The following is a 57,399-nucleotide window of genomic DNA, read 5'->3' on the forward strand; positions in this document are numbered from 1 at the left end:
TCAATCCTAGTCTTGCTGGTTCAATATTTGCTGAATAAAAAGTATCATCTACTACAAAATTTTTTAGCGATCGCCCTGAGGAGAAAACTTTTTGGTTTACTGAATCTATGTAATTCACACCCAACAAACAATTTGGCGATCGCACAGACAAATAATTTGCGCGATCGCCTCTTGTTTACTCTAAGCTTGCATTATGCTAGCATAAAGTATAAATCCTGCTAGGAGGTCAACCAATGGCTACCCTTTATGTAAGAAATTTACCCGATGATTTATATGCAAAGCTGCAAGAGTTAGCCGCATCTCAGCATCGTTCAATTAATGCCCAAGTTATCACTCTGTTAGAACAAGTCTTGACAACTCAAGCACAAGAAACAGAAGAACAAAAGCGACAAAATGTCCTAAAACTTCTAGAGGAAAGTCGCAACCGTCGTCGAGTGAACCCCGGTGATTTTGGATTACCCGATAGTAGCGAATTAATTAGAGAAGACCGCGACAGATGACCACTCCTCTTAGATGCGTCGTGGACACCAGTGTGTGCATCAAGCAATTTATTGCCGATCCGCTAACGCCAAAAGTTAATCAACTGTTTGATCACTTTGCCAATCCACAAACAGAAATCTTCATCCCAGACCTATTTTACATTGAGTGTGCTAACACTTTCTGGAAGTATGTGCGTGCAGGGATGTACACTGCTGCTGAAGTTCAAACAGATTTAGTCACTCTCAAAGCTTTTCCGTTGCGTGTCGTCTCCACTGCTGATTTAATGGCTGATGCTGTAAATATTGCCTTAACTCATGGAATTTCGGCTTATGATGCTTCTTATGTTGCGCTTTCACAACAAGTTAGTGTTACTTTACTGACTCTTGATCAAAAGCTTGTTAAGGCTTTAGCTGCCACGTCTTACGATGTTATCTCGTTCAATGATTTTGAGGTTCCGCTCTTGTCCTGAATTAAAACGCCAATCAATTAGAATACACAAAACAATCAAATGAACAATCTTAACCACGATTATCATCGACGCGAAGTCGATTGTTTTTGGTGAGCGTATAAATTGGAATGAAGATTTAGGTGGTGCGGAGCATTTCCACAACTTGTCTTTGGATCAGCTAGAGAAGTTGCTAAAAGAGAAATTTGCTAACCCACAGGAAAAACAAAACTTTTCTCCCACAATTGAGCAATTCTACGAATTTGACAAAAATTGTGTTGCCAAAGGTTATAATCCGATCTTTATTGGATATGCTATTTCCCCTGACCGAGAAGATTACCGAACCAGCATTGAGGGAATTGAAGTAAGGATAGAGACGGAACTAATTGAAGCTCGAATTGATTTTAATCTCAGAGATGAGTTTGAGAAGTTTGCAGAAAGCGCTGATGAAACAGAGATAAATTTTAGTGTGCTGTATGCTTGGTGGGATTAACTAGCAACGCGCTTACTCCTCGATTACTTCAACTAAATCCTCAATCATAACATCAAACAAACGGGCTAATTTCTGGATTGCCGTAAAGTCAACGCTTCCCATCCCAGGCGATCGTGCATAGGCTCTTACCGTACTATACACTAATCCGGAACGGTCAGACACTTCTTTTAACGTCCAGCCCTTTTCATCAGCAAATTCTCTAATTTTTAACCTAACAAGCCCCATTTTGCGCTTGACAAGTGATACTTTATTGTCGTTTAATAATTGTAAGCTATAAAACGATCGCCTTAGGTCGTGGAAAACAAAAAAGGCGATCGCTTAGTTCAAATCCCGTAAACGAAATGGAATTTTCGTCCAAATCCGTTCACAGGTTTCTTTTATGTTATATCACTCAAACCAAAAGCGATAGTCATCGGTGAATCAAAAATAGTTCATAAATCCTCGATTCGCCCACAACAGCTCGCGATTTGTCACAGAAGAGGCGGTGACAATCATGTTTAACATCAACTTTGAAGATATTTATGTAGTGGAATGCTGGCAATATATAAATTAACGCAGTTTGCCTACTCCCGTACTACCTCCACTAAGTCCTCAATCATCACATCAAACGTGCGGGCTAACTTCTGGATTGCTGTGAAGTCAACAGTTTCTAATCCAGGCGATCGCGCATATGTTCTCAGAGTGCTGTAGACCACGCCGGAACGGTCAGATACTTCTTTTATCGTCCAACCCTTCTGTGCAGCAAACTCTCGAACCCGCAGCCTAATCATTCCCATAATTTACTTGACAATTGATTTATATGAGTCTTTAATAATTGTAGTCTATAAAACTAGCGCCCTTTGGCGTAGTCAACACTGCATGCGATCGCTTTGTTCAAATCCCCTAAACGAAATGGAATTTTCCTCCAAATCCGCTTACAGGTTTATTTTATGGTATCATCACTCAAACCAAAAGCGATAAAGGGCGATCACCAGAAAAATTCTTACAATATAGCCTAGTCCTCAACGACTTCAACTAAATCCTCAATCATCACATCAAACGTGCGGGCTAACTTCTGGATTGCAGTAAAGTCAACCATTGACATCCCAGGCGAACGGGCATAGGTTCTCAAAGTACTGTACACCACGCCGGAACGATCTGACACTTCCTTAATTGTCCAGCCTTTCTCAGCAGCAAGTTCTCTAATGCGTAGCCTAATTACTCCCATTCCCTATTGACAATTGACTATGTTTAGTCTTTTAATTATACTATAGTATAAAACGATCGCCTTTTGGCGTAGGAAACTGAAAGGCGATCGCTAAAGAACAAAAACCATATTTCGTCAAACGAGAATCTCTTAAATCAAGAGGTATCTCATTAATCAAGAGGTTTCTCATTAAAACGTGAGGTTTACTTTATGTTATCATCCCTCAAGCCAAAAGCGCTCGTCATCCGTGAATCAAAAATAGTACATAAATCATCCATTCGCCACAACAGCTCGCGATTTGTCACAGAAGAAGCAGTGACAATCATGTTTAACATTAACTTGGAAGATATTTATGTAGTGGAATGCTGGCGATATATAGTTTACGTCCACGCCAAGGGAGTGAGTAAATTTGTCAGCTACGCTGATTTTCCGCCAATTATAGGAGTAGAGCCACCCACCACAGCCGACTTCATCAAATGGCGCAAGCGTTGGAAAAAGCAAAATGAACAAGGAAGAAGAAGCAAAGCGCCTGAGTTGTGGGTGAAATTTTTTCTAAACGAATTTTGGCGATCGCCTTCATCAGCTGTGTTGTACACTTGGGGCAAATTGGTCGCGTTAATTAAATTTGCGTTTCATGAAGAAAGATTGCAGGAACTGCGAGACAGCTATCGTCAACAGAGTAAGTGGTTAGTGGTTAGTCGTTAGTCGTTAGTCGTTAGTCGTTAGTCGTTAGTCGTTAGTGGAAAAACAACTATCAACCAACAACCATCAACCATCAACTAACAACCATCAACCAACAACTATCAACTAGCTTTCTTCAGCTTTGTTCGACGCACGCGCTGCACGCGCTTCGGCTGAAGCCATTACCTCGTCCATATTCTCCAGAATTTCGCCTGGGAAGTTTTCCAAAACTCTGGTAGAAAGAGCAACGCGACCTTTACCTTCATCCAAGTCAATAATTACAGCTTTAACGTGCTGACCGACTTGAAAGACTTTTTCTAGATTGTCAATAAATTTTTGGCTTACCTGCTTAATGTGGAGTAAGGCACTAATACCTGACAAATCAACAAACACACCAAAAGGCTTGATACCAGTAACTTTACCTTCGACCAACTGACCATTAGCCAACATACTGAAGCCGGCAGAACGAGTCGCCAAGCGCTGAGAAAGTATGAGCTTATTATTACTGCGATCAATTTCTAAAAAGCCAGTAGTTAGAGTTTGACCTTTAAGAGCTTCTAAATTATCACGCTCAACCAAGTGCGATCGCGGAATAAATCCCCGCAAACCTAGCAAATCAACGGTGACACCACCTTTATTCACGCCCATTACCCGCACTTCTACCGTCTGGCTGTTTTCCTGCATTTGTTCCAGCCGTTCCCAGATGTGCTTAATTTCCAACTGTTTCCGAGATAGGGTAACTTGACCTTCTGCATCCTGTTCTCGGATAATTATAAATTCTAGTTCTTCTTGTAGCGGCAACACCTCCGACAAATTGGTTACTGCTCTCAAAGAAGCCTCATCGCGGGGGATAAAAGCTGACGATTTGCCGCCAATATCGACATATGCTCCATCATGGTCAAGCTGGAACACTTTACCGTGTACCACCTGTCCCTTTTGAAACTGATAGTCGTGTTTTTCCAGTGCTTTGGCAAAATCGTCCATTGTGAACGACGAGTTGGCTTTTTGAGAAAGTTTCGCTTCGGAATTCATGATCTTTGAAGATAAATTGCTATATAGAGCTGATGCCACTGGAGTTTTATTAACCGCCAAACAACGTCCACTTAACAACTCAGTAGTAGTTATGCGTGCAGTCAGGCGGTTCTTTGGTGAGCGCGAAGCACGCTTGCGATCGCGTTGGTGCGAATTGCGCCTTCGCGTTTGTTTCTACACCGCCAGCTGGCTGTCAAACAGTTGTTTCACCTGCTCCCAAGCATCAGCCGCAGCTTTAGGATTATAGCTGGCGCGATGGTCACAGAAAAATCCGTGGTCAGCTCCATCGTAGCGAAACACACGATGCTCGATTTTATATTTTTCTAACTCTGCCTCTATTTGATCTACCTGCTCTTGAGGAATGCTGGCATCTTCCTTGCCAAAAAAGGCATATAATGTGCCTTTGATATCTGGGGTGAGGGTAAGGGTGGGAGCGCCGCCTCCTGGTGTGCGGCTGGTAATGCCTGCGCCATAGAATGAAGCGGTAGCTTTAATATCTGGTAAAGTAGAGGTGAGATATGCTACATGACCGCCAAAGCAAAAGCCAATACACCCAAAACCATCTTTTTTCACTTTGGGGAGGCTTTTGAGGTAGTCAATCGCCGTTTGAACATCGCTCAGTAACTCTGATGCTTTAGTTTGCATCGCATAGTTTCTGCCAGTTTCAATATCTTCTGGAGTGTAGCCAGTTTCAAAACCTGGGGCGATACGTTGAAAAATTGCTGGGGCGATCGCTACATATCCTTCTTTCGCAATACGTTCTGTAACTTCGCGAATATGGGCGTTGACACCAAAAATTTCTTGCAATACCACAATACCTGGGTAGGAACCTGGTTCTTGTGGTTGTGCCAGGTAAGCCTCTATTTCTAGATTGCCTTGGGAAAGCTTAACCGTTTTGGTATCGATTGCTTGAATCATAATTGTTTTTACTCATACTTTGTAATTATCAGATATAACTATGCCAGGATCTCAACTTCATCTCAACAAGTCGCTTTCTTCTCCTTCTCCTGTCACGCCAACGCTGCGCGAACAAAAAACGCGATCGCGCACTTATTTTGGCGACGCTTGGACGCTTGATTAAAAATTAAAAATGAGAAATAAAGAATAATTTTCTTCCCCAATACCCAGTTTTCCTTCGCTCCCCCTTTTACACCTGTTTTTTGTAAACGCTCAATGAAATTGTGCGCTGCCTCACCAGTCCCAAGTTCAAATCAAACTACCAATTAGGAATTATTGACTGCATAAGAAATTTCCACGCATATCAATTCGATGTATGAATAAAATATTTGACAAGTAGCATATGCAGCTGGTCGCATACCACTACTAGCACATGAAGGAGGTTTGGTGATGATTCAATTCCGTATTCAGCCAGACAGTGAAATTCCCGCATCAACCCAGCTGTTTAATCAAATCCGGTTTGCGATCGCTTCCCGGCAATATCCACCTGGGTACAAATTGCCAAGCACGCGAGCGCTGGCAATGCAGACGGGGTTACATCGCAATACGATCAGCAAAGTTTACCGCCAGTTAGAAGAAGAGGGATTTGTCGAAAGTCTCGCTGGTTCCGGAATTTACGTCCGCGCTCAAGGTCATGAAGGCGGAAGTCGGCTTAAATCGCCAATTCTCAAGCAACATCCCGAAGCATACAAAGTTGTCCAACTAGCAATGGATGAACTGCTTTCCCAAGGCTGTTCGCTCAATCAAGCTCGTGAGATATTCTTGGCAGAAATTGATTGGCGCTTGCGCTGTAGTGCGCGGGTACTGGTGGCGGCTCCATCTCAAGATATTGGTGCTGGCGAGTTAATGATGTATGAATTAGAACAATCCCTCAAAATACCAGTACAGTTGGTAGCGATGGAAGATTTAATTACAGTCTTAGATCAAACATCCTCTGCCACTGTAGTTACAAGTCGGTATTTTATCGCGGAAGTCGAAGCGATCGCCCTAGCGAAAACTGTGCGAGTCATTCCCCTAGATATCTACGACTACGCCAAAGAAATCAATTTGGTGAGAACCCTACCAAAAGATAGCTGTGTGGGCATAGTCAGCCTCAGTTCTGGCATTCTCCGCGCCACAGAAGTGATCATCCACGGCTTTCGGGGAGATGAACTACTCGTGATGACTTCTCAACCAAAAGATGCCTACAAACTTCAAGCGCTCGTTAAACGTGCCGAAGTGATTTTTAGCAGCGATCAAGTCAGTTTTTCCGCAGTCCAAGCCGCAGTCCAAGCCGCTCAAGAGGACATTATTCGTCCACCTAAACTGATTCGCAGCGAAAATTACATTGGTACTAAATCGATTAACTTGCTCAAAAGAGAACTGGGTTTGGGGTAATCTCTGAATGGTTAGTAGTTAGTGGTTAGTGGTTAGTGGTTAGTGGTTAGTGGTTGGTGGTTAGTGGTTAGTGGTTAGTGGTTGGTAGTAGTTAGTCGATATTCTTTAACCACTATCAACTATCAACTATCAACTACCAACCAACAACTATCAAATCACAACTATCAACTATCAACTCACAACTATCAACTAACTAATTCAAAAACTCTCGCACCAACTGTAAATAAGTTGGTGCGTCTTCCAACATCGGGAAATGAGCAGTACGCTTAATCAGGGCATATTCTACTTTATCGTTCAATGCCGCTGCTTGATGCCCCATCTGAGCGGGTATAATCTTGTCATATTCTCCCGCCACCAGCAAGGTAGGAACTGTCACTTTCGCGAATTCATCAGGCATTAACTCAGATGCCGCTTTACTTACAGAAGTAAAAATTGTGCCCAAGGCAGCATCGTAATCTGCTACCAAAAAATCTTGCAAAAAAGCCTGACGTTCCGCCGCTGGTATGGGACGATGTAAAAATCGCGCCATAAACATTCGGTCAACAAATGGTATTTTTCCTAACCATTTGGGACGGAATTTAACTACGTAACCACCGAATTTATGAAAGGCTGCAAACGCTTTTTCATCGTACTCAAAAATGCCGCTACAAGTCAAAATTGCTCGTTCTACTCGTTCGGGGTAGCGATTGAGAAACAAAGTAGCAATTGACGCGCCCATTGAATGAGCATTAATATAAACCTTCTGTAGTTGCAACTTATCTAGCAACACTTTCAAGTCGTCAGCATATTCTTCTAATTCATAAGTTAACTCAGCGATCGCTCGATCTTCTTCTTCTACTGACTGCGACTCAACTGACTCAACCACAGATTCACTTGCTTTGGCTACAATTGGTTGTCCACCGGAACGCCCAAAACCGCGCAAATCATAAAGCAAACAATCAAATTTATCTGATAAAGCATGAGCGGTGCTTTGCCAATACCTAGCCGAACCCGCCCAACCATGAATAAAAATCATCACTGGTTTCACCTGCGAACCAGATAATTTTTTTATCCACTCGTAGTAGTGTTCAACACCCCGAACCCTAATGTAAGCCATCTAAACTAAGTGTCAACTGTACAACTTAAAAGATGAAAGATAAAATTTTATCCTTCATCCTTCATCCTTCTTTTGCTAAGACGCTGCACGAACATCTTTTTTTAAGCTGATTCTGGCTTGGGTAGTGAGGATGGATGCATCAGTAATTCGGCAGTCGATCGCTTCTCTACCATCTCTCGCGTTACTGTACAGCGAGTCACATCTTTACGAGAGGGTAACTCGTACATTACATCCAACATCAGTTCTTCCACAATACCGCGCAGCGCCCTAGCACCGGTTTTGCGGCGATAGGCTTCAGTAGCGATCGCTTTTAAGGCATCTGGTTTAAAGTCTAGCTGGACGTTATCCATCTTCAGCAGTTTTTGGTACTGTTTCACCAAGGCGCTGCGGGGTTGCGTCATAATCGCCATCAGTGCTTCTTCATCCAACGGATCTACTACCGCTACCATTGGTATCCGCCCAATGAATTCGGGAATCATCCCAAACTTCACTAGATCGTCTGGTTCTAGATGGCGCAGAGTATCTGCCACTCGCTTTTCTTTGGATATACCTTCTCCGGGTTGGACAAAGCCCATTGACTTTTTGCCAACTCTCTGATCTACAACTTTTTCCAGACCGACAAAAGCGCCACCACAGATGAATAAAATATTACTTGTATCAATTTGTATACAATCTTGATACGGATGCTTGCGTCCTCCTTGGGGTGGTACGTTGGCGATCGTTCCTTCTAACATCTTCAGCAAAGCTTGCTGTACGCCTTCGCCAGAAACATCCCGTGTAATCGAGGGGTTCTCGCTTTTGCGAGCAATCTTGTCTATTTCGTCGATGTAGATTATTCCTCTTTGGGCTTCTTCCACATCCAAATCGGCTACTTGCAACAGTCGCAGCAAGATATTTTCTACATCTTCTCCTACATACCCGGCTTCCGTCAGCGTTGTGGCATCAGCGACGGCAAAGGGTACATCTAAAATTTTCGCCAAAGTTTGTGCTAACAGGGTTTTACCGCAACCGGTCGGTCCCATCAGCAAAATGTTGGACTTTTGCAACTCTACAGCATCATCTGCCCCAGGTTTGCCACTGCCTTTAGACTGGACGATCGCCAATCGTTTGTAATGATTGTAAACCGCCACTGACAGCACTTTCTTGGCTTCATCTTGACCAATAACGTGTTCGTCGAGATATTTCTTAATCTCTTGTGGCTTGGGTATTTGATTAAATGAGATACTGTTAGAGCGAGCGCGACGTTTTTGAGGTGGTTCTGACCGGGGTGCGGCTGGTGGTGTTGCCGCACCATTCGTGTCGAGTAACTCCTCATCTAGTATTTCATTACACAAGTCAACGCATTCATCGCATATGTAGACTCCAGGTCCGGCGATTAATTTACGCACCTGCTCTTGAGACTTGCCACAAAATGAACATTTTAAATGGGAGTCGTACTTAGTCATACCAGCCATACCAGCCTCTTATTTCACAATGGTGACGTTTTCCCCAGCGGTGGGTAGATTTTGTCTGGAAATAACTTGGTCGATCAAACCGTAGTTTTTCGCTTCTTCTGCCGACATGAAGAAGTCGCGCTCAGTATCAGCCTCGATTCTTTCTAAGGGTTGACCAGTATGCTCAGACAATAACTGATTCAACTTTGACTTAATGTAAAGAATTTCTCTTGCCTGAATTTCTATGTCAATTGCTTGCCCTTGAGCGCCACCGAGCGGTTGGTGAATCATAATCCGAGAATCGGGTAGAGACATCCGCTTACCAGCGGTTCCAGCAGTCAGCAGAAACGCCCCCATGCTCGCAGCTAATCCGAAACAAATAGTTACAACATCCGGGCGAATTTGTTGTATTGTATCATAGATTGCCATTCCTGCGTAGACCGAGCCGCCGGGAGAATTGATGTACAGTTGAATGTCTTTTTCTGAGTCTTCCGCATCCAAAAACAACAACTGGGCAACAATTGAGTTAGCAATAGTATCGTCGATTGGCGTGCCCAAAAAGATAATCCGCTCTCGCAGTAAGCGGGAGAAGATATCGAAAGCTCTTTCTCCCATACCAGATTGCTCTACCACCATCGGGACGATGTTACTAGGGCTGCTTTGAGAGTTAATTTGTCTTAGACCCAAACTGTTGATTGGGTCATTTCCCGACTGCGATATAAGCATAAAAGAACGTTTGAGAATAATTAGGACAAAGATAAAGCAGCTTTTGCTGCCTAACACGAGCGAATTTGATTTGTATTTTAGCTATGTGTTAACCATTATGCCTTATATAAATAGCTCTCGTGTTACACACTATCAAGCTTGGGCGGTAATCTGGGTAGAGGAGAGGGGGGGAGGGGGAGAGGGGGGACAAGGAGAGGGGGAGAGGGGGAGAGGGGGGGACAAGGAGAGGGGGGGATGGGGAGAGTATTATTCAAAAATTCTCCTTTTCTCCTTGTCCCCTTGTCCCCTTGTCTCCTTGTCCCCTTGTCCCCTTGTCCCCTTGTCTCCTTGTCTCCCTGCCCCCTGCCCCCTGCCCCCCTATCTCTCTACTCTGGAGTAGATTCGCCGTTTTGTTCCTCTACCTCTGGTGCTGCTTCTAATTCCGGTGATGTTTCTTCAGTAGGAGTCAAAGAACCTTCAGGTACAAGTTCAGCTGCTTCTAATTCCGGTGCTTCTTCAGTAGGAGTCAGAGAACCTTCAGGTACAAGTTCGACTGATGAGTGTTCTATCAGCCAATCGACGATTTTTTCGGTTGAGAGTTCATTTTCGACTACTGCGCGGAGTCTTTCGGGGTCAACATCTTGATCTGCGTACTCTTGCATCAGTTCTGTAACTCTTGCCTCGATTTCTTCGGGTGTGGCTTCGATGGACTCGCGTTTACCGATTTCTATAAGTGCAAGCGATCGCTTTAAGCGTTCAATTGCTTCCGGACGCGATCGCTCTCGCAACTGAGGAATAATATCTTGGGTAAACAGCTTCTTAACATCCAACCCCTGTTGAGAAAGTCGCATCGCTGTTTGCGTCAGCATTTGATCGACTTCTTGCTCAATCATCGTTTCTGGTAAGTCTACTTCTACGTGCTTGAGTAATTCTGCTAACAAAGCTTCCTGTTTATTTGCTTTAGTTTTGCTAGCAGCCTCTTTTTCATACCGTTCTTCTAAAGAAGCACGCAATTCGGCTAATGTATCAAAATCGCTCATTTCTTGAGCCAAATCATCATTTAATTCCGGTAGCTCTTTTTCTTTAATTTCTTTGAGCGTTACCGTGAATTTGGCGGCTTTTCCGGCTAATTCTTCATTCGCATACGGATCGGGAAACTGAGCGGAAATTTCTTTGGTTTCCCCAGGATTCATTCCTACCATCCCCGTCACAAATCCGGGAATAAACTTATCTTCCTGCAACTCTACTTGAAAATCTTCTGCTTCTCCACCTGGAATTGGCTCGGGTTCTGCGGTTTCGTCTTCTCCTTTGAAATACACACCTTTAAAATCCACCACAGCCACATCACCGATTTGCGCTGCACGTCCTTCTACAGGAATTAATGTTCCCATTTCCTGACGTTGGCTCTCTAGGACTGTATCCACTTTCTCTGGATCGGATTTTACTTCCTCAGCTTTAACTTCAAAGTCAGTATACTTAACCAGATTTACTTCCGGTTCTACATCTACACCAGCAGAAAATATCAAAGCTTTGCCCGGTTCATAATTATTAATCAATTCCTCAAACGACGATCGCAAGCGCGGTTGTCCGATCGCCTGGATGTTTTCTTGTTTTACCGCTTTCTCGATGCCATCTTGAATTATTTCTTCCAGTGCTGCTGCCTTAACTCTAGCTGTACCGATGCGCTGTAGCAATATGGGGCGAGGCACCTTGCCTTTGCGAAACCCAGGAATATTAGCATCTTTAGTGAAGTTCTTAATCACCTTTTCGTAAGTTTGCTTAGTCATTTCTGGCGTAATCTCGATTTCCAGCCCTATTTGGCTAGCGGGAAGTTTTTCCTGGGTGACTTTCATGCTTCGTCTGTGTTGTCTGCTATTTTTACTCGGAGTGGACTAGAGACGCATACGAGTAGAGCGTCTAAATTGAAAAATGGATGCCCTTCAGCAGAGATCCAGTTTACTGCTAATGTCAAAGCACTTGACACTAATTGCGTAATAACTTTACGTGGGGCATGGGTCATGGGGCATTGGGCATGGGGCATTGGGCATGGGGCATTGGGCATTGGGCTTCTCCCCTTTCCCCTTGTCTCCTTGTCTCCCCATTCCCCATTGCCCATTGCCCATTCCCCATTCCCCATTCCCCAAATCGAAATTAGTTTTTCGTGGGGCTTACACCGTGATATCCTGGTTTTCAACCAGCAGTTCGTCTTTGTGCTTTTAGCCTCAAGCGCCAGTTGCCTTGAGGTATAGCTCAAAAACGTCCATTTGCATCATAGTATAACCATCATCCTGCGAACCTAGTTTACACAGAATGGAAGATTAAGGCGATCGCCATTTGGCTTCTACGGCAACAAAAGTGCAGATATCAAACTTGTTTTAGCGCTAAATATGAAAGTTTGTTATATAATATTTATTTTAAATTGGTAGAAATTTAAAATAGTAATTGTTGGAAATTGCAACATTACTTAAAATGACCAAGAAAATAAATAATGTATTAAATTAAAAGATACCTAAGTGAACTATTCGGATTTATTTTATATCTGCTATTGATAATTACATATGGATCAATCGGGGATTTGACCAGCAAAAAATTGCAAATAACAACTTATTAAGTAAGGAGGAAGCAAATTTGTCTAAATCCTATAGTGTAGCTATTTTAGGAGCGACTGGTGCAGTTGGCAAAGAATTACTGCAATTGTTAGAAAGTCGTAATTTTCCAGTTGATAATTTAAAGTTATTAGCGTCCGCTCGTAGTGCAGGGCAGACTCTACCGTTTAAAGGAGAAAATTTGCCAGTAGAGGCAGTAAGCAACGATGCCTTTGATAATGTAGATATTGTGCTGGCTAGCGCCGGAGGTTCGATATCCAAAGTTTGGGCAACAATAGCTGTCGCAGCGGGTGCGGTGGTAATTGATAATTCCAGTGCTTTCCGGATGAATCCAGAAGTCCCTTTAGTAGTTCCAGAGGTAAATCCCCAAGCCGCAGCTAACCATACTGGCATTATTGCTAACCCCAACTGTACGACAATTTTAATGGCGTTAGCAGTCTATCCATTGCATCAAGTTAAGCCTGTACAGCGCATTGTCGCTGCAACTTATCAATCTGCAAGTGGTGCTGGTGCCAAAGCAATGGCAGAAGTAACAACCCAAACAAGCGCCATTTTACAAGGACAAAAACCAGTTGCGGAAGTATTTCCTTACCCGTTAGCGTTTAATTTATTTCCGCATAACTCCCCATTGAATGATTTGGGATACTGCGAGGAAGAAATGAAAATGGTTAACGAAACCAGAAAAATATTTGGAAATCAAGATATAAGAATTACCGCAACTTGTGTACGGGTTCCCGTACTTCGCGCTCACTCGGAAGCAATTAATCTAGAATTTGCCACACCTTTTGCTGTGGAATCAGCAAGAGAAATTTTAAGTAATTCCCCTGGTATCAAATTGGTAGAAAATTGGGAAACAAATCATTTTCCGATGCCAATTGAAGCTAGCGGGCAAGATGACGTTTTAGTTGGGAGAATTCGTCAGGATATATCTCATCCGTGCGGATTAGAACTGTGGCTGTGTGGCGACCAAATTCGTAAAGGTGCCGCGTTAAATGCAGTGCAAATTGCGGAGTTGTTGGTGGAAAAAAAGATACTAAAACCGATGGCAAGTTACGTTTCTAGTTAAGAAAAAAAGTAAATTTATATCGCGAAAATTACTAACGTAAGATACAGAAAAAGAAATGAAAATGTGCAAATCACGCTATTATAGCAATTTGCAGATCGGTTATGACAAGAGAAAGCCACCAAGATACAAAAAAATAGCATCCATTTAATTAGGAGTGAAAAAAGGGTGGTAGATTTTGGTAGAGTTTTAACCGCGATGATTACGCCGTTTAAAGCAGACGGCAGTGTTAATTACGATGTAGCCGCCGAATTGGCAGCACATCTAGCGAAAAACGGTACAGATACACTGGTGGTATGCGGGACAACTGGGGAATCACCTTCTTTAAGTTGGGAAGAGGAATATCAGTTGTTTGTTGTGGTGTCCGAAGCGGTGGCAGGAAAAGCAAAAGTAATGGCAGGATGTGGTTCTAATTCTACGAAAGAAGCGATCGCTGCTACTCAAAAAGCCGCTAAAATAGGAATAGATGGATCTTTACAAGTTGTACCTTATTACAACAAACCGCCGCAAGCCGGCTTAAAAGCGCACTTTCAGGCGATCGCCCAAGCCTGTCCCGACCTCCCAATGTTGTTATACAATGTCCCAGGTCGTACTGGTCAAAACCTCAGTGCAGAAACAGTAGCAGGTTTAGCCGAGGTAAACAACATTGTCGGGATTAAAGAAGCTAGTGGTAATATAGACCAGGCAAGTGAAATTCGCCGCTTGACACCGAAAGAATTTCAGATTTACTCTGGAGATGATTCACTAACTTTGCCTTTGTTAGCGATCGGGGCAAAGGGAGTAGTCAGCGTGGCGAGTCATCTGGTAGGAACCCAACTACAGCAGATGATCCAAGCCTTTTCAGCGGGAAAAACTCAAGTTGCTACTGAGATTCATTTGCAATTATTTCCGTTGTTTAAAGCTTTATTTAAAACTACAAATCCCATTCCACTTAAGAAAGCTTTGCAACTTCAAGGTTGGGAGGTAGGTTCAACTCGTCTACCGCTGTGTGAAGCCGACGCAGAAGTAACTCAAAAATTAAAGTCGGTTCTTCAGGAACTTAATTTAATTCAAGCACAAACTTGATGAGAAACAAGCAAATTTTGGCGCTCCGCAGTTACTGAGAAAAAGACGTAATTCTAACCAGGTTGTACAGATGAAGCCTGTGTTAAGACTAACGATATAGTATGAAATTTCAGTGTGTAAAGTCAATTTTATTTATTGAACAACAGTTCCATCTGAATTTAAAATTCACGCTTTTTCAAAGTGACATAAAACACAAATACTGTTGCCTGTAATAGAAGACAGCTTACTTACAACTTATTAACCGCAAACAACAATCCAGGAGAAAATGGTTAAAAACGAAGCTAACTCCGCCCTAAAAATCATTCCATTGGGCGGCTTACATGAAATTGGTAAAAATACCTGCGTTTTCGAGTATGATGACGAAATTATCCTGTTAGATGCAGGTTTGGCTTTCCCAACAGAGGCAATGCATGGAGTAAATATTGTTCTGCCGGATACAACTTATCTGCGGGAAAATCGCCACAAAATTAAAGGGATGATCGTTACCCACGGTCATGAAGACCATATTGGGGGTATCGCTTTTCACCTAAAGCAATTTGACATTCCGGTGATTTATGGTCCGAGACTAGCACTGGCAATGCTAGAAGGGAAATTAGAAGAAGCCGGTGTACGCGATCGCACTGAATTAAGAACAGTCAGACCCCGTGATGTGGTGCGATTTGGCAAATCATTTGTAGTCGAGTATATCCGTAATACTCATTCCATCGCCGATAGTTTCACTGTGGCAATTAACACCCCTGTAGGTGTAATTATTCACACAGGCGACTTTAAATTTGACCACACCCCAGTCGATGGTGAGCATTTTGACTTGCAACGGTTAGCCGAACACGGCGAAAAAGGCGTACTTTGCCTGATGAGTGACTCCACCAACTCAGAAGTACCCGGATTTACCCCTTCAGAACGTTCAGTTTATCCCAACCTAGAACGCATCTTCATGCAAACACCTGGGCGACTGTTCGTGACTACCTTCGCTTCCAGCGTGCATCGCATCAACATGACTTTACAGCTAGCGCAGAAGTATAACCGAGTTGTGGCGGTTGTCGGGCGTTCAATGCTGAATTTGATAGCCCATGCGCGTAATCTTGGTTACATTAAGTGCGAAGATAATCTTTTACAGCCGTTACACGCGGTTCGGAATTTACCAGAAGATAAAGTGCTGATTTTGACTACGGGTTCTCAGGGCGAACCGATGTCAGCAATGACACGGATTGCCAACAAAGAACATCCTCATATCAGAATCAGGCAAGGCGATACAGTAGTATTCTCAGCTAACCCGATTCCCGGAAATACGATCGCTGTCGTCAACACCATCGATAAGTTGATGATGCAGGGCGCAAATGTAATTTACGGTAGAGAAAAAGGAATACACGTATCCGGTCACGGCTGTCAAGAAGACCAAAAGCTAATGATGGCGTTGACTCGACCCAAGTTCTTTTTACCGATTCACGGCGAACATCGAATGCTGGTGAAGCACTCCCAGACGGCTCAAAGTGTGGGCATTCCGGCAGAGAATATGGTGATTATACAGAATGGCGATGTAATAGAATTAACGGAAAATTCTATTAAAGTTGCTGGAAAAGTGCCGTCTGGTATAGAGTTGGTAGATACTTCTAGTTCTGGGATGGTTAGCTCCAAAGTATTGCAAGAACGGCAACGCATGGCTTCCGAAGGCATTATTACCATCGCTGCGGCAATCGATTGGAGTGGCAAGCTGATGGCAAAACCAGAAATTCACCTGCGCGGGGTGGTGACAAGTATAGAGCGATCGCTGCTGCAAAAATGGGTACAACAGCGGATTGAAGAAATTCTCAGCGTGCGTTGGTCTGAATTTAGCAATCCTGGCTTTGAAAGCGAGCAATCAGAGATGGACTGGGGTGGATTGCAAGGCGTTTTAGAGCGGGAATTGCAACGATCCATCAGAAAAGAGTTGCAATGTCAACCATCTGTAACTTTGTTGATGCAAACTCCTGATGAACCTCCGGTGAAAGTTGCTACCGACGGCAGAAGGCGCCGGACTCGCACTGCTGCTCAAGTGGCATCGTAGGGAATTTAAGAGAAAAGCTCACGCAAAGACGCAAAGAGGCAAAGAAAGTTATTCTTGGCGACTTTGCACGCCAGTCGCCTCAACGGGGGGGAACCCCCGCACGGCGCTGGCTTGTCTTGGTGTGAGATAAAGTAAGCGAGTTAACCCTTGGAAGGAGGCGTTTAATTGCTAAAAGTACTTGATGTATTTGCAGGCGCTGGAGGATTCAGTCTGGGGTTTAAGCTAGCAGGAAATAGCATTATTGGAGCAATAGAAGAAGACGAGTGGGCTGCGGAAACATTTGCATATAATCACAAAGATGCAAAAGTACTTGTTGGAGACATACAAAAGTTTTCAGATGAATATTTGATAAATGCATTTAAGGATAATTTACCTGATGTTGTTTTAGGTGGACCACCTTGCCAAGGATACTCAAACTGTAGAAAAAATGCAGGCGACCCAAAAGACCCTAGAAATTCTTTGTTTCAAGATTTTTTAAGAGTTGGCAAATTATTCAAACCAGAGTTATTAATCATGGAGAATGTGCCTGGACTGATAAGTGCCAAGACAATCTCAGGAGAGCCTGTTATTGAAATTATAAAAACAGAACTAGAAACAATTGGATATTATGTATACACCGATATACTAGAAGCTGTTAGATACGGAATACCACAAATAAGGCGCAGGCTGTTTGTTATTGCCTCTCGTCTCAAGTTGAAAATACCTTTTCCAGAAGCTACTCACTATTTTTCAAATAATAAACAGTTACAAATTTTTGACTCGACACTAAAGTTATGTCCTACATTATGGGAGGCTATTTCCGATTTGCCTGATATCAATGCTAGAGAAGGTAACGAGGAAGTTGAATATGATAAAGAACCTAGCAATGAGTATCAGTATCAAATGCGAATCAGTTCTCGAAAAGTGTACAATCACGTAGCTATGAAACATTCTCAACGAACTATAGAACGTTTTAAATTAATGTCTTGGGGAGACTCGCTTGCCGACGTTCCTGAATATTTAAAACCATATAAAAGAAATAGCAATAAGATTATATCTGAAAAAGTATACGCTCAAAATAGTAGAAGATTATATCCGCACAAACCATGTCATACTATTCCGGCTTCATTTTATGCAAATTTTGTACATCCATATAAAAATAGAAACTTTACTGCCAGAGAAGGTGCAAGAATTCAATCATTTCCAGATTGGTTTGTCTTTAAAGGCAAACCAACTGTTGTCAGTCACAAGCTACTTATAAAAGAAGGTAGAACAGCAGAAAAACATCTCTGTCAATATAATCAAATTGGTAACGCCGTACCGCCACTATTAGGAAAAGCGATCGCTGAGAATATTAGTAGAAATTATAAAAATACTTATGCTAGTACATGGAGCGAATCTCAGAGCTAAAGAAAATCATAAAACCAAGTACAAAGATGTTGACAGTAAGCGGTATTTAGCTGAAATTCGCTCCTTATACGATGATTGGCACAAGCAAAATACAAATTTAATCGGTCCCGGTGTAACGCCATCTGAGAGTGATATAGAAACTGTTAGACAGCGTGTAGCTCTTTTTGAAGAATATAAAAATTTTATCGACAAACAGCACTATGCTGAAAAATTTGACTCTAGATCGAATTTACATTCCAGTGCTTTAGAAGAGTTTTTATATTATTTATTTAAGGATATAGTTAGTGATTTTGGAGAGCGTGCGTTAATAGGAAAATCTCATACATTCAAGGATATTTTCTTCGCAGCTCCCAGTTATGCAAAAATGTTAGAGACACCTTATGCAAGAATTGAAAAAAAGGATCATGATTTTGTTATAGGAGTCACGGTTTTAGCCTCTTTGCAGACGAGTAAATCTGGTTTATCAAGAATACAAGATGATTTAGATTCGCAGAAACAGACCGAAGTCGTAAATGATCCAGTAGAAAAAGCTTCGGAGATTCTCAAAGAATTAGACCAAAACCAAGATAAGACAATAGAGAGCATTTTAGTACCTGCTGAAAGCTTATCGGCGTTTAGTGAAACTTTAAATGCAGGTGATTCAGAAGAGCATTTCTTTGATATTCCTGTCGTGGCGATAGAATGCAAAACTTATCTTGATAAGACAATGTTAGAAGGTTCATCTAGAGCTGCTGAAGAAGTCAAGGCTTGAAACCCAAACGGATTATATATTGTGGTGATGGAGTGGCTCAAGCTTTCGGATGCAGTCAATTTACGAAAGTACAAGGTAGATCAAATTTATGTCTTACGAAAACAAAAAAATACTGACAGAGAATATAGATACCTTGATAAGTATATTAAAAATCCAATTGATCCTAATGTAGTGTGGCATTTGTTTTCTACTGTGCGGACACATTTAACCACAGATTGGGCAGGTGGGGTAGAGCAAGGACTTCAACGTGGTTGGCTAATTTAATAGCCTCGTTATTTGCAATAAATTTCTAAACCAACAGATAAACCAAAACTAAAGTACATACAGTTAACGGTGCCCCAAAGCGCAAATGCTCCCAAAAAGTCAGCTTGTAACCTAACTCGTTTGCAGCTTCTGCGACTATTAAGTTAGCAACGGAACCAAATAAAGTTAGATTACCAGCTAAAGTTGATCCGGCTGCTAGTAACAGCCAGGAATGTGTATCATGTTTAGGAATTAATGGTTGCAGTAAAAGTACCGCTGGAACATTAGAAATTAAATTAGACAAGATAGCTGTCACCCCCAATAAACTAGCAGCAGAGTTAATTGCATGAGTGAATGGCTGCAATAAATTTAACTTTTGCGTCACTCTTGTCAAGATAAAGAGTCCAGAAAACATTACCAACAGATTCCAATCCACTTTTTTGAGGATGCGCTGTGGCTTGACTCGGCGAGTGATTAGCAATAAACTAGCAGCAACTAAGGCAGATTCTGTTAGAGGTAAGCCGGCAACAAAAGCAATGAGTAAGCCGGTGGTGATGATTAAAGTTTTTTGATATAGCGGTTTGAAAATACGTGTTTTTGTGGTATTCAAATTATCGCACGCTTGAAGCGATACCTGCGGCACACTCCGTGAACGCACTTCTGGATAAAGCAACCACAGCAATTCTATCTGAATTATCAAGCCAATCACGGCAACTGGAATTAATGCCCGTAAAAACTCTAAATAGCCAATACCGGAAAACGAGCCAATCAATATATTTTGTGGATTTCCGCTCAAAGTTGCCACCGAGCCAATATTAGTTGCTCCCGCAACAGCTAGTAAATAAGGAATCGGATTTAAACCCAAAGCTTGAGTCAAGCTTAATGTTAATGGTGTAAAAATCAGCGCTATCGTGTCATTGAGAAAAATCGCGGAGAGGATACCACTGCCAAAAGTTAAGGCTATTAATATACCTAGAGGACTGCGGGTAAAACTCAACAACACCGACAGTGCCTGGGGAAAAAATCCTGCATAGGCTAAATTAGCGTTGACTACCATCATGCTCAAAAGAAACACGATGGTTTTCGCATCAATTGCTTCCCACGCTTCGTGTAAAGTCACCACACCCAAAGCAATTAGAAAGGCAGATCCAACTAAAGCGATCGTCGCACGGTTCATCCGTAACCCAGGTAGGCTACCCAACGCTAACCCTAAGTAAGTCAACCCTAATACGCTATAAATTCCATATTTAAGGACAATCACTTTTTTACCGAAGACTGGGAACAACAAATTGGGAATTGGGGACTAGGGGATGGGGACAAGGCAGACAAGGGGACAAGGGGACAAGGCAGACAAGGCAGACAAGGCAGACAAGGGGACAAGGGGAAAGAATTATTACCAATGACGCCAGGTGCACGGCTGCCGGGAAACCCTTGCGGCAGTCGCTCATGGGGGAAACCCCCAAGACCGCGCTGCCTTACCAACGCACTGGCTCCCCAATGCCCAATGCCCACGTTCCCACGTTCCCAATTCCCAATTCCCAATTCCCAATTCGCAAATTCCAGTAAAAATACTGGCACAAACGACTTGCATTAAATTTTGTAAATGTTACAATAAAACCTGTCTAAAGGCAGATGTCTTTATTAAAATTTAAACTGTGTCAAGTTATCAACAAGATAGGACTAGTACAGTTCCTATTTTTGGAAAAGTGCGGTTAACTTGACGTAGTAACAAATAGATTCTGATTCAAGTAGCTACCTAAACATCAGAGTGTGTCTAAGTCAAAACACGATTTTCGTTTGAAAGTAATTTACACCTTGTAGAGAGTCATCGGACAGTTCTGTGACCCTCACAAACACAGAGGAGCGAACCATGAAGGTATTTCATAGTACCACGCCAAAGATTTTTTTAGCAAGCTGGGTATCGTTAAATCCCGCAAATGCATCTGACACTAACGTAACCGCGCTGTACAGTCGTTCCTCAGAGCCTGACCGTGACATTCTTCAACCACTGCGGCTGTGGATAGACAATATTAAAGTAAGCGATCGCACTTTTGCTCACCGCTTGTGCAAATTAATTCCGGCTCAATGTCCCTTTGAGCGCAATGTGAAATTATTCGGTAAAACCTTATTTCATATTCCACCGATGTGTAAGCTCAACCCCTTATATGAAGAAGTGGTTGGATTACGCTTCCGAGCGCTGTGCTATCTAGCCGATGATTGCGGCGAGGATATATCACAGTACTGTTAATAATGAAAGGCGCGGTAGAGACGTTCCGGGGGCGGTAGAGACGTTCCGGTGGAACGTCTCTACTATTTTTTTCGCCATTTTTGAATCGCTGTTTGAGCTTCTTCGTAAGGAGCTGTTACCTCTGGAACTAAAGTAGCGGTTTCAATTGCGGCTTTGAATTCGCCTCTAGCGGCACGCTTTTTGGCGAGAGATAAAATTATTTGACTCCATTTATTCATCGATTTTTGCGCTTCATCGAAGCCGGGTTGACCGGGTGATACTTTCTTCGCTACTTCGATCGCCCGATTGTAGGTAGATGCTTGTCCGGGTTGAATTAAGCCGTTAGCTGCGTCTAAAACGGTGCTATTACTAACATACTGCTTTGCTTCTAACCGCCACTGAGTAATTGCAGCTTGAGCTTTGGGATAATTTGGCTCGCTTTTGGTGATTAATGCAGCAGCGGCGATCGCACTGCTATATTGTTTTTGCTTGGCTCGACCCTCCGCTAAATCTAAAATCATCTGACTCCAAATCTTAATATTCTCCTGAGCTTGATCGTAAAGCGGTTCGCCAGCTTTGATTTTCCGAGCAGTAAGAATCGCCATTCTTAAGTCGCTAGCTTGAGTTTGTCTGAGCGACTTTTTCGCCAAATCTAATACAGCTTGGTTTCGCTGTTGCGACTTGGAAATGAAAGCTGTTTGCGAGTTTGGTTGATTTTTTGGTGTAACTGGTGCGGTTGTTTCGGAAATAGAGCGGACAGTTGGTGTTTTGACCACATTTATGTCACTCTTGGCAGTATTAGATGCTTTTGGCAATATTTCCGCAAATCTAAATCCTGTCTTATTGCGGACACAAATTAGCACGATTGAAGTTAGTACCATTGTGGTGCCGACACCCCACAATACAAGCTGTTTCCACAATCGAGCATATCTCCTTCTTTTTTGGGGAAAGTTCGTTGTGTGAGAAGCAGATAATTGAGAGACGTAGGGTTCAGGTGAAGGGATGAATCTTCTACCTGTAGTTGTCTGTTTTGAATCCTGGGTAGAAATATCCTCTGACGTTGCTTGACCTCCTCCAAAGCTGCGTGATATAGAACTTATAGTTGGGGCTTCTCCCCAGGTTAGTGGCTCAAGTGGAACTTGTTGTAATTGAGCCGAATCTCTGAAAGAATTTTCTTGGAGCGAGGGAGCTGAAACTGCAACAGCAAAGATTTCTTCTGTAGGAAAAATTGAGGCTTCGTCACTGTCGCTTGTCTGAGCTTGGTAAGGTAAGATTTGTTGCGGTTTTGATGGAATAATCACAACAGGATTTTGTGTCGGACGCCAGTAGTGTTGAGAAAATTCTGGCGTGCGGAGGCTCAAATAATTTTTTAACTCTGTTAAGCTGCTACCATGACCGGAATGCAAAGCTGCTAACAACGCTTCGGTAAAGATTCCGTGACCGAGTTCGTTACTTTCGTAAGAGAATTGTTCGCTTTGACAAGAAAGAATTGTGGCAATTTGTAGTTCTTGCGCTAGGTCTAAAGTTTCTTTCCCAACAAGAGTATTTCCTTGAGCGCCAAAAGTGCGGTTGATATCGAATACTAGGACAACATTCAAGTTCGCAAATTGCAAACTTTGCATCAGCGATCGCACTTGTATCCCAGTATGAAGCACCTCAGCCGGATTTCCTTCTTGTGGCATTAAATAATCGTTGCCGTTGTAATTAACTCCGTAACCGCTAAAGAACAACCATACATAATCTTGCGGTTGCCAAAAATTGGCTACCAAATCCTCAAGCAAAACGAGAATATTTTCTTTGCTGGGATAGGTCGATCTATTGCCAATAGGTGGCGAAGTATCTGTCATCAACAGACACTGTTGCGACGAAAAACCCGCTTGTGTAACGAAAAAATCTAAGACTGCCTCAGCATCTGCTTGAGCGCAACCTAAAGGCTGAAAGAATTGATATTGATTGATGCCTATAGCGATCGCCCAATGATTTGCCATCGCGCTTTTTCTACTTATTGTTTACTTGCATAAAATTGCGGTTGGCTTTGCTGAAAAAACAAGGCTAACCTATGTCATATACTTCAGGTGATTCTGAATGAGTCTTCCGAGCAAGTGTAATTTTTCTTACATGAATTTCATTAAAAATACTTTCGCTGATTTCAAATTACAAATCATCAGTAAGGAGCATAAAGTTATGAGCAGAAGTGTTGCTCACCAACTATCATCCATCATTCCCTTTCCAGTTATTAGCCAAATTGCCAAACAAATCCGGATAGTTCCTTTAATTGTTTTGCTTGGTACTGCAATTCCGGTTTGGGTTGTGTGTGAAGCGATCGCGCCGCAGAGTGTGCAAGCTTATACCGCCAGAGTTGACTTAGCGATTGATGCCTTACCAGAGGAAAACTACGAAACCATCATCATAAGGGCGGAAGCGGCAGCTAGGGCAGCGGCTCAACGCAGCTTTGACCAAGATATTTTAGTTACAGACGTTTCCGTAGTTGTATCCGCGCAAAATTATGGGGCGATCGCTCCAGTTTTGACATTAGAAGTTAGTCGTCCGCAATGGCGAAATCGCCCCGATCCGCAAGTTTGGGCAACTTACTTTAAAACTGCGCGATCGCTTTTATTTTTTGGACGAGATTCCACAACCACAAATTCTCCTCCAGCAGTTCCTCCTAGCGCCACACCAGCCCCACAACCACCTGCAACCCCCGATTTGAACAAAACCCCACAACCTACCAATATTCCCTTAGTTCCACCTCCTCTAGCGAACCCGGAACCGAAGCGTTGACATGGAGGAGTGGGGGAGTGGGGGAGTGGGGGAGTGGGGGAGTGGGGGAGTGGAGACAAGGGGACAAGGGAGACAAGGGAGACAAGGAGAATTTTTGAATAATACTCCCCAAGTTGTCCCCCTCCCCCCCTCCCCCCCTCTCCCCATTCCCCATTACCTAGCTTTCGGTACAAATATCAAGTAAGTACCTCCCAATCCTTCAACAATTGTGCGGGTATTTGCCGTCATCATTTTCTGGTAGGTTTCCCCTTCGCTTCCTGGTTCACCCAAACTATCGGTAAAAAGTTCCCTTTGGGAAACTTTGACTCTCGCTTGTCTTGCTACAGACTCTATTAAGTTGGGGTTAATTGTCGTTTCGGCAAAAATTGTCGGCACTCTCGCTTGCTTGATATTATTCACTAAGCTTTTGACTCGTGCATCTGTTGGTTTTCCTTCGGTGCTGATGCCTGACAAAGTGCCTTTTAATGAAAGACCGTAAGCAGAAGCATAATAACCCATTGCATTATGGATGGTAACTAATTCGCGTTGATTGGCAGGAATAGTTGTAATTGTTGACTTAACCCAACTATCGAGCTGAGTTAGCTCACTTTTGATTTGTCGCGAATTACTGCTATAAAGCGCTGCATTTTCTGGTGAGACTTTTTCTAGGTTGCGGCTGATGACGTCCACCATTGCGATCGCATTTTTGACATTATGCCAAACATGAGGATCGTTTACCTTTTTACCTTGCTGAAACTGTTGCGGTTTGGGAACCGCAACTTGACCGACTGCAATTTTCGGTGTACGGTTTTTACTAGCTTTAATCAATCTAATCAAACTCGGTTCCAGATTGTAACCGTTGTATAAAATAAGCACTGCCGTCTGCATCGCTTCCCGGTCTTCCTGCTTAGGTTGATAAACGTGCGGATCTGCTCCTGGGGGAATCAAGCAGGTAAGATTAACTGAGTTTCCCGCTACTTGTCTAGTAAAATCACACAGTATGCTTGTAGTCGCTACTACTTGAGGCAAATTATTATTTCTACTATCGGTTTGCGTGAAAGCGGTGTTTGTATTTTGATTACACCCAACCAATCCAATCGCTAGAACAAGAAAAGCTATTCGCAAGGAATTAGTTGATGGTATTGGTTTTGACATCACTAACTCCTATCTGCGCTACAATAACGATAATCTTTATCATGAACGTGAAGTGAAATCCCAGCGTTTTTAAAACTTGGTTGTCAAATACTGAAGCGTTAACGCACTCATACAAGTTGATTTGACAAACCAAGTCGGGCATCTGTTGGAAATTGTAGCAGCGACAGGACTTACCCAAGCAAAATAAATAAATAGGGGTACAGCGCGACGTTGTACCCCTACTACTCATAACTTATAACTTTTTAAATGCCTGCAAATGGTAGCTTACCTTGCAGTAGCTGAGAATTAGCTTTAACGCAAGTAGGGCAATTACAACCAAGTTGATCTGTGATAGGATTAGATTCTTGAGTTAATGGTCTTACCGATTGGGAAATTGGTTGTGTAGAGACCAAAGTAACTTGAGCTTTAGCAGGTGCATTCACAATCGACGCTGCGGCAGGTAAGGCAAGCATGAATGCTGAAGCCACAACTACAGGAAAGGCAAGCAAAATAAGTTTTGCTATCTTCATAAATTTATAGATTACAGAGGGGGTTGCAGATACAGCATACCCCAATAAATTGTTTAGCATCAACTCAGAAGAGTGAACGTTAAGAATTTGGCTTATTGAGGCTGAGGTAGACTACCTTGTAGCATTATTTGACTAGCAGCGGCTTGACAGCTAGAACAGGCGCAACCAAACATTTGAATGGCAACCTCTTTGATTTCACTAGATTGGATGGTTGGGAATTCGGTGTCTTTTTTAGCCGCAGGTGCATTCACTGTTTGTTCAATAGATGGCTGCAACTTGGGAGTAGCTAAATCTTGAGGAGTTGCTTTTTTCGCAAAAGCTGGATTAACTGTTAGTAGGATTGCGCTAAAAAAGCTAGAAGAGCAAAGCAAAGTTAGTGCAAGTTTATTCATAACCGACATCAATCAATAGAACTGATTTTAAGCTGAGTATAAGTGATAGCGTTGATAATTACCATTAAATTTCTCAGCTATAGTCCGTAGGGTGCGTTACTAACGCACCCTACATATTTTCCCCTCTTCCTTTATTTAACTTCGCCCAAATCCTTGACTCAGCGTAACTTTTGACCAAACGAATAATTCACCATTTTCGCCACCAGCAGCAAGTAACTTACCTTGGGGATGCCAAGCTAGGCAAGAAAAGCCTGCTGATGCACCTGTAAGAACTTGCGATACTTGCTTGGCTTGATTCCACAAACACAGCCAGCCATCACTAGCAGCGGAAGCGAGAATAAAGCTGTTCGGTGCAAAGGCGATCGCCTGAATTACATCCACATGATTTGTTAATACTGTCGCTTCCCATCCCAAAGCTTCATCTTCTAGCTTTTCCCAGGCTACAATTCCTTCAACGCTGGAAGAAGCGAGAATCGGCGCACCTTCTTGGGTAGTAGCTTCTGACCATGCCAAATGGCGAATTTTACCCGGAAAACCACGCATTACCCAAGGGTCGGGATTATCCCATTCCAACACGGTAACGCTGCGATCCATGTTGCCAGAAGCGAGAAATTTACCATCAGGCGACCAAGCCATAGCTACACTAACAGTAGGCATTTCCAAAAAGTATGGTTCCTCATCCCAATTTTGAGAATTCCATACTTTTACGCCGTGATAACCGCTAACCGCTAAGTATTGTCCATCACTTCGCCAATCAATACTTAATACTGAGGAGTTGTGAAAATTTAGCGTGACAACTGTTTCCCCTAAGTCGGCATCCCACACTTGTACGTAACGCCCCAAACTAAAAGCTAACAAGTTGCTAGTATGACTCCAAGCCAGCTTGTCAACCCAAGCGGGGGCATTTTCCAAAGTAGCAATTAATTCACTTTGCCGCCAAATTTTCACCCTTCCATCTTGTCCCCCAACGGCTAAAAATTGCCCATCTGGGGAAAAGGCTAGACAGTTTAGTGATTCACCGTTACCAGCTTGGAGAATTGCTAAATCGCCATCAAGCCAAAGCGCGACTTCCCCGGCAGCAGAGGTTGCAGCTAAAGTTGTATTATTTGGCGACCAAGCGATCGCTGTCACATAATCTGAAAGCGTCCCGGAAAAGTGCTGCTCGAATTCTTTGGAATTGGCGGTTAGGGGGTTCATTGTGTGGGAGTGGAGAAGGGGCGACGGGTGTGGGAGACAAGGAGACAAGGGGCGACGGGTGTGGGGGACAAGGGGGACAAGGGAGACAAGGGAGACAAGGGGACAAGGGGAACAAAAAAGAATTTTTCCCCCTCTCCTTGTCTCCCCCTCTCCTTGTCTCCTTGTCTCCCCATTCCCCATTCCTTTTAAATTAGGCAAGCACGGAAATTTTCTCTAAGTTTGGCTTCGTCGAGATTGCGACCGATGAAGACAAGTTCGTTTTTGCGGGTTTCGCTGGGTTTCCAAGGGCGATCGCCTTTACCATCAAATATCATATGCACTCCTTGGAACACAAAGCGATTATCTTCGCCGGCGATATTCAAAATACCTTTCATCCGAAAGATATCTGGTCCTTGGGTACGTAATAACTCGGATAGCCAATTATTTAATTTTTGTCCATCCACTTCGCCCTGTTCTACCAAAGCTACAGAATACACGCTTTCATCATGTTCGTGAGCATCTTCACCTAAGAAATTCGGGTCAATTTCCAAAGCGCGATCCAAATCAAAAGCTTGTACACCCAATAAAGCGTCCATTCCTAACTCAGAGTTGCGGGTACGGTAGATTTTCGCCATTGCATTCATCGACCGAATCCGCTTTTCTAATTCATCCAACTGTTCTGGTGCTACCAAATCAGTTTTATTTAATAAAATCACATCCGCAAAGGCAATTTGTTCTTGTGCTTCGTCTGCATCCCAATGTTGCCAGATATGCTTGGCATCGACAACTGTCACCACTGCATCTAAAGACAGTTGAGTTTGCATATCTTCATCAACAAAGAATGTCTGAATCACCGGTGCGGGGTCTGCTAATCCAGTAGTTTCAATTACTAAATGGTCAAATTTATCACGCCGCTTCATCAAGTTGCCGATGATGCGAATTAAGTCACCGCGCACTGTACAGCAGATGCAGCCGTTGTTCATTTCAAAGATTTCTTCATCTGCATCGATAATTAATTGATTATCAATGCCTACTTCCCCAAATTCATTGACGATGACAGCGACTTTCTTGCCGTGTTCGTAGGTGAGGATGTGATTGAGAAGCGTTGTTTTCCCTGCACCCAGGTAGCCCGTCAGAACGGTTACAGGCACTGTATTCGGTGTTTCCGTAAACATACTCTGAATGCCTTTTTTTCACCTTTTAGATTATCATTACCACCTATCATAAGTCTTTTTATATTTTTGTGGTGATTTATTGTTTGTTGAGTTGGCAGAACAGCTTATTGAAACAATTTAATTTTTATACATCTGCCAATAGAAATATATATTAAAAAATTTGCCAAAAATAGGATTGACAATTTGTAACAAATCGTTAATTGACAGGAAGATTAAATTTATGATAATCATTCTTATAAAGCAATGAATTATACTTTTCTGGAGATACGTGGTGGTTTTAAATAACACTACTGGCTCAAAAAAGTCAGGGACTCAAACAGGGCAAGCGATCGCATCTATTGCAGTCAGCTTTTTGGCTGCTAGTGGGGTTTTATCTACTACTTTCGCACCGGCACAAGCTCATGGTAATGATACCGACCATGACCACACCGAATTTTTCATCGGGTTAGATAATTTAGATGTTCTCAACCGAGGGACATACACTGGATTAGACAACCCGAACTACAATCGTCTGACCTATTTGTTTGCACATCGGGAAGAAGACCCGACAACGAATCATTTCCACGGTATTGGTGCTTATAGCTACTCAGGAACTGTAGACAGTCCAATTATTAATTCAACCAGTACAAATAATAGAATTCCGGAGATTTCTACAAAACAGCCACCGCTAACATTGTTACCTGGGACAGGAATTTATCGCGATCGCTTGATTAGCGGTTTAACAAACGACGAGTACAGCAATCTGAAGATAGAACCTATAGCGTCTCTAAAAAATTCTCCAGAACTAGAAGAGCAGTATTTGTACAATAGCTCTAATGGTCGCTGGCAGCGATCGCTTGAGGGTGCAACAATTGGTTTACAATTAGCTTCAATTAGCAGTGGATTGAATATTGTTGATTCAGCAGGGGTTGATATCCTCAAGTCAGTTGGCGATATTTATACAATCGGCAGCGGTGATAATTTTTCGTTCACCCCTACTTTTTGGACTGACAAGGCTGCACCACTAGGAACTTACTCAGCAACATTCAAACTAGTGGATTTAGGTACTGACAATAATCGCACTGCCTTTAAAGAGTCTGGCACATTCAGTTTAGATTTTCAAGTCAAGAAAGTGCCTGAACCGTCAGCTATTCTTGGTCTTGGCATAATTGGTCTACTAGCAGTTTCTCTTTCTCAACTCAAGAAACGTACTAGCAGTAGCTTAAATTAATCTCTAGCCTCGCATCAATAAGTTAGGTTGGTCAGATTCGGTGACTTCGCAGAAGTTGTCGGGAATTTCTCAGCCCAAAAAATCCTGAACTGCTTCTATAACGACTGCGGGGTATTCTTCATGCAGTCCCAGAGAACCAGGGATAACAGCGCTTTTAACTCCTGGCAAAGCTGCCAAAGCCTCCATATCTGCTTTTGATTTGGGGGGACTAGATTCGCCAATTATCACCATTAGCGGTACAGACAAGCGTTTTGCAAGTGCGAGAAAATCAGCTTGGCTGCGTACTGCGTCGAGGTTGCCGGTGACGAAAGCTGCGGGAGCAAATCTTGCTCCTGGCTTTTGAGTATTGCGCCACTTATGTTGAATGAAGCTGGGTGTGAGTATAGCAGGATCGGCGTAAACGTGGCGACGGTACATCAAACTTAAGAAAGATGGTGTAGTGTTGAGCTTGTAGAGAGCTTGACCGAGAATAGGCGATCGCACTAATCCTCTTACCATACCCGCAATCTGCTGACTTGCCCCCATTGTCGGCAAAGGACCTCGCCAAGTCGGTGCTAACAACACAATTCGCGAAACAACATCTGGCTGATTAACAGCTAATTGCAGCACATAACTGGCAGCATGTCCGGCTCCAATTACTGCAATTGGCGTATTAAAAATCGATTTGACAAAATTTTGCAGAAATTGGTGATATAATTCAGGTCGATAATCTAAACTGGCGCGTGACGATTCGCCAAAACCAAGCCAATCTACAGCGACAACTTGAAAATGTGGAGATAAAAGCTTGGCAAGTTCGCCCATTTCCGATCGCATGGAAACAGTACTGAAAGCTGGAAGCAATAATATCGGCGAACCTGTACCCAAAGTTTCATAAACAACGCGCAATTGCTGGTTTTCCCAGTTCCAGAAATATTCTTGAACTACACCACCAATGCCGACAGCAGAAGATAATAAATCAGTTGACATCAGACTAAATTTTAATAGTTATTAGTAGTTATTAATAGATAAGTAGGTTGGCGGTATTAAATCTAACTATGTTGATTGATGGAAATAGGTTTACATACATTTAAATCAACCCTTGTGTGCTTTTTACATATCTTTAAAAACTTTTGTTTATATAGTGATGTCTTTTACTAGTTTATTCCATTTTTTTTCTCCGCACAAAGAGTATCCTTCTGTATCAACATATCTTATTAGACGATCAAATGCTGGTAAAACAGAGTTAAGCTTAATATTACTATAGTCTGTTTGAATAACGTTATTGGTCGGTATCTCTCTTTGAAAAACTAAGGTTGTTTGATAGATTTTAAGTAAAAAATTACCGGAAAATTTTCTGGAAGTAAATTTCTACGTTAGTGGACTAAGAACTATATTTTCTACTGCTCTTGCACTTATGTGATCCACTCCAGAAAATCCATATTGGTTAACTACTAATGAACCTGAACTTCTATCCTGAACTATCTTGCCAATGTAAGCGATAGTATTGCTATTCATTAAAAGTTCATTCCTCATGCTGATTAGCATTGAAATAAACTCTTCTTTTTGTTTATATGTTTCATATATAAAAAGACCTACTTGTGCTAGAAAAAATCCTAATAATGTACCGATTAAAGTTGTTATCAAATTTGGCACTTTCGATTGAGGTAGATAACCTACTGGTAAAATAATTATACATAAAATTCCCAATAATAACAGTGCTCTTCCTAATAACGATTCCATAATGTTTGTTTTCTTAACGAAGCGAGAAAAGTAAACAACTATAACTCAAACATTTTGCCTTTATTGAGTTTTAATTTACAGATGAGTAGGTTGGCATTACCCAGTTCAACTCTAGTTAATTTATGAATTTATATCCGTCTAAATAAACCCTTAATTGATGTTTACATATTTCTCAAAAATTGTGTTGATTTCGATCTAACTACTTAATAACGAGATAGATAATTGGTAATAGGTAAAGAAGTTGACATATCATCTATTACCAATTATAATTATCTATCTTTAGCTGCACTTATCTGTTTAGTTAGACATATCTAACTTACATTCCAGGGCTTTTTTTTGCATGGTTTTGAAAATGTTGTAAAACCCATTAGCGCGGGAAGGTGTCAGGCTAACATTTAAACCAGTTTCTTGGATAAAATCTGGAGTTAGTTGGACAATTTCCGTAGGTGTTAGTCCATTCAACCCTTCAACCAAAAGTCCTACTAATCCTTTGGTTAACTGAGAATCAGAATCACCTTGAAAAACCACCTTATCATCATCCAGGTTTGCTGTGATATAAACCTGAGAAACGCAACCTGGAACTTTGTTTTCTGGTATTTTATCAGATAAAGGAAACTCTTTGAGCTTCTGTCCGTACCAAATTAACTGTTCGTAGCGTCGCTTTGGTTCAGAAGCGCGTTGAAAGCGTTGAACTATTTTAGCAAGAGCTGGTGGCAAGGAGTCTATAGTCGAGGACATAACAAAGGCAGGAAATAATCGCTATCACCTTGAGTTTAGATTATCCTTGGGGTGTTGGTTGCCGCGCCAAGAAGAAAATTCGGCAAGTTATGAATATGGTAAAGCAAATAAATAAGAAGGAAGAAGGCAGAATTCAGGAGTCAAGTAAGAGGCAGAAGGCAGGGAGAAGGGAGCAGGGGGGGGAACAACCCCATACTTAAAAGTAGGGGCTTGTAATAAAGTTTTAAGGGAGACCGCTCCCGGCACGAGGCAGACCGCTCCCGGCACGAGGGAAACCGCTCCCGGCACGAGGGAAACCGCTCCCGGCACGAGAAAGACCGCTCCCGGCACGAGGCAGACCGCTCCCGTTACAAGGGAAACCGCTCCCGGCACGAGGCAGACCGCTCCCGGCACGAGAAAGACCGCTCCCGGCACGAGAAAGACCGCTCCCGTCACGAGGGAAACCGCTCCCGTTACGAAACAGACCGCTTCAGTTTGTTGGGGAGTGTGTAGACGCAAAGCGATTTGTTGCTAGATATCGCTGCGTAGGCAAAACTCAACTTAGGCGATCGCAGTTTTTGAATTGTACAGACGTTCCAATGGAACGTCTCTACCGCTTTTCCTAACTTTTTGTACTAGTGATTTGCTTTTTTGTGCAGTTTAAAAGTTTGAGCATCCCAAGCCCAAAGGTGATAATCTTCATCTTGGGGTCGTTGGTAAAAGATACGATATCCGTCATCAATGCTTGCACGCTTGCAACCAAACAGTAGTTTTATCATCTGCTTGCAGCTTTCTTGTGTCTCCACAAGCATTTCGCACTCGTAATATTTGACATTTGAGATGGTGCGGATTCCCTTATATGCTAGCTTTTCACAGTAAAACTCAATATTTTCGTCTTTTTGCCAAACAAAATTAGCGGTTCCGTTGTCGGCTAAAACGAACGTTCCGATGTTGGGTGCGAGGTAGACTATGTTGGGCGGTGGACTAGCGGCAAAGTTATAGTCTACAATCGCCGTGCCAAAGGTTTGGAGAAACATAAGACTTATTAAAATGAGTTTTGTGTTTCCTCATTTTGGGTAATCCGTAGATTTTCTGACAGTACCCTTAAGAGTACCTTTTTTGATTTATCTTTCGTACAATTCTCGTCGCTTCGCTCGTGGGTGTGGGGTGCGGGGTGCGGGGTGTGGGGTGTGACTTTCATGTTTTGTACATTCCACACTCACACAGCAATTCGGTTTAAAACCCCACAACCATGAGTACGGTGTCTTCAATTGCTTAGATGCCTTCCCTCTCCAATTGACCCCTACACCCTACACCCTACACCCTACACCCTGTTCAATTTGTGGGGTGTGGAAAGCTATTACGATAACAAGCGAGTGAGAAAGAGCAAAACGGTAATTATATGAAGTTATGACAAAATATGTAAACTCTTGATGCAAATTCCCAGTTTACTGTTGAATTTGTTTGCGAAAAATTCAGATTATATTTTTATTCAATAAAATTTTGGAGAAAATCAGTTGATTACATCCACCTTGCTTGCTACTTTTGCCACAACCCCGTTGTATTGGAGTCCGATAGTAGGGATAATTATGATTCTCTGCAACGTGATTGCGATCGCTTTCGCAAAATCTACCATTAAGTATCCCAGTTCCGAACCAGCTTTACCTTCATCCAAGTTTTTTGGTGGTTTTGGTTTACCTGCGCTATTAGCAACTACTTCCTTTGGTCATTTATTAGGTGTAGGGGTAATCTTAGGGCTGCATAACCTCGGTCAACTCTAAATTTTTCCCGAATTTCATCTGAATTTGATTATTTTGAGACAAAATAAGAGCCAGAAAAGTTACTTTCTGGCTCTTTTTCAAGTAATTGTTCGTATTCTGCCCTATGTATAGCTGGCTTTTTATATTACATGAATAAGTTTGTAGTAAGGACTTTAGTCCTTGATTTGAGCGCTTTAGCGCTCACTACGAACCTCACATACTAACTTGCCATCTGAGTCAAACCGTGAATCTGACGTACAGCATTGATGCAGGCAGGACAATCACAGCCAAATAATTTTATTGCCTCATCGCTTTCAGCGTCGGTGAATTCTAGCTCAGTAATCTGATTTGGTTGAACTGGTGCTACTTTAACTGCTGGTTTAGCTTGAGTAGCATTACTATTGCTAACTCTTTCACACGCAAAACGAGGAGTTGCTGTGTGGGGATCTCGCACGCATGAAAGACGGGTTCCGGGTGGGGTGCCTGTTTGACTTGCATGAGCAGGCTGGGTCATCATGACTATAGACAATATGGAGCTAAACAGTACAGGACTAGAAAGCAAGGTGAGGACAAATTTTTTGTTCATCTACTTGGAATAATATGTTTGTAGCTACAGACATGGGATTAATCTTTTCACATCATTTGGTTGTTAATTAGTACGACTTATACAAATCTGCCCAACCAAAATCGTGAAACCTTGAGATACGCAAACGCTTTTGTTCTGTGACTGGGACTAATTTAGCATTACTCAAGTTCCTGCGCCATGTAAATTAAGTCACAATAAAAAGTGCGATCGCACTCCTAGATTTGAAAAGCGATCTAGATAACCAAATTCTTCTACAATTCGCTTGTGAGGTTTACAAGCATTTCTCAAGTTATGGCACAAGCTTCTATTCCAGTTGTTGTTATCGGTGCTGCTGGCAAAATGGGTCGTGAGGTAGTCAAAGCAGTAGCGCAAGCGCCTGATATGATTTTAGTGGGTGCAATTGACACAACCGCCGAACATCAAGACAAAGACGCTGGGGAACTAGCGGGTTTAAGTGAACCGCTAGAAGTACCAATTACCAATCAGTTGGAATCGATGCTGGCGTTTGCGGCACAAGAAAAACAACCGGGGGTAATGATAGACTTTACCCATCCGGATTCAGTTTATGACAATGTTCGCAGTGCGATCGCTTATGGTATTCGTCCTGTAGTTGGTACCACCGGCTTAAGTCCGCAACAAATTCAAGACCTAGCAGATTTTGCCGAAAAAGCAAGTACCGGATGTCTGATTATTCCTAATTTCTCGATTGGGATGGTATTGCTGCAACAAGCCGCTGTGACAGCATCTCAATATTTTGAGCATGTAGAAATTATCGAATTGCATCACAACCAAAAAGCTGATGCACCCAGCGGTACGGCGATTCAAACAGCGCAGATGCTAGGAGAAATGGGTAAAATATTTAACCCGCCTGTTGTGGAAGAGACGGAGAAAATAAAAGGAGCCAGGGGAAGTTTAGCAGATGAAGGCATTAGAATTCATAGCGTGCGCTTGCCGGGGCTGATTGCCCATCAAGAAGTGATTTTTGGCGCAGCGGGTCAAATTTATACATTAAGGCACGATACAAGCGATCGCGCTTGCTATATGCCAGGAGTACTACTGGCAATTCGCAAAGTTCTACAGTTAAAGTCGTTAGTATATGGCTTAGAAAAAATACTCTAGTGGATAGTGGGGTATGGGGCATGGGGGAGGCAGTGCGGTCTTGGGGTCTCCCCAAGTGGAGCACCTGCCGTCATGGGGCATGGGGCATGGGGATTTAAAGAGGGGAAAAGGGAAAAGCGGAAAATCTGAGCGGAGGTTTCCTCCGATCAGACTTTTTCAAGACAGGGAAAAGCGGAAAATCTGAGCGGAGGTTTCCTCCGATCAGACTTTTTCAAGACAGGGAAAAGGGAAAAAAAAGAATTATTACCAATGCCCATTAAACAATTGCCCATTAAACAATTGCCCAATGCCCAATGCCCCATGCCCACTATCAACCATCAACTAACAACTAACAACTATCAAAATCATGTTAGTCCCACTGACTCGCCAAAAATTTGAACAACTCGTTCCGTGGATTGCTAGTTCTCCGCAGTATAAATATTATTGGGGGAAGTTTCCTGATTTTTTGCAACGGCTATTAATTTCTGTAGTATCTGCGGCTGTTCTTTTGTTTGTGAAATTCCTTTTCGGACTTAATTTTGGGGCAATAATATTTTTGCTGGGATTTGTGGCATCTCTTTACTGGTTTTGGGGACCAGTATTTTGGGCAAGTGTGCGTAATGCTAAATACCGTCGTTATAAATATAGTGGCTTTTTTCGCGGTCGAGTGCTGGATTGGTGGCTTACAGAAGAGTTGGTTGGTAAACAGGAAACAGTCAACAATAGAGGCGAATTGGTGATTGTAGAAAATAGGGAAAAGTGGATTAATTTAGAATTGGGCGATGATACAGGATTTATCGCCGAGTTTAAAGCACCGCTGCGTCCTTATCATAAAGCGATCGCTCGCGGTCAAACGGCAGAAATGCTCGTCATGTCCAATCGCTCTGATTTAAGCACAATTGACCAAATCAGCGATATCTATATTCCCAGTCGCGATTTGTGGGTCAGCGATTATCCTTTTTTGCGCCGGGATTTCTTTAACGAGGTGAGCGATCGCTTGCGTGATGACCAAGATAGACCCAGGCGCCGCAGGTCTGAAAATTCTGAATATAACTCGCGTGATGACCAAGATAGACCCAGGCGCCGCAGAACTGAAAATCTCGAATACAACTCGCGTGATGACCAAGATAGACCCAGACGCCGCAGAACTGAAAATCCCGAATACAACTTGCCTGATGACCAAGATAGACCCAGACGCCGCAGAACTGAAAATCCCGAATACAACATGCCTGATGACCAAGATTCTAGACCGAGGCGTCGTAAACCAGAAGAATGAAATTATCTTTCCTAATTTTGCGTAAGTCCTGCCAGAAAATTGCTGTTTTTTCATTACAACCAAGTTTTAAGGACAAAACTCCTGGAATTATGTCTTCAAGTAATTTTTATCCACAAAAACGCTATGGATTATAAATAAATAGAAACTCTATACTGCTGAGATTTTTTCAAGATTATAAACTTGGAGACAAAATTACTTTAGTTATGTCTTATCTACTCTTTTCAGCTATTGAATTCACATTTTATATCGCCGAAGATAGATTCAAGAGTTAAGCAAACAAAAGCTTAATTCTCAGATAAATTACTTATACCAGGTACAACAATCATGTCTAGAATTACAATTTCCGACTTGGCGATCGACTCCAATTCCTTCATCAATGAAGTTGCTGAAACTGAAGCTGCATTTGTTAACGGTGGTGGTTTCAATTTTGATTTCTTTGGAGCTGCTCTTGCAGGATTGGGAGATTTTGCGAAGTTTTTCATCAAAGCAGCTTTCGCGGCTAGCTTGTTTGAATAACAAGATAATAGCCAACTTAATTGCATAAAATTATACTATTTGGCGATTCAACTTAGAGATTTGCTTATCTTTTAATTTATTGGCATTCTCTAAGTCCCTCGTAGGGTGCGTTACGGCTTTAGCTGTAACGCACCATTCATTAGACATCTCCAGAAATTAAATATGTGTTATCCAGAACTTTATAAAGACGCGAGGAACATCACAATCATACGGCTTCGGTTGCCCATCCGTTAAAGGGGTGGGAGGAATCGCCGCCCGCCGTCTTGGGCGGGAGTGGGGCAAGGAGGAGCGAAAACGCTCTTCGATAGGGCCCCATGCCCCATGCCCGCTCTCATCAAGAGTGCGCGATTCCGGGGGATGAGCTTAAGTCTCTACATTCTTTTTCGGAGATGTCTATTTTATAAATGACATTGTAACCAGATGTGATATTGAGCATCTAGTTAATAAACATATAAAATCAAAAGTTTATTAAGCTAACGTGAGTTCGACGGGATTTTAAGTCGTAATCTTCGTCAATATCGGGCGATCTCATTGGCAGTTAATTGGTGTTTTTAGGGCGAAAAATCTCTGTTAACTCCTCTTTAGTCATGTTATAAGGGAAAGGATAGGTTTTAGCGTTAGGACTGCGACGATTGATAAACAATTCTCTAATTGCCTCATCGTCAGTGGGGTGTTGTATAATATAAGTTTTTAATTCTTTACGAGTCATTTGGGTAAAATCAGGCTTGGTCATCTTCGTAAAACTCCCAGTTTCCATCTTGAAAAATGATGATTTCTATCCCCTCATTAATACCAGCTAATATAAAAATATATTTATAGGATGCATCATATCTAAACAAGTGGATAGGCTGTAACATGTCACAAAAGAGATTGACTAACGCAGACTGAGGCGATCGCCTGCTCATAAGTTGGCATTTACCAAAATATTTTTACAAAACCTTTCAATCATAACGAAAATAACATACCGCTTTGGGGATTCCTGCCGGTGTGCCATTTCCTTACCAGCCAAACCCCAAAGACTTACCTGCACTACCTCCTGCTGTTTTTTAACTTCGTCAAACTCACGTTAAGCTATCTTCAGCAAATCCTGGACTGGTTGAGAATAGGAATCTGATTCAAAATGGGGAATAATTTCGACTTGCGCGATTTGTTGCTTTAACCAATCAGAAAACAACTGACTCATAATCTTCAACCGCAACTGCTGGTCTAATTTTGGCTGGATGATTTCCTCAACCCAAATTAGATGAACTTTTTGTGCGATCGCAATAGGTTTAACTAACTCAGGAGGATTAGCAACAAAGACCGCAGCAGCAATATTTGGTTTAAACTCGTGACGATGTTTGATACCACGATATCCACCAGCGCGACGAAGTTCTAGATTTTGAATATGTTGACGAGTAACATCTTGGAAAGTGATTTCACCTTCAGTGACTGCATAAAACAGTTCCCAAGCTAAATCTTCATCTTCTAAGACAACTTCATAGGTGACTGCTGCTAGATAATCTAGTTGATTTTCATAAAAGCATGGCTCGATTTTGTCTGCAAATAAGTGTTGCGCTAACTTGACAGATATCAAGTTCATTTCTGCTAATTGTTCAAAATCTTCCACAGAAAGATAATGTTTTTCAAGCCATGTCCAAGTATCTTCGGCTTTGATTAGTCTGTTGGCTGCTCGCAAAGCATCAGCCGCTTGTTGAAGTTCTTCTAATTCTACTTTAATACCTGCTTCTTTGGCTGCATCAGCAATAATTTCACGGGTAGCGATCGCCTCCAATAAACCAGGAATTTTGCAGGAGAGTTTAAGTTGGTCAATTATCTCTTTTTGAGACACATTCATTACTTTTAACATTTTTACCTCAGAGAATTTGAATCAATTTTATTGACTACCTACTAAAGGTCTAAACCACCTTTTTGCAGCTTTTTAAACGGATCTAAAATGAAATCAATCACGCGCCGCTGACGAACAATCACCTCTGCCGTTGCTGTTTGACCAGGTGTTAAGGGAATAGGTTTGTTACCAGATTGGATATCAGATTGATTCAGAGATATTTCCATCTCAAAAACTTCTATTTTTCCTTGGGGTGTTTCCAGTATTTTGGAGTCTGGTGACATCCGAATCACCTTACCTGTAACTACTCCATAATCTTGAAATGGATAGGCATCAAACTTGACTTTCGCTGCCATTCCTACCTTCAAAAAACCACTTTCTTGGCTTGGCATATTCGCTTTAAGGACAAACGGAATTTTCTTGGGAGCAATTTGAGCGATCGTCTGACCAGTTTGGACAACTACACCAGGCTTTTTGATAGGCAAGTTGAAAATTACACCATCAATGGGTGATTTCATTAATCGTTGCGTTAATTGTAGTTTTATCGCAGCTATCTGGCTTTGAGTTTGAGCAATTTCTGATGACAAGCTGGTAATTTGTGTTTGCATATCTTTCAGTTCTTCCTGATTTTTTAACACAGATATTTCACCAGCATGAACTACACTTTTATAACTGCTTTTCTGTTCTTGCAATCTTAGTTTTGCTTGTTCAATATCTGCTTGCGCTTGGCGCATAATTGATTGATAGCGGTTTTGTTCTTCTTGAAAGCGTAGCTTTGCCTGCTTGATATCAGATTGTGTTTGCTCGTTTAGTCTTTGACTTTCTTCTGCCAGTTTTTCTAGTTCCACAACTTTGATTTGAGGAACAGCACCCTTTTGCCAAAGTAGACGATAGCGCTTAACTTCTGTTAAATCTCTATCCCAACGGCTTTTAGCTAACTTATAGGCAGTCTGAGTAGAACTCAGATTTTGTTTTGCCTGATCGACTAAAGCCAATTTTTCCAATTTTTGTAAGTTATAAGTACTCTGTTTCGCATCTAGATTTTGCTGTACCTGATTAACTTGGGAAATTTTTTCTAATTCTTGGGATTGGTTTTGTTGTTCTTGAACACTAATTGCTAGTCGTAATTGGTTTTTAACTAGTTCTAGTTGTGCTAGTCGATTTATTAGTCCGTCTAGCTTTGCCTGTGCTTGTTGTAAATCGGTTCGCAGTACATTCGACTCTAGTTCTACTAATAACTGCCCAGCTTTGACGGTTTCACCTTCTTTCACCTTGACAGCAATAATATTGCCACCAACTGGAGTGTCTAATCTTTGGGTTTCTCCTAGTGGTTCAATACGACCTCTAGCGCTTCCTGTCTCATCGACTTGCGACAGCATCGACCAAGGCAAAGCGATCGCACTAAAAATTACCAAAAAATACAGCAAAGAACGTGTCCAACGTCTTGGTAATGCATCTAGTAGTTCTTCTGTACCGTAATACCAATCGTGAGAATTTGCAGAATTAGCATGATTTTCTCCAACTGAATTAGTTGTATTGCTGATTGCTTGCTCATCATTAGTTGGGGTTGAATTACTAACGAAATTAGGCATATAGGACTACTATTTGATTTTTGAACAAAATGAGGTATCGTAGGGTGTGTTACGGCGAAGCCTAACGCACCACGCTTTATGTTTTGGTGCGTTAGCCTACGGCATAACACACCCTACGTGTATTTTTAATTCATAATTCATAATTAAAAAGGGTTTGTACCCGATGCTTCGTATAAGCATTCCTGTTTGCTAGTGGGGTTTAAATACCCATTTAAAACATAATTATGAATTAGGAATTTTTAGCTTGCTTGAGCGAGTTGTTGTTGATTGAGGTAGTAGTAATGACCTTTTTTAGTAATTAATTCTTCATGAGTACCGCTTTCTATCAATAAGCCGCGATCTAACACCAAAATCAAGTCAGCATTGCGGATGGTAGAGAGTCGATGGGCAATAATTAAGCTGGTACGTCCTTGGAGAATTGTTTTTAAATTGTTTTGAATGATGCGTTCTGATTCTGCATCTAGGTGACTGGTAGCTTCGTCGAAAATCAATAAGCGAGGATTACCAAGCATTGCACGAGCAATTGCTAGACGTTGGCGTTGTCCACCAGAAAGCATACCGCCACCTTCGCCAATTTGGGTTTCATAACCCATTGGTAATTGTCGAATAAATTCATCTGCACCAGCTAAACGCGCTACCTCGAAAATCTCTTCTAAAGAAGCTTCTGGGAGAGCAATGCTAATGTTTTCTCGAATTGTACCGCCAAATAAGAAAGTATCTTGATCGACAACACCGATTTGCTCTCGAAGCGATCGCAAAGAAAGACTCGTTACATCATGACCATCAATCAAAATTTTGCCATCTGTTGGGGTATATAAACCTAAAATCATTTTGGCAAGAGTAGTTTTTCCCGACCCAGATCGTCCTACAAGTGCTACCGTTTGAAGAGGCTGAATTTCAAAATTCAGGTTTTCTAGGACGTTAATATCACTATCTGGATGATAGCGAAAGGTTATATTTTCAAAGCGAATATGACCGCTAATTCTCGCTAAAGATTGACGTGGTTGATACTGTAAGTCTTCTTCTGGTTCGGCTTCGAGAACATCATTAATCCGTTCAGTGGAAATAATCACTTCTTGCACTTGATTCCACAGCACTGTGAGCCGTTTGAAAGGATTAATAACGTTACCTAATAACATATTAAAAGCAACTAGTTGCCCAATTGTTAGTTGATTTTGAATTACTAACCATGCTCCATACCACAGTAATGCTGTAGTTGCTAGAGATTCAATAATAGAACTAAAAATTTGCATTTGGTTGCCAATTACCTGTCCACCAAACATTTTTTTAGTCAAATTATTCAACAGTTCTTCCCAACGCCAGCGCACTGTCTGCTCAATTGCCATCGAACGAATTGAGCGAATGCCTGAAAGTGATTGAATTAAATAACTATTCTCTTTAGCTAAAGCATTAAAAATTTCCCGGCTGACCCGGCGAAAGAATGGTGTAGCAATCAGTGCCAAAATCAAAAATGGCGGTACAATTGCCAAGGCTAGCATTGCCATTTGCCAGCTATACCAAAACATCAATCCCACATAGATAAATACTGTCAGTAAATCCAAAATGATGGACAGTGCTTCGCCTGTGAGAAAGCGCTGAATTTTCTGATTTTCTTGAACGCGAGAAATAATATCACCGACATAACGCGACTCAAAAAAGGCTAGGGGTAGGAGGAAGGTATGTTTGATAAAACCTACCATCAGCGCTACTCCGATTCGGTTTGCTGTGTGATCTAGTAAATATTGTCGCAGTCCGTTAAGGGCAACGCGGAATAAGCCAAAAATCAACAAACCAAACCCAACCGCGTTTAAAGTCAGAGTACTACCCTGGACAATTACTCTGTCTAAAAGTAACTGAGTAAATAGAGGCATAATCAATCCAAACAACTGGATAAATACGGAAGCGATGAAGACTTCTAGTAGTACTTGCCAATGTGGTTTGACTAATTCAAATAACTGCCAGAATGGTGTACTTGCTTGTTCGCTTTCTTTCAGGATGGCGGTAGGTTCCGATAATAAAGCGTAACCAGTCCACCCGGCTTGGAATTGATGATGAGTGAGGGTACGTTGACCGATCGCCGGATCGCCGACAATCACCTGTTTTTTGGTAATTTCATAGACGACGATGTAATGATTACCTTCCCAATGGGCGATCGCGGGTAGGGGTTGCTGTGCTAATTTGTCCAGGCTGGCTTTGACTGGACGGCTAGCAAAACCAATACTTTCGGCTGCGGTGGCTAATCCTCGCAGAGAAACCCCGATGCGATTGACGTTGGCTAAATCCCGCAATCTGTTGATGCTAAAGCGCTTACCCCAATAGCGACCAATCATGACTAGGCAAGCGACACCACAATCTGAAGCGCTTTGTTGTTCAAAGAAGGGATAGCGTTTAGTTAGCTGTGCCCATATATGTCTTGCTTTTACTTGAGGAGTTGGAAAATAAGCACGTCGTTGCTTCTTTTTTGGGCTTTGGTTTGTGGGAAAGGGAATGACGTTGGCAATTGAAGATTGGCGATTGTCTTCCCCATGAGTATTGGGCTGTTGCTTTATCAGCAAATCCCAACATTCTGCACGCTTCAATAGGCGATCGCAGATTTTGGGGTATTTATCCATCAAAGTCTGCAATACATCTGTGTTGAGATAACAGAGTTTTAAGTTAGATGAAGCCCTCGCAGCATAAGGGCTAAAGTCTTCTTTTGCAAACAAGGTCATTTCACCAAATGATGACCCTGCTGTTAGGGTGGAAATTAAGTTGCCAGAACTATCTAGTAATCTGACTTTACCTTTGAGAACTAGATAAATTCCCTTTCGGGCATCTTTTGATTGCCAGAACAGTTTTGCTACTGGTGGTTCAACAATTTCAATTTTTGCCCAGCAATTCTGTAATTGCCTATCTGAAAGCTTCTCACCCAAGGTGGTGGTTAGTAGTCTCTCTAGTTCTTCTTGGGACAATATTGATGGCATTCCCTCTCCTTTATCCCAAGTTTAGTTATTAATTTGAATTGGATTGAATGACTGATATAAACTAGGATCGCTGTCAGATTGTAAGTCACAAATTCTAACGCCAGTTGCCTTTGTGTCTTGAGTTGCTGCTTGTTTTGATAAGCGTTTTTTTTGTGTAGCTAGACCCATTTCTTTGAGTAATCGATTAATGTGGCGATCGCTGATTTCAATCCCAAATTCAGTTGCCAAATGTTTGCTCAACCATTGAGATGTCCAACTACTAAATGCGTAGCCATACTTCCGTGGGCTATGACTCAGCAATTCTTTTAATCTTTGGATATATTGTTCATTTACAGTTTTAGGTCTGCCTATTGCTCGTTGCTGCCATTGCTCGACTAAACCTGCTTTGGCAATAGTAATCCAATAACGTGCCATTTCCTGAGAACAACCTAAAATTTGGCAGATTTCGGTTTGCGATTTCCCCATATCTGCCAGCAACATAATTTCTAGCCGCCGACGGTATTCTGGTTGCAAATTAGCTTGCAAATTCTTCAATAAATCCTTGTGTTGATGAGGCGTTAAAAACTTACTTTCACTGTCTTGAAAAGAATTTCGTGACATAAAATTGATTGCTAAATCAAAAATCAAAATTTTGTCTAAATGCATCCATTGTGCTGCAATGAAGCTTTTACGAATCCTTTAGGAACACCTAAGAGGATTGTTTTAAAAGTCAAAACTAATATCCAAATGTCATTCAAAGTGGAGGGTAGCAGAACGTTCGCGACATGTCAACATAATTCATAATTATTAATTATGAATTATTAATTATGAATTATGTTGACTTTATCCATTTTCCACAAAACGCGATCGCTTCAACTCAAACGAGAAGTGCAATTTAGGCTTTGACTTTTCCGATTTTGGCAAAACTAGTGACGTAGGAAAAGTTTTTTGTCACAAAGCTAGAAATGAATGCCTTGCGGAAAAGAGTTGCCTTATTTGATTTGGATAAAGTAGAGCGATCAAGTTTAGAAGTAATCACCAATCGCTAATTACCACTGCAAGCTGTATATCAAGTGATTAGCTGGACTTGATATAATTATCCCTGGTGATGCAGTAGACTAATTAGATTAAGCATGTTTTTATCAGCAGATTTTGATAAATCAGAAGCGAGCTGAAAACCAAGTTAATCATGGAAGCAACAAAGCACAAAACTGTGTATTCACGCACTGTTTTGTTTTAGTCGCTAACCCGAGATGATGTCAAGACTTGCTGAATTAAAAAGCAAATTTTTAACTAAAACTTATCTTAACTTCTCAATTAAATATCAAATGAAACTTATTCTTTCCGCATCTATCTAAAGATAGAAATTTATCAAAATAATATTTGGTATTAATTTTTACTGTCGAATCAGAAATTATTTGTCGTCGTCACAAATTAATTAAGACTTACGCAACAGTTCCACCGCGATCGCCATTTTATAGTACGATTGAACTGATTTTTCCCTTGGGAAAAACCTGTCCAAAATTGGGCAGGCTTCACTTTGTGCGTAGCGCACAACGCCTCAGGCATAAGAGGTGAAGGCTAATGCAATAGCCCCTCTTTTCACTTCAAATCGAGTAATCCTTCTTCTTTGAATTTAGGATTAAAGCGGATTTGAAGACGCAAACCACGCGCTTGTAGCACTTCTAAAATTTCAGCTTCTACTCGTCGCGCCACATTTTTAATAATTTTCACTTGCGCCATATCATCTATTAGTGGATTTTGATAATTTGCCTGTTCTTCAGGTGTCATTACCGCTTTAGCATCAATAGGCTGCGTCCATTTTTCTTTTTGTTCGGCATTTCCCAAAGGAACACTGTTATTTTCGGCAATCCACGCATTTTCAATGTTTTCTAAAACGGCGCGGCTAGGTCGCTCAATCGTTTGGACTTTTACCCAATAGCAATTTTGAGGTTGACGTACTAAATGCTGTTTCAGACTGAGATATACATCGCGAGAATAGCCAACAAATTGCAGCACTTTTTCTTGATTAAAAATTCCATAAACTCCTATTTTACTTTGAAATTGTTCGGGTAACTGACCGTTATCGTCAATGTAAGCAATATATTCGAGAGTTGCTAAAGAAGAAATATTTGTTTCAGTTGTCATAAATCAAAATTAAAAATTAGTACTTGGTGATTGATAGGAAAGCGCTGAAGCGCTTACTACGAATTAATTTTCATGTAAATTGCACAGAGGCGACTGGGTTTGAATATTTTGGCATTATACATGAAGTTTGGCGGGACGTTAATAATTGCGTATTCGCTATTATCATGATATTTTTCAAATTCGGCTGGCATCCCTTTGGGAGTAGTTAAGCTATAAGGAACTGGTTGAAAAAGCAATTCTGTAAACTCAACTTTTTCGCAGTTTAGTTGTTGACAAACTTGGTTTAGAAAAGCTTCATTAGTTAATAACTTGAAAAGACTTTCTTGAGCTTGTGGTTCTATAGTGAAACTGCTATCAAAGTTTTGGACGATTTTCAAAGGCATTTTTCTTACAGATATTTATTAGCGATTGAGTGATGAGCTTGACCTGCGGGTATGTTAAGCGCTCCGGGGCTTTCGCCCCGCGCTTGAGCGATCGCTTCTTTAAAAGTTGGGCGCACGGAAACCGTGACGCACCCACTTTTCGCTTCTTTAAAACAGCCTATTAGATTGTGCAACTTTTTTCAGCCACTAAGTAAGTGGGCGAAACTAAACGTAAAATACTGTCGTGGTTCGTAGTGAGCTAAGGCAAAAGTTGCAAGCTAAAAAAATAAAAAACCCTCCCAAGTGGGAGGGAAAGCATTCAGGTAAAAGAAATTTTACCTTTTATATTTCCTCGTCGAAGTCGTCTTCTTCCTCGTCTTCCTCGTCTTCCTCAAAATCGTCTTCTTCAACAAGGTCGTTGACTTCATCAGCAATCATCAAATCATCCTCATCATCTAATATTGACGACGATTCTGTACGTCTGCCGCCAAATCCTTCTGCCCCAAGTCCAGGAGAATCCAAGTTATAAGCGCGAGCTGTCCGGTCATCTAGCACCATATCCATCGGGTCATCGACTTCATCCAACACGCTGCTGCTGTCTGCGCTTCCATAGTCGTCAACTATACCGGTTTCTTCATAAGCGTTATACCCAGTACCGGCAGGAATCAATCGCCCGATAATTACGTTTTCTTTCAAACCGCGCAACCAGTCAGACTTACCTTCAATTGCTGCTTCCGTCAACACCCGCGTCGTTTCTTGGAATGATGCAGCCGAGATAAAGCTATCGGTATTCAATGATGCTTTGGTAATCCCCAATAATACTGGGGTATACTGCGCCCTCGCACCGCCGGTGATTGCCATCGCCTCATTCACCTGCTCAATTTGCCGCAGTTCTACCAACTCTCCCGGCAACATAGTTGTGTCACCCCCATCATCAACCCGCACCTTCGCGGTCATCTGCCGCACAATCACTTCAATGTGCTTGTCGGCAATATCAATTCCTTGAGATTGATACACCATCTGCACTTCGTTTACCAAGAAAGTCTGTACCTTCTGCAAAGCAAGACTTGCACAAGCATACACCCCGTCTTCAGAACCAAGACTAAAGAACACTTCCAAAATTTCGTGCGGATTGGCAGGACCGTCACTCAACGGTTCTCCCGCTGCGACGGTAGCACCATCCGTCAGCACCAAATTTTGTCCGGGTCCTAAAGGATAATCGGTGACAACACCATTCGGCTCAATCACTTTAGCAGCGATCGCTTCATCACCATCACCATAAACCACCTTTACTTCCCCTGCCCTTTTTGCCAAAATACACGCTTCTTTTGGTTTGCGTGCTTCTAGCAATTCCTCGATTCTCGGCAAACCTTGAATAATGTCTCCGGTCTTCGCCCGTTCAAACACCAACAACACCAAATTATCACCGCGTTGCACCAAATCCCCATCCTCTATCTGCAACACCGCTCCCGGCGAAACTCGATAAGGACGACCAATGCGAATCGAGACAGAGTAATCTGGGGACTCTTTACTGGGGACTAGGGACTGGGGGGATGAGGGGGATGAGGGGGATATTGCTCCCTTATCTCCCTTATCTCCCTTATCTCCCCCCTGTCCCTTCTGAACTGACAGCACTTGCCCAGACAAAGGCGCAAATACTCCTGGGGCAATTTCCGAACCCTCTACCAGCAAGTCGCCCTTCTTCACATAAGGCGTCGCAGTCGCGTTCACCGTCACCATGTCCGTGTGACGCAACACCAAACACCTCCGCACCGTTTCGCTTCCCTTTTGCACTCCCCGGACAATACCCCCCTCCTTACACAAAATTTGGGTACGGGCAACTACAGCACCTGGGGCAATAGTTTGTTGTGCTTCCACCTCCAAACTCGTAGTCGTGCTACCTTGAGTCGCATCCGCAGTAATGTCGCGACGCACTATCAAAGATTCCAAAATCACCAATTGCAAACGAGAAGTTTCCGAACCCTCACCATCACTCAACAACTCAATATCCGCTGCTAATGGCGAAGCGTTGTGGTCCGCATCACCCTCCGTCTCAATTTCCAACACTAGTTGCGTCCGCAGCAACTCTACGCCTTCTACCGACTTAACCCGCTCAGAATCTTTATAAGGCAGTCGCTGCACCGCCCGCAACTCAATGCTGCGCCCCGTCTGCTGACTAACCGATGTCGTTGAAGGCACATCCGGATTATTCGGCACCGCAAACTCTTCTACCGGACGACTCAGCAGCGCTGGACCTTCTGGCGACTCTATATATTGGATGTAGCGCAGTTCGCTCACCACTTGCCCCAATAACTCTTCACCCGGTTGAACAAAAGTATTATCTCGTCCAATCACCGCTTCCGGGTCGTCCACCATCAGCAGTTCTCCGGGCTTAATCACCACTTCTCTCAAAATGTCGTTTTTCTGGGTGACTTCGACCACGCCGTTGTTTTGACAAAATATATCTTTAACAACTTCCGTGCCAGCTTCCACATACTGACCGTCTTCCACCAACAGCAGCGATATATCTTTATTTACCTCATGAGTTTCTTCCGGAATCCACAATAATGTGCCTCCTTGAACCACCTCATAACCCAGCTTCGCCTTGCCTTTTTTCTGTACTTCTACACCGGCGTATTTCAGCAACCCACCTGTATTGGTGCGATAGCGATCGTCAATTAACTCCGCCACCACTTGACCATTTTGCACTTTTGTGCCTGGAGTTGCTCTGAGGTTAAAGACTTGGTTGTGAGCAGTGGAAATAAGGTAATTATTGCGACCTTGGGAACTTTGCACCGTCACCGTTGCCTGATCCAAAACCACACTAGCCGTGATAATCTCAATTTCCCTAGTACTCTTACCCACTTGCGCTTCCGGCAAGCGGACTATACCGCCGTGTAAAGTAGTTAACTTGGTTTCTGCCAAGACACCGTTAGTCTCCACAGCATCACCATTATTTACCACCAACTCCGCTCCCGGTGGCAAGTTATATACTTCCCCAGACAAAATCCAAATCAAACCACCCCGCGCCGCTGTCGTCGTCGTGTTGCCTTGGCGGTCTGTTTTTTGCTCTGGCACCACTTCGGCGAACTGCACTTCCCCAGCCAAATCGCTGGCTACATCTTTAACAGCTTTTTCCGTATTTGCCCGCGTTGTCCGTCCGCCTAGTGCCACCTCTGCCAGCAACTGACCAAGCTTTACTTGCTGCCCATCCACTATATATAGTGTCGAACCTTGGGTAACGGCAATTTCAATTGACCCTGTAGACGTTTCCAACGAGAGCGTACCGTTTGCCTCCACAAACAGCGAATCTTCCCCGTGTCGAGTGCGATATGCTCTGGTTTTCAACTTGCGCGGCAGGCGAATCGTCCCATCTTTCTCCGCACGCACTTGTTTTGCTACTTCCCCGGTGAACACACCACCAGTGTGGAATGTCCGCATCGTTAGCTGCGTACCCGGTTCGCCGATACTTTGAGCGGCAATAATGCCTACTGCTTCACCCAAATCTACCATCTTCGCGTGTGCCAAACTCCAGCCATAACAGTGTTGGCAAACACTACGCGCTGCTTCACAAGTTAAAGGACTCCGCACCACCACCGATTGCACGCCGCTAATTTGAATCAAGTGTGCTAATTCATAATTTATTGGCGTATTGCGCGGGGCAATAATTTGTTTGGTGGTCGGATGCACCACATCTTCTGCCACTACCCGTCCCATCAAGCGCGTACCGATGGGAATCAAGACTTTGCCACCTTCTATCATCGCTCCGAGGGTAATTCCCCGCGACGTACCGCAGTCAAATTCGCGGATAATCACGTCTTGGGATACATCCACCAAACGACGGGTGAGATATCCAGAGTCAGCAGTTCTTAACGCCGTATCTACCAATCCTTTACGAGCGCCGTAAGAAGAAATAATATATTCGGTGACCGTCAATCCTTCGCGGAAGTTGGTTTTAATCGGCAAGCCGATAATTTCCCCTTGGGGATCTGCCATCAACCCGCGCATCCCCACCAATTGGCGCACCTGGGAGATGTTACCCCGCGCACCAGAAAACGCCATCATATATACGGAGTTGAGCGGGTTGGTACTCTTAAAGTGCTTCACCACTTCATCTTTCAGCGCTTCCGATGTTCCGTTCCAAGTATCAATTACTTTTTGAAAACGTTCTACTTCCGTAATTTCACCACGTTGATAGCGTTCTTCCGTGGCGCGAATTTCTTCTTCTGCGGCATCGAGGAGCGATCGCTTGCTTGGCGGCACCATCAAATCATCTACGCTAATCGAAACTCCGGCTTTGGTGGCGTAGCGAAAGCCTAAATCTTTTAACTTATCCGCCATCACCGCCGTTCGCGCCGTGCCACAATTGGTAAACGCCCAAGAAATTAAATTTCTCAGCTGACCTTTGTCAACGATGCGATTGCGAAAAATCAGTTTTTCAGTCATTAGTCAGTTGTTGGTTGATAGTTGATAGTTGATAGTTGATAGTTGTTGGGGGAAGCGTTGTTTTTCCACTAACTCCGCTTTTTTGCTTTTCCGCTCCCACGCTCCCACGCTCCCACGCTCCCACGCTCCAACTCCACTAACTAGCTAGTGCTTCTTGGATCGCCTTGTTATAAATAACGCGACCTGGAGTTGTGCGTATATATTGAGAAATCAAATTCCCTGACTTGTCTTGTCTGACACGACGGAATTTATACAGCAACGTCCGAGTACCATCGGTATTTTCTTCAACCGAAACTGGTTCGGTATCTGCCACATCAGTTTCTACTTCGCCATCAAACCGCACAAATACATAAGCGTGCAAATCAACTTGCTGCTGTTCGTAAGCCATAATCGCGTCATCTAAAGAACCGAAGTATTTTCCTGCGCCCTTTGTCGCATCCGGATTTTCCGCAGTTAAATAATACGCCCCCAACACCATATCTTGACTGGGTGTAATAATTGGCTTACCGGTTGCCGGCGACAATATATTGTTAGAAGCAAGCATCAACAACCGCGCTTCTGCCTGAGATTCCAGCGATAAAGGTACGTGTACTGCCATCTGGTCGCCGTCAAAGTCAGCGTTAAACGCCGGACACACCAACGGATGCAGTTGAATTGCTCTACCTTCTACTAAAATCGGCTCAAAAGCTTGAATCCCCAAACGGTGCAGCGTCGGTGCCCGGTTTAACATCACCGGATGCCCTTCAATCACTTCTTCCAACACATCCCACACACTAGGGTCGTTGCGAGAAATCAACTTTTTCGCCGCTTTGATGTTATTCACCATACCAGAGCGAATCAAGCGATTAATCACAAACGGTTGAAATAGCTCAATTGCCATTTCTCTCGGCAAACCGCATTGATGGATTTGTAACTTCGGTCCAACCACAATAACCGATCGCCCCGAATAGTCAACTCGCTTACCCAACAAATTCTGCCGAAAACGTCCTTGCTTACCCTCAATAATGTCAGACAAAGACTTCAGCGGTCGGTTATTTGCCCCTACCACCGTCCGTCCCCGACGACCATTGTCAATCAAAGCATCCACCGCTTCTTGCAGCATCCGCTTTTCGTTGCGGACAATAATCTCCGGTGCCAAAATTTCTTGCAGCCGCGCTAAACGATTGTTACGGTTAATTACCCGGCGATACAAATCATTTAAATCGCTCGTGGCAAAGCGTCCCCCGTCGAGTTGCACCATTGGGCGCAAATCCGGAGGGATTACTGGAATCACCGCCATTACCATCCACTCTGGCAACGAACCAGTAGCGATGAAGTTATCAATCACCCGCAACCGCTTAATCAGCTTCGCCCGTTTTTGTCCTTTGGCGCTACCAATTTCTTCGCGCAAATTTTCCGCTTCTTGCTCTAAGTTGATATCAGCAAGCAACCGCAGCAGCGCTTCTGCCCCAATTCCTACCTCTACACCCTGAAGCTGAGAATCTTCGGCATAAATCTGGTCTTCAATTTCCAGCCACTGGTCTTCACTTAGTAGCTGTTTATAAGTTAAAGTTTCCGCGTTGCCTTTGCTGAGAACAACATAAGAGTTGAAATAAACTATCTGCTCCACATCCCGCAAAGGCATATCCAGCAAAATCGAAATGTAACTGGGGATACCCTTGAGATACCAAACGTGCGCTACTGGTGCCGCCAGTTTGATATAACCCATGCGGTGACGGCGCACTCGCGATTCGGTGACTTCCACCCCGCAGCGTTCGCAGACAATACCGCGATGGCGCACTCTTTTATATTTACCGCAGTGACATTCCCAGTCCTTCGCAGGTCCAAAGATGCGCTCGCAAAAAAGCCCGTCCATCTCTGGCTTCAAAGTTCGATAATTAATCGTCTCTGGCTTAGTGACTTCACCTACCACCTGACCGTTAGGCAAAGTTCGCTCGCCCCAAGTCCGAATGCGTTCTGGGGAAGCCAAGCCGATTTTCACATAGTCAAACTGATTAGTTTGTGCGTTTCTCATATTATTAAATGGGCAATGGGCATTGGGCAATGGGCATTGGGCATTGGGCAATGGGTAATGGGTAATGGGCATTGGGCAATTGTTTAATGGGTAATGGGTAATGGGCAATGGGCAATTGTTTAATGGGCAATTGTTTAATGGGCAATGGGAGATTTTTTCCATGCCCCATGCCCCATGCCCCATGCCCCATGCCCCATGCCCCATGCCCCATCCCCTATTCGTCGTCTTCCATCGATTCGCGCGATAGAGATTCGTAAGTTGGACGCGGAGGAGTGCGACGCGTTCCTTGGTCTGCCATCAAATCAACTTCTACATCCAAAGAACTACCGTCTGCTTGGGTTTCCACTTTATGCACGGCTATGTCTAACCCCAACGATTGCAATTCTCGCATCAACACTTTGAACGATTCCGGTGTACCCGGTCGCGGAATTGCCTTGCCTTTAACGATCGCATTCAAGGCTTCGTTTCTTCCTTGCATGTCGTCCGATTTCACAGTCAGCAACTCTTGCAGCGTGTAAGCCGCACCAAATGCCTCCAGCGCCCATACTTCCATTTCTCCAAAGCGCTGACCGCCTTGTTGTGCTTTACCACCCAACGGTTGCTGCGTCACTAACGAGTATGGACCAGTCGAACGAGCGTGAATCTTATCATCCACTAAATGCACCAGTTTCAACATATAAGCGACACCTATCGTTACCGGTCTATCAAATGGCTCGCCAGTCCGCCCATCAAACACCATGATTTTGCCAGGGTCATCCGGGTTATATACCCAGTTTCTCCCCGTTTCATCTCGTGCTTCTTGCAACTTACCATGCACAATTCTTCTAGATGACTCCTCCCCATACATTTCGTCAAAAGGCGTAATCTTAAAGCGCACTCCCAAGGTGTGACCAGCCCAACCGAGCAAACACTCAAACACCTGCCCCACGTTCATCCGTGATGGCACGCCCAACGGATTGAGTACAATATCCACCGGCGACCCATCCGGCAAATAAGGCATATCTTCCAATGGGAGGATGCGAGAAATAATTCCCTTATTCCCGTGACGCCCTGCCATTTTGTCGCCAACTTGGATTTTTCGCTTTTGCGCCACATACACCCGCACCACCATGTTTGCTCCCGGTGGCAGTTCGTCGCCTTGTTCGCGGGTAAATAACCGCACGTCAACCACGCGACCTTTTTCACCATTCGGCACTCGCAATGAATTATCGCGCACATCCCGCGCCTTTTCACCGAAAATTGCTCGCAGCAGCTTTTCTTCTGGTGGTTGGTCAGATTCACCTTTGGGGGTAACTTTTCCGACTAATATATCCCCGGCATCTACCCAGGCTCCAATGCGAATAATTCCCTGTTCATCCAAAGAGCGCAAAGCATCTTCCCCAACGTTGGGTATTTCTCTGGTGATTTCTTCTGGTCCCAATTTGGTCTGTCTTGCCTCAATTTCATATTTTTCAATGTGAACCGAGGTATAAATATCTTCCTGCACCAACCGCTCGGAAATCAAAATCGCGTCTTCGTAGTTGTAACCTTCCCAAGGCATGTAAGCGACGACAATATTTTGCCCCAGCGCCAATTCTCCACCTTCAGTAGAAGAACCATCCGCCAACACTTGACCTGCTACTACCTTCTCGCCCATCCGCACCAGCGGTTTTTGGTTCAAACAAGTGTCTTGGTTAGAGCGCTGATACTTAGAAATCTTGTATTTAATTTCGTTTTGGCTTGCCTTCGGACGAACGCGAATTTCTGTAGCATCAACGTAGGTTACATCCCCATCAGTCCGCGATACAATCACCATCCCAGAGTCACGAGCCGCTTGCGCTTCCAAACCAGTCCCCACCAAAGGTCGTTCTGGCTTCAACAACGGCACCGCTTGCCGTTGCATGTTCGACCCCATCAGCGCTCGGTTGGCGTCATCATGCTCCAAAAAGGGAATCATCGACGTAGCAACCGACACAATCTGCACTGGGGAAACTGCTACATAGTCAACTTGATCGGGTGTTGTCGTTGTCCAATCTTGGCGATAACGCACCGGCACCGAAGGTCCAATAATGTAGCCGTTTTCATCTAAGGGGATATCCCCCGTCGCAGTCTGCAAATCGTCTTCTTCATCAGCCGTCATGTAAACTGGCTGCACGTCAAACCGCACTTTGCCGTTTTCTACCGGACGAAATGGCGTTTCCAAAAAGCCGTATTGATTCACCCGCGCATGAGTTGCCAACGAACCAATCAAACCGGCGTTGGGTCCTTCTGGTGTCTCAATCGGGCAAATGCGTCCGTAGTGCGATGGGTGAATATCTCGCACCGCAAAACCAGCCCGTTCTCTGGTTAATCCCCCAGGACCAAGTGCCGATAAACGGCGTTTGTGGGTCAGTTCTGCTAAAGGATTGGTTTGATCCATGAACTGCGACAATTGGGAAGAACCAAAGAATTCTTTGATTGCCGCTACCAACGGTTTTGGGTTAACTAAAGATGCCGGCGTCAAAACTTCCGCATCGGATACCGTCATCCGTTCGCGAATAATCCGCTCTAAGCGGTTTAAACCCACCCGCACTTGGTTTTGCAGCAATTCGCCCACGCTTCTTACTCGGCGATTTCCCAGGTGGTCGATGTCGTCGGTGTTACCAATATCAAATTCCAGGTTGATTAGGTAATCTACCGCCGCTAAAATATCAACCGACGTTAATACGCGAGTTGTTTCTGGAACTTGCAAACGTAACTTTTTGTTAAGTTTGTAGCGTCCCACCCGACCCAAGTCGTAGCGTTTGGCATCAAAAAAGCGCGAATCGAGTAATTGCTGTCCTCCCAATACTGTGGGTGGTTCACCCGGACGCAGTTTGCGATACAACTCCATCAAGGCATCTTCTTCGGAAAATTGCCCTTCTTTTTCGATGGTTTTTTGAAAGTATTCTGGGTGACGCAGCGCATCAAATATTTCGTTGTCTGACAGCGAGAGTGCTTTCAGCAGCACTTGCGCCGACAATTTGCGGGTTTTGTCGATGCGTACCCAAACTAAGTCGTTACGGTCTGTTTCAAATTTCAGCCATGCCCCCCGGTTGGGGATCAACGAAGCTGAGTAAGTGCGGCGTCCGTTTTTGTCGATTTCTGATTTGTAGTATACGCCTGGGGAGCGGACGATTTGATTGACAATTACCCGCTCGGCGCCGTTGATGATGAAAGTTCCGCGATCGGTCATCAGGGGAAGGTCGCCGATAAAGACCTCTTGCTCTTTAATTTCCCCGGTTTCTTTGTTAATTAATCTTGTCGGTACATACATTTGTACCGCGTAGCTACTATCCCGCCTTTTGGCTTCTTCGACGCTGTACTTAGGCTGCTTAAGTCTGTAGTTCTGACCCAAAAAGTGCAGTTCTAATTTGCCAGTGTAGTCTGTAATCGGACTAAAGGAGTTAAGTTCTTCTATTAGCCCTTCTTCTAGAAACCAGCGAAAGCTTGAACGCTGGATTTCAATTAAGTCGGGTAACAAGAAGGCGGGTTCCATATATGTTTCTTTAGTCATGCCTCTACCTTTATCAATTGTGAATTATCGCTCGTACACTGCACAAGGGCGTTCGCGTTGGCGTAGCCGCGTGCCTCTCGTAGAGAAGCCTCTCGTTCGCGCTTCTCGTCTTTCTTTGGGAGAAGAGAAGCGCGTCTTTGCAGGAGAAGGTTATCATCGAAGCGCCGATGCCCGTATTGGAACTTATTTTTATACCAATTAACTGGCTACAAGTGCCGACAAACAAAGCACAGTAAGCTTTAAGAACTGATTTTGACTTCAGCGGGCGATCGCCCCGATTCAAGTCAATTACGGCAAAAATCCTGCCCCATGCGTTGGAGCAATTGCAGATGAAAGATATCTTGTTGATTTTTATTTGCTTTCCTCACTTCCACTTCCATTAAAGCGCGTCAATTAGCGCACGAGTGCGCTCTACACTGTTCTGTCTTTTATACACGCACAGCCTTTTTCAACTCAGGGTGATGTTTTCAGACTGAAGCAACGCTCCGCTTTTATAAGCTCTAATCAGTATCGCTTTCTCTTGTTGGGTATTAATCACAAGTCAATTAACGGTTAACAATTTTTATAGGTTAAATACAGATCTGCTTTCAAAGGACAAAATTTTAGCTTTAACTAGGAGAGACGCGAGGAACCGGAGCGTCTTTTAGTATTTGTTTTTGCAGGACGGTCATGTATTTTTCGCATCCGCATGTAGAGAGAGGATGAAAAAGTGATGAAGCGTGAAACTTCAGTTTACTAATTTTTAGTTCCTTCCTTAACCATTATGGCGCAAGAAAAACATTTTGGAGGCAATAATACTAGCATATTTTTGCGCATGCGCGATTTTTATTTTTTTGGCGATTGAGGTGAGCCACTGTTGCTCCTCATTTTCAAAGAGCCACTGCGTTGCGTATTTTCTCTTTCTATGAGCGCATGTGGCGTTTTTGTCAAAGTGGCGAAACAATTTTCGGGTGATGTATCCGGCTCACTTGAGCTAGAGTACTAACCCAAATAGTTTACAGGCATTCTCAGTAGTTTGAGTAGCGATCGCCTCTAGACTTTCCCCACGCAAACGAGCTATAGCTTCTGCTACATAACGCACGTAAGCTGGCTCATTGCGCTTTTCGCCTCGTTTCGGAACCGGTGCTAAAAAAGGACAGTCTGTTTCAATTAACAAGCGATCTGACCGAACCAACACAGCTGATTGTTGAATGTCTATAGCGTTTTTGAAGCTGACGGTGCCACTAAAGCT

General features: G+C 43.1%; 60 protein-coding genes and 1 pseudogene (1 of these 61 only partly in view). 24 read left to right on the top strand and 37 right to left on the bottom strand.

Features of this window, described 5'->3' with window-relative positions; translation table 11 throughout:
- From AABK37_RS11470 to AABK37_RS11485, 4 genes are all read left to right on the top strand, one after another.
- On the top strand, nt 1-222 hold a 222-nt coding region (locus AABK37_RS11470), incomplete at its 5' end, for a hypothetical protein (protein WP_432551698.1).
- A gap of 11 nt (nt 223-233) precedes the next feature.
- Nucleotides 234-500 (top strand): FitA-like ribbon-helix-helix domain-containing protein, encoded by a 267-nt coding sequence (locus AABK37_RS11475; protein WP_432551699.1) that lies wholly within the window; start codon nt 234-236, stop codon nt 498-500.
- Nucleotides 497-949 carry a type II toxin-antitoxin system VapC family toxin gene (locus AABK37_RS11480; protein WP_432551700.1) on the top strand — a complete coding sequence of 151 codons (453 nt, stop codon included), beginning with the start codon at nt 497-499 and terminating at the stop codon, nt 947-949. Before AABK37_RS11475 ends, AABK37_RS11480 begins: the two co-directional genes overlap by 4 nt.
- Nucleotides 950-1,091: 142 nt before the next feature.
- Entirely contained in the window at nt 1,092-1,418 is a 327-nt protein-coding gene (locus AABK37_RS11485; RefSeq protein ID WP_432551701.1) for a hypothetical protein, read from the top strand.
- A 12-nt stretch (nt 1,419-1,430) separates the two neighbouring features.
- Here the strand turns inward: AABK37_RS11485 and AABK37_RS11490 are convergent, their stop codons facing one another.
- The 3 genes from AABK37_RS11490 to AABK37_RS11500 all read right to left on the bottom strand — a co-directional run bounded on the left by AABK37_RS11490 (nt 1,431) and on the right by AABK37_RS11500 (nt 2,625).
- Nucleotides 1,431-1,643 (bottom strand): helix-turn-helix domain-containing protein, encoded by a 213-nt coding sequence (locus AABK37_RS11490; RefSeq protein WP_039754232.1) that lies wholly within the window; start codon nt 1,641-1,643, stop codon nt 1,431-1,433.
- 338 nt (nt 1,644-1,981) lie between these two features.
- Nucleotides 1,982-2,194: a helix-turn-helix domain-containing protein gene (locus tag AABK37_RS11495; protein ID WP_039753625.1), complete on the bottom strand. Its 213-nt coding sequence runs from the start codon at nt 2,192-2,194 to the stop codon at nt 1,982-1,984.
- Nucleotides 2,195-2,412: 218 nt separating this feature from the next.
- A complete protein-coding gene (locus AABK37_RS11500) occupies nt 2,413-2,625 on the bottom strand; it encodes a helix-turn-helix domain-containing protein (protein ID WP_039753623.1) in 213 nt (70 codons plus the stop codon).
- 189 nt (nt 2,626-2,814) lie between these two features.
- Here AABK37_RS11500 and AABK37_RS11505 point away from each other — a divergent pair, with 189 nt between their 5' ends.
- On the top strand, nt 2,815-3,309 hold the full coding sequence (locus AABK37_RS11505; RefSeq protein ID WP_432551702.1) for a hypothetical protein: 495 nt from the start codon (nt 2,815-2,817) through the stop codon (nt 3,307-3,309).
- Nucleotides 3,310-3,411: 102 nt separating this feature from the next.
- On the opposite strand, the gene AABK37_RS11510 is transcribed toward AABK37_RS11505, so the two are convergent.
- On the bottom strand, nt 3,412-4,317 hold the full coding sequence (locus AABK37_RS11510; RefSeq protein ID WP_432551703.1) for a S1 RNA-binding domain-containing protein: 906 nt from the start codon (nt 4,315-4,317) through the stop codon (nt 3,412-3,414).
- A 174-nt stretch (nt 4,318-4,491) separates the two neighbouring features.
- The gene (locus AABK37_RS11515; RefSeq protein WP_432551704.1) at nt 4,492-5,235 is read right to left on the bottom strand and encodes a dienelactone hydrolase family protein; all 744 of its coding nucleotides are present in this window, start codon (nt 5,233-5,235) and stop codon (nt 4,492-4,494) included.
- 40 nt (nt 5,236-5,275) lie between these two features.
- On the opposite strand from AABK37_RS11515, the gene AABK37_RS11520 reads away from it, so the two are divergent.
- Both AABK37_RS11520 and AABK37_RS11525 read left to right on the top strand, forming a co-directional pair.
- Entirely contained in the window at nt 5,276-5,398 is a 123-nt protein-coding gene (locus AABK37_RS11520) for a hypothetical protein (protein ID WP_432551705.1), read from the top strand.
- 266 nt (nt 5,399-5,664) lie between these two features.
- A complete protein-coding gene (locus tag AABK37_RS11525; protein ID WP_432551706.1) occupies nt 5,665-6,651 on the top strand; it encodes a GntR family transcriptional regulator in 987 nt (328 codons plus the stop codon).
- Between the two features lie 193 nt (nt 6,652-6,844).
- Here the strand turns inward: AABK37_RS11525 and AABK37_RS11530 are convergent, their stop codons facing one another.
- The 6 genes from AABK37_RS11530 to AABK37_RS11555 form a co-directional block, all read right to left on the bottom strand.
- The gene (locus tag AABK37_RS11530) at nt 6,845-7,747 is read right to left on the bottom strand and encodes an alpha/beta fold hydrolase (RefSeq protein WP_432551707.1); all 903 of its coding nucleotides are present in this window, start codon (nt 7,745-7,747) and stop codon (nt 6,845-6,847) included.
- 101 nt (nt 7,748-7,848) lie between these two features.
- Entirely contained in the window at nt 7,849-9,192 is a 1,344-nt protein-coding gene (gene clpX / locus AABK37_RS11535) for an ATP-dependent protease ATP-binding subunit ClpX (protein WP_432551708.1), read from the bottom strand.
- Nucleotides 9,193-9,210: 18 nt separating this feature from the next.
- A complete protein-coding gene (clpP, locus tag AABK37_RS11540; protein ID WP_039753616.1) occupies nt 9,211-9,906 on the bottom strand; it encodes an ATP-dependent Clp endopeptidase proteolytic subunit ClpP in 696 nt (231 codons plus the stop codon).
- A gap of 122 nt (nt 9,907-10,028) precedes the next feature.
- The gene (locus AABK37_RS11545; RefSeq protein ID WP_432551709.1) at nt 10,029-10,160 is read right to left on the bottom strand and encodes a hypothetical protein; all 132 of its coding nucleotides are present in this window, start codon (nt 10,158-10,160) and stop codon (nt 10,029-10,031) included.
- A 111-nt stretch (nt 10,161-10,271) separates the two neighbouring features.
- Nucleotides 10,272-11,738, bottom strand: coding sequence for a trigger factor (gene tig, locus AABK37_RS11550; RefSeq protein ID WP_432551710.1), 1,467 nt, complete (start codon nt 11,736-11,738; stop codon nt 10,272-10,274).
- On the bottom strand, nt 11,735-12,001 hold the full coding sequence (locus AABK37_RS11555) for a hypothetical protein (RefSeq protein ID WP_432551711.1): 267 nt from the start codon (nt 11,999-12,001) through the stop codon (nt 11,735-11,737). The genes tig and AABK37_RS11555 overlap by 4 nt, the downstream gene beginning before the upstream one ends.
- A 512-nt stretch (nt 12,002-12,513) precedes the next feature.
- Between AABK37_RS11555 and AABK37_RS11560 the strand changes: the two genes are divergently transcribed.
- From AABK37_RS11560 to AABK37_RS11580, 5 genes are all read left to right on the top strand, one after another.
- Nucleotides 12,514-13,557 carry an aspartate-semialdehyde dehydrogenase gene (locus AABK37_RS11560; protein ID WP_432551712.1) on the top strand — a complete coding sequence of 348 codons (1,044 nt, stop codon included), beginning with the start codon at nt 12,514-12,516 and terminating at the stop codon, nt 13,555-13,557.
- A gap of 165 nt (nt 13,558-13,722) precedes the next feature.
- Nucleotides 13,723-14,619 carry a 4-hydroxy-tetrahydrodipicolinate synthase gene (dapA, locus tag AABK37_RS11565; RefSeq protein WP_432551713.1) on the top strand — a complete coding sequence of 299 codons (897 nt, stop codon included), beginning with the start codon at nt 13,723-13,725 and terminating at the stop codon, nt 14,617-14,619.
- 265 nt (nt 14,620-14,884) lie between these two features.
- Entirely contained in the window at nt 14,885-16,663 is a 1,779-nt protein-coding gene (locus AABK37_RS11570) for a ribonuclease J (protein ID WP_432551714.1), read from the top strand.
- Nucleotides 16,664-16,828: 165 nt separating this feature from the next.
- Complete coding sequence (locus AABK37_RS11575; RefSeq protein WP_432551715.1) at nt 16,829-18,052, top strand: DNA cytosine methyltransferase; 1,224 nt, start codon at nt 16,829-16,831, stop codon at nt 18,050-18,052.
- Nucleotides 18,021-18,803 (top strand): Bpu10I family restriction endonuclease, encoded by a 783-nt coding sequence (locus AABK37_RS11580; RefSeq protein WP_432551716.1) that lies wholly within the window; start codon nt 18,021-18,023, stop codon nt 18,801-18,803. The genes AABK37_RS11575 and AABK37_RS11580 overlap by 32 nt, the downstream gene beginning before the upstream one ends.
- Before the next feature lie 289 nt (nt 18,804-19,092).
- Here AABK37_RS11580 and AABK37_RS11585 read toward each other — a convergent pair whose 3' ends face one another.
- A complete protein-coding gene (locus tag AABK37_RS11585) occupies nt 19,093-20,307 on the bottom strand; it encodes an anion transporter (RefSeq protein WP_432551717.1) in 1,215 nt (404 codons plus the stop codon).
- Nucleotides 20,308-20,342: 35 nt separating this feature from the next.
- On the opposite strand from AABK37_RS11585, the gene AABK37_RS11590 reads away from it, so the two are divergent.
- A complete protein-coding gene (locus AABK37_RS11590) occupies nt 20,343-20,612 on the top strand; it encodes a hypothetical protein (protein ID WP_432551718.1) in 270 nt (89 codons plus the stop codon).
- 304 nt (nt 20,613-20,916) lie between these two features.
- Nucleotides 20,917-21,294 (top strand): Mo-dependent nitrogenase C-terminal domain-containing protein, encoded by a 378-nt coding sequence (locus AABK37_RS11595; RefSeq protein ID WP_432551719.1) that lies wholly within the window; start codon nt 20,917-20,919, stop codon nt 21,292-21,294.
- A gap of 62 nt (nt 21,295-21,356) precedes the next feature.
- Here the strand turns inward: AABK37_RS11595 and AABK37_RS11600 are convergent, their stop codons facing one another.
- Entirely contained in the window at nt 21,357-23,261 is a 1,905-nt protein-coding gene (locus tag AABK37_RS11600) for a caspase family protein (protein WP_432551720.1), read from the bottom strand.
- A gap of 196 nt (nt 23,262-23,457) precedes the next feature.
- Here AABK37_RS11600 and AABK37_RS11605 point away from each other — a divergent pair, with 196 nt between their 5' ends.
- Both AABK37_RS11605 and AABK37_RS11610 read left to right on the top strand, forming a co-directional pair.
- Nucleotides 23,458-24,054, top strand: coding sequence for a hypothetical protein (locus AABK37_RS11605; RefSeq protein ID WP_432551721.1), 597 nt, complete (start codon nt 23,458-23,460; stop codon nt 24,052-24,054).
- Nucleotide 24,055: 1 nt separating this feature from the next.
- On the top strand, nt 24,056-24,238 hold the full coding sequence (locus AABK37_RS11610) for a hypothetical protein (RefSeq protein WP_432551722.1): 183 nt from the start codon (nt 24,056-24,058) through the stop codon (nt 24,236-24,238).
- On the opposite strand, the gene AABK37_RS11615 is transcribed toward AABK37_RS11610, so the two are convergent.
- From AABK37_RS11615 to AABK37_RS11630, 4 genes are all read right to left on the bottom strand, one after another.
- On the bottom strand, nt 24,208-25,188 hold the full coding sequence (locus AABK37_RS11615) for a metal ABC transporter solute-binding protein, Zn/Mn family (RefSeq protein ID WP_432551723.1): 981 nt from the start codon (nt 25,186-25,188) through the stop codon (nt 24,208-24,210). The genes AABK37_RS11610 and AABK37_RS11615 overlap by 31 nt on opposite strands.
- 242 nt (nt 25,189-25,430) lie before the next feature.
- A complete protein-coding gene (locus AABK37_RS11620) occupies nt 25,431-25,757 on the bottom strand; it encodes a hypothetical protein (protein ID WP_432551724.1) in 327 nt (108 codons plus the stop codon).
- Nucleotides 25,758-25,789: 32 nt separating this feature from the next.
- Nucleotides 25,790-26,089, bottom strand: coding sequence for a hypothetical protein (locus AABK37_RS11625; RefSeq protein WP_432551725.1), 300 nt, complete (start codon nt 26,087-26,089; stop codon nt 25,790-25,792).
- 135 nt (nt 26,090-26,224) lie between these two features.
- Nucleotides 26,225-27,286: a WD40 repeat domain-containing protein gene (locus tag AABK37_RS11630; RefSeq protein WP_432551726.1), complete on the bottom strand. Its 1,062-nt coding sequence runs from the start codon at nt 27,284-27,286 to the stop codon at nt 26,225-26,227.
- Nucleotides 27,287-27,289: 3 nt separating this feature from the next.
- Between AABK37_RS11630 and AABK37_RS11635 the strand changes: the two genes are divergently transcribed.
- Complete coding sequence (locus tag AABK37_RS11635; protein ID WP_432551727.1) at nt 27,290-27,475, top strand: hypothetical protein; 186 nt, start codon at nt 27,290-27,292, stop codon at nt 27,473-27,475.
- Here AABK37_RS11635 and AABK37_RS11640 read toward each other — a convergent pair.
- Nucleotides 27,472-28,440 (bottom strand): CobW family GTP-binding protein, encoded by a 969-nt coding sequence (locus AABK37_RS11640; protein WP_432551728.1) that lies wholly within the window; start codon nt 28,438-28,440, stop codon nt 27,472-27,474. The two genes, AABK37_RS11635 and AABK37_RS11640, sit on opposite strands and share 4 nt — an antisense overlap.
- A gap of 271 nt (nt 28,441-28,711) precedes the next feature.
- Between AABK37_RS11640 and AABK37_RS11645 the strand changes: the two genes are divergently transcribed.
- Nucleotides 28,712-29,650, top strand: a complete 939-nt coding sequence (locus AABK37_RS11645; protein WP_432551729.1) for an all3515 family Zur-repressed PEP-CTERM protein — start codon at nt 28,712-28,714, stop codon at nt 29,648-29,650.
- 69 nt (nt 29,651-29,719) lie between these two features.
- On the opposite strand, the gene AABK37_RS11650 is transcribed toward AABK37_RS11645, so the two are convergent.
- From AABK37_RS11650 to AABK37_RS11665, 4 genes are all read right to left on the bottom strand, one after another.
- Complete coding sequence (locus AABK37_RS11650; protein WP_432551730.1) at nt 29,720-30,616, bottom strand: alpha/beta fold hydrolase; 897 nt, start codon at nt 30,614-30,616, stop codon at nt 29,720-29,722.
- Nucleotides 30,617-30,997: 381 nt separating this feature from the next.
- Entirely contained in the window at nt 30,998-31,369 is a 372-nt protein-coding gene (locus tag AABK37_RS11655) for a hypothetical protein (RefSeq protein WP_432551731.1), read from the bottom strand.
- Between the two features lie 297 nt (nt 31,370-31,666).
- Nucleotides 31,667-32,107 (bottom strand): SufE family protein, encoded by a 441-nt coding sequence (locus AABK37_RS11660; RefSeq protein WP_432551732.1) that lies wholly within the window; start codon nt 32,105-32,107, stop codon nt 31,667-31,669.
- Nucleotides 32,108-32,721: 614 nt separating this feature from the next.
- Complete coding sequence (locus tag AABK37_RS11665) at nt 32,722-33,123, bottom strand: hypothetical protein (protein ID WP_432551733.1); 402 nt, start codon at nt 33,121-33,123, stop codon at nt 32,722-32,724.
- 480 nt (nt 33,124-33,603) lie between these two features.
- Between AABK37_RS11665 and psaK the strand changes: the two genes are divergently transcribed.
- Nucleotides 33,604-33,867, top strand: coding sequence for a photosystem I reaction center subunit PsaK (psaK, locus tag AABK37_RS11670; protein ID WP_432551734.1), 264 nt, complete (start codon nt 33,604-33,606; stop codon nt 33,865-33,867).
- Nucleotides 33,868-34,066: 199 nt separating this feature from the next.
- Here the strand turns inward: psaK and AABK37_RS11675 are convergent, their stop codons facing one another.
- Complete coding sequence (locus AABK37_RS11675) at nt 34,067-34,432, bottom strand: hypothetical protein (protein WP_432551735.1); 366 nt, start codon at nt 34,430-34,432, stop codon at nt 34,067-34,069.
- A 291-nt stretch (nt 34,433-34,723) separates the two neighbouring features.
- Between AABK37_RS11675 and dapB the strand changes: the two genes are divergently transcribed.
- The 4 genes and pseudogenes from dapB to AABK37_RS11695 all read left to right on the top strand — a co-directional run bounded on the left by dapB (nt 34,724) and on the right by AABK37_RS11695 (nt 37,322).
- The gene (gene dapB / locus AABK37_RS11680; protein WP_432551736.1) at nt 34,724-35,551 is read left to right on the top strand and encodes a 4-hydroxy-tetrahydrodipicolinate reductase; all 828 of its coding nucleotides are present in this window, start codon (nt 34,724-34,726) and stop codon (nt 35,549-35,551) included.
- A gap of 249 nt (nt 35,552-35,800) precedes the next feature.
- Entirely contained in the window at nt 35,801-35,929 is a 129-nt protein-coding gene (locus AABK37_RS11685; protein ID WP_432551737.1) for a hypothetical protein, read from the top strand.
- Nucleotides 35,898-36,563: pseudogene (locus tag AABK37_RS11690) on the top strand (phosphate ABC transporter permease); the annotation flags it as partial. The gene AABK37_RS11685 and the pseudogene AABK37_RS11690, both read left to right, overlap by 32 nt.
- A gap of 567 nt (nt 36,564-37,130) precedes the next feature.
- Nucleotides 37,131-37,322, top strand: a complete 192-nt coding sequence (locus AABK37_RS11695) for a hypothetical protein (protein ID WP_432551738.1) — start codon at nt 37,131-37,133, stop codon at nt 37,320-37,322.
- Nucleotides 37,323-37,860: 538 nt separating this feature from the next.
- Here AABK37_RS11695 and AABK37_RS11700 read toward each other — a convergent pair.
- The 13 genes from AABK37_RS11700 to rpoB form a co-directional block, all read right to left on the bottom strand.
- Entirely contained in the window at nt 37,861-38,055 is a 195-nt protein-coding gene (locus AABK37_RS11700; protein WP_432551739.1) for a DUF6887 family protein, read from the bottom strand.
- Nucleotides 38,042-38,227: a DUF6888 family protein gene (locus tag AABK37_RS11705; protein ID WP_432551740.1), complete on the bottom strand. Its 186-nt coding sequence runs from the start codon at nt 38,225-38,227 to the stop codon at nt 38,042-38,044. Before AABK37_RS11705 ends, AABK37_RS11700 begins: the two co-directional genes overlap by 14 nt.
- Nucleotides 38,228-38,388: 161 nt before the next feature.
- Nucleotides 38,389-39,171 (bottom strand): peptidylprolyl isomerase, encoded by a 783-nt coding sequence (locus AABK37_RS11710; RefSeq protein WP_432551741.1) that lies wholly within the window; start codon nt 39,169-39,171, stop codon nt 38,389-38,391.
- 41 nt (nt 39,172-39,212) lie between these two features.
- The gene (locus tag AABK37_RS11715; RefSeq protein WP_432551742.1) at nt 39,213-40,742 is read right to left on the bottom strand and encodes an HlyD family efflux transporter periplasmic adaptor subunit; all 1,530 of its coding nucleotides are present in this window, start codon (nt 40,740-40,742) and stop codon (nt 39,213-39,215) included.
- A gap of 239 nt (nt 40,743-40,981) precedes the next feature.
- Nucleotides 40,982-43,705, bottom strand: a complete 2,724-nt coding sequence (locus AABK37_RS11720; protein ID WP_432551743.1) for a peptidase domain-containing ABC transporter — start codon at nt 43,703-43,705, stop codon at nt 40,982-40,984.
- Nucleotides 43,706-43,726: 21 nt separating this feature from the next.
- Nucleotides 43,727-44,305, bottom strand: a complete 579-nt coding sequence (locus tag AABK37_RS11725) for a helix-turn-helix domain-containing protein (RefSeq protein ID WP_432551744.1) — start codon at nt 44,303-44,305, stop codon at nt 43,727-43,729.
- 981 nt (nt 44,306-45,286) lie between these two features.
- On the bottom strand, nt 45,287-45,832 hold the full coding sequence (locus AABK37_RS11730) for a GIY-YIG nuclease family protein (RefSeq protein ID WP_432551745.1): 546 nt from the start codon (nt 45,830-45,832) through the stop codon (nt 45,287-45,289).
- A gap of 56 nt (nt 45,833-45,888) precedes the next feature.
- Nucleotides 45,889-46,215, bottom strand: coding sequence for a hypothetical protein (locus AABK37_RS11735; protein ID WP_432551746.1), 327 nt, complete (start codon nt 46,213-46,215; stop codon nt 45,889-45,891).
- Nucleotides 46,216-46,220: 5 nt separating this feature from the next.
- A complete protein-coding gene (locus AABK37_RS11740) occupies nt 46,221-46,388 on the bottom strand; it encodes a hypothetical protein (protein WP_432551747.1) in 168 nt (55 codons plus the stop codon).
- 148 nt (nt 46,389-46,536) lie between these two features.
- Entirely contained in the window at nt 46,537-50,640 is a 4,104-nt protein-coding gene (locus tag AABK37_RS11745) for a DNA-directed RNA polymerase subunit beta'' (protein WP_432551748.1), read from the bottom strand.
- 136 nt (nt 50,641-50,776) lie between these two features.
- Nucleotides 50,777-52,654 (bottom strand): DNA-directed RNA polymerase subunit gamma, encoded by a 1,878-nt coding sequence (locus tag AABK37_RS11750; protein WP_432551761.1) that lies wholly within the window; start codon nt 52,652-52,654, stop codon nt 50,777-50,779.
- A 4-nt stretch (nt 52,655-52,658) separates the two neighbouring features.
- A complete protein-coding gene (locus AABK37_RS11755; RefSeq protein WP_432551749.1) occupies nt 52,659-52,865 on the bottom strand; it encodes a hypothetical protein in 207 nt (68 codons plus the stop codon).
- A 3-nt stretch (nt 52,866-52,868) separates the two neighbouring features.
- Nucleotides 52,869-56,168: a DNA-directed RNA polymerase subunit beta gene (rpoB, locus tag AABK37_RS11760; RefSeq protein ID WP_432551750.1), complete on the bottom strand. Its 3,300-nt coding sequence runs from the start codon at nt 56,166-56,168 to the stop codon at nt 52,869-52,871.
- On the opposite strand from rpoB, the gene AABK37_RS11765 reads away from it, so the two are divergent.
- Nucleotides 56,167-56,370: a hypothetical protein gene (locus AABK37_RS11765; protein WP_432551751.1), complete on the top strand. Its 204-nt coding sequence runs from the start codon at nt 56,167-56,169 to the stop codon at nt 56,368-56,370. The genes rpoB and AABK37_RS11765 overlap by 2 nt on opposite strands.
- A 771-nt stretch (nt 56,371-57,141) precedes the next feature.
- Here AABK37_RS11765 and AABK37_RS11770 read toward each other — a convergent pair.
- Nucleotides 57,142-57,399 carry the end of a TatD family hydrolase gene (locus AABK37_RS11770; protein WP_432551762.1) on the bottom strand. 528 nt of this gene lie beyond the right edge of the window, so 258 of the gene's 786 nt are visible here — the last part of the coding sequence; its start codon lies beyond the right edge, outside the window; it ends in the stop codon at nt 57,142-57,144.

This window comes from Tolypothrix sp. VBCCA 56010 (assembly GCF_050875635.1).
In the GTDB taxonomy this organism is placed as follows: domain Bacteria; phylum Cyanobacteriota; class Cyanobacteriia; order Cyanobacteriales; family Nostocaceae; genus Hassallia.

Excerpts from the sequence above, each read along its gene's own strand:
- AABK37_RS11475 (WP_432551699.1), top strand. The coding sequence starts at position 234 with ATGGCTACCCTTTATGTAAGAAATTTACCCGATGATTTATATGCAAAG.
- AABK37_RS11480 (WP_432551700.1), top strand. The coding sequence starts at position 497 with ATGACCACTCCTCTTAGATGCGTCGTGGACACCAGTGTGTGCATCAAG.
- AABK37_RS11490 (WP_039754232.1), bottom strand. The coding sequence starts at position 1,643 with ATGGGGCTTGTTAGGTTAAAAATTAGAGAATTTGCTGATGAAAAGGGC.
- AABK37_RS11495 (WP_039753625.1), bottom strand. The coding sequence starts at position 2,194 with ATGGGAATGATTAGGCTGCGGGTTCGAGAGTTTGCTGCACAGAAGGGT.
- AABK37_RS11500 (WP_039753623.1), bottom strand. The coding sequence starts at position 2,625 with ATGGGAGTAATTAGGCTACGCATTAGAGAACTTGCTGCTGAGAAAGGC.
- AABK37_RS11505 (WP_432551702.1), top strand. The coding sequence starts at position 2,815 with ATGTTATCATCCCTCAAGCCAAAAGCGCTCGTCATCCGTGAATCAAAA.
- AABK37_RS11510 (WP_432551703.1), bottom strand. The coding sequence starts at position 4,317 with ATGAATTCCGAAGCGAAACTTTCTCAAAAAGCCAACTCGTCGTTCACA.
- AABK37_RS11515 (WP_432551704.1), bottom strand. The coding sequence starts at position 5,235 with ATGATTCAAGCAATCGATACCAAAACGGTTAAGCTTTCCCAAGGCAAT.
- AABK37_RS11520 (WP_432551705.1), top strand. The coding sequence starts at position 5,276 with ATGCCAGGATCTCAACTTCATCTCAACAAGTCGCTTTCTTCTCCTTCT.
- AABK37_RS11525 (WP_432551706.1), top strand. The coding sequence starts at position 5,665 with ATGATTCAATTCCGTATTCAGCCAGACAGTGAAATTCCCGCATCAACC.
- AABK37_RS11530 (WP_432551707.1), bottom strand. The coding sequence starts at position 7,747 with ATGGCTTACATTAGGGTTCGGGGTGTTGAACACTACTACGAGTGGATA.
- clpX (WP_432551708.1), bottom strand. The coding sequence starts at position 9,192 with ATGACTAAGTACGACTCCCATTTAAAATGTTCATTTTGTGGCAAGTCT.
- clpP (WP_039753616.1), bottom strand. The coding sequence starts at position 9,906 with ATGCTTATATCGCAGTCGGGAAATGACCCAATCAACAGTTTGGGTCTA.
- tig (WP_432551710.1), bottom strand. The coding sequence starts at position 11,738 with ATGAAAGTCACCCAGGAAAAACTTCCCGCTAGCCAAATAGGGCTGGAA.
- AABK37_RS11555 (WP_432551711.1), bottom strand. The coding sequence starts at position 12,001 with ATGGGCAATGGGGAATGGGGAGACAAGGAGACAAGGGGAAAGGGGAGA.
- AABK37_RS11570 (WP_432551714.1), top strand. The coding sequence starts at position 14,885 with ATGGTTAAAAACGAAGCTAACTCCGCCCTAAAAATCATTCCATTGGGC.
- AABK37_RS11580 (WP_432551716.1), top strand. The coding sequence starts at position 18,021 with ATGCTAGTACATGGAGCGAATCTCAGAGCTAAAGAAAATCATAAAACC.
- AABK37_RS11595 (WP_432551719.1), top strand. The coding sequence starts at position 20,917 with ATGAAGGTATTTCATAGTACCACGCCAAAGATTTTTTTAGCAAGCTGG.
- AABK37_RS11600 (WP_432551720.1), bottom strand. The coding sequence starts at position 23,261 with ATGGCAAATCATTGGGCGATCGCTATAGGCATCAATCAATATCAATTC.
- AABK37_RS11605 (WP_432551721.1), top strand. The coding sequence starts at position 23,458 with ATGAGCAGAAGTGTTGCTCACCAACTATCATCCATCATTCCCTTTCCA.
- AABK37_RS11610 (WP_432551722.1), top strand. The coding sequence starts at position 24,056 with ATGGAGGAGTGGGGGAGTGGGGGAGTGGGGGAGTGGGGGAGTGGGGGA.
- AABK37_RS11615 (WP_432551723.1), bottom strand. The coding sequence starts at position 25,188 with ATGTCAAAACCAATACCATCAACTAATTCCTTGCGAATAGCTTTTCTT.
- AABK37_RS11620 (WP_432551724.1), bottom strand. The coding sequence starts at position 25,757 with ATGCTAAACAATTTATTGGGGTATGCTGTATCTGCAACCCCCTCTGTA.
- AABK37_RS11625 (WP_432551725.1), bottom strand. The coding sequence starts at position 26,089 with ATGAATAAACTTGCACTAACTTTGCTTTGCTCTTCTAGCTTTTTTAGC.
- AABK37_RS11630 (WP_432551726.1), bottom strand. The coding sequence starts at position 27,286 with ATGAACCCCCTAACCGCCAATTCCAAAGAATTCGAGCAGCACTTTTCC.
- AABK37_RS11640 (WP_432551728.1), bottom strand. The coding sequence starts at position 28,440 with ATGTTTACGGAAACACCGAATACAGTGCCTGTAACCGTTCTGACGGGC.
- AABK37_RS11650 (WP_432551730.1), bottom strand. The coding sequence starts at position 30,616 with ATGTCAACTGATTTATTATCTTCTGCTGTCGGCATTGGTGGTGTAGTT.
- AABK37_RS11655 (WP_432551731.1), bottom strand. The coding sequence starts at position 31,369 with ATGGAATCGTTATTAGGAAGAGCACTGTTATTATTGGGAATTTTATGT.
- AABK37_RS11660 (WP_432551732.1), bottom strand. The coding sequence starts at position 32,107 with ATGTCCTCGACTATAGACTCCTTGCCACCAGCTCTTGCTAAAATAGTT.
- AABK37_RS11665 (WP_432551733.1), bottom strand. The coding sequence starts at position 33,123 with ATGTTTCTCCAAACCTTTGGCACGGCGATTGTAGACTATAACTTTGCC.
- AABK37_RS11675 (WP_432551735.1), bottom strand. The coding sequence starts at position 34,432 with ATGAACAAAAAATTTGTCCTCACCTTGCTTTCTAGTCCTGTACTGTTT.
- dapB (WP_432551736.1), top strand. The coding sequence starts at position 34,724 with ATGGCACAAGCTTCTATTCCAGTTGTTGTTATCGGTGCTGCTGGCAAA.
- AABK37_RS11685 (WP_432551737.1), top strand. The coding sequence starts at position 35,801 with ATGCCCATTAAACAATTGCCCATTAAACAATTGCCCAATGCCCAATGC.
- AABK37_RS11695 (WP_432551738.1), top strand. The coding sequence starts at position 37,131 with ATGTCTAGAATTACAATTTCCGACTTGGCGATCGACTCCAATTCCTTC.
- AABK37_RS11700 (WP_432551739.1), bottom strand. The coding sequence starts at position 38,055 with ATGACCAAGCCTGATTTTACCCAAATGACTCGTAAAGAATTAAAAACT.
- AABK37_RS11705 (WP_432551740.1), bottom strand. The coding sequence starts at position 38,227 with ATGAGCAGGCGATCGCCTCAGTCTGCGTTAGTCAATCTCTTTTGTGAC.
- AABK37_RS11710 (WP_432551741.1), bottom strand. The coding sequence starts at position 39,171 with ATGTTAAAAGTAATGAATGTGTCTCAAAAAGAGATAATTGACCAACTT.
- AABK37_RS11715 (WP_432551742.1), bottom strand. The coding sequence starts at position 40,742 with ATGCCTAATTTCGTTAGTAATTCAACCCCAACTAATGATGAGCAAGCA.
- AABK37_RS11720 (WP_432551743.1), bottom strand. The coding sequence starts at position 43,705 with ATGCCATCAATATTGTCCCAAGAAGAACTAGAGAGACTACTAACCACC.
- AABK37_RS11725 (WP_432551744.1), bottom strand. The coding sequence starts at position 44,305 with ATGTCACGAAATTCTTTTCAAGACAGTGAAAGTAAGTTTTTAACGCCT.
- AABK37_RS11730 (WP_432551745.1), bottom strand. The coding sequence starts at position 45,832 with ATGACAACTGAAACAAATATTTCTTCTTTAGCAACTCTCGAATATATT.
- AABK37_RS11735 (WP_432551746.1), bottom strand. The coding sequence starts at position 46,215 with ATGCCTTTGAAAATCGTCCAAAACTTTGATAGCAGTTTCACTATAGAA.
- AABK37_RS11745 (WP_432551748.1), bottom strand. The coding sequence starts at position 50,640 with ATGACTGAAAAACTGATTTTTCGCAATCGCATCGTTGACAAAGGTCAG.
- AABK37_RS11750 (WP_432551761.1), bottom strand. The coding sequence starts at position 52,654 with ATGAGAAACGCACAAACTAATCAGTTTGACTATGTGAAAATCGGCTTG.
- AABK37_RS11755 (WP_432551749.1), bottom strand. The coding sequence starts at position 52,865 with ATGGGGCATGGGGCATGGGGCATGGGGCATGGGGCATGGGGCATGGGG.
- AABK37_RS11765 (WP_432551751.1), top strand. The coding sequence starts at position 56,167 with ATGCCTCTACCTTTATCAATTGTGAATTATCGCTCGTACACTGCACAA.
- rpoB (WP_432551750.1), bottom strand. The coding sequence starts at position 56,168 with ATGACTAAAGAAACATATATGGAACCCGCCTTCTTGTTACCCGACTTA.